We start from the raw sequence: 57671 nt of genomic DNA, 5'->3' as shown, positions 1-57671 counted from the left end.
ATTTTCTTAAAAAGAATATCGCCAATGTACCTGGACCGGCGTGCGAGCCGATTGCAGAACCGATAGAATGCATAATGATTTCTTTCGGCTTGAAGGCTTCCTCAATCAAGTGTTTCATGTCCGTGGCTTTTTCTTTGTTCGCGGCGTAGCTGATCCCGATGGTTTGATTGCTCCAATCATCCCCGCGCTCTTTCATAAGCTCGATGATCCGTTTGAAAAGTTTCTTCTGTCCGCGGATTTTTTCCAGCGGCACAAGCTTGCCGTCCTCCATTTGAAGCAGCGGTTTTATATTCAGCAGGCCGCCGACAAAAGCGGATGTTTTGGATATCCGGCCGCCCCTTGCGAGATATGTTAAATCATCAACGGTAAAAATATGTTCAAGCTGGTTGCAAAAGTTCTTTACAGACGTTTCAATTTCTTGTATTGTATTCCCGTTGATACAGAGATCGGCAGCATGCCGGACAGCCAGGCCGTATCCTAATGAAGCGCATTTGGAATCAATGACCCGTAAATCAAAATCAGGGAATTCCTCTTTCACTTCATTGGCGATCATTACAGCTGTCTGATACGTGCCGGAGAGACCTGAGGAAAAGGCAATGTAAAGAGCGGGATCACCTGTTTCGGCATATTGCAAAAATACATTTTTAATCGTTTGCGGTGAGGCTTGGGACGTCTTGGGCGTTTCTCCATTTTGCATCGCTTCAAATATTTGATCAGCATGAATTGTGACTGCATCTTCGAATTCTTTATCGCCGAGTGAAACCCTGAGCGGAATAAAGCCAATGCTTTTTTCATCAAAATAAGAACGAGGCAAATCAGCTGCGCTGTCAGCGATGAGATGAACTGTCATATTGCTTCCCTTCTTTCCGTTATCGCTCGTTATCATGAGAGTTTAAGCCAACTATATCATATTAATTTGCCAAAATCGTGTTCAAATATTTGTTTTAAGGGAAAACATAATAAAGAAGAAAGAGCGGAGGAACATGCCATGGTACTAGATCAAACAAAAAAATTACTCATCGTCATCATCGGCGCTTTACTCAATGCAGCCGGGCTGAACTTATTTTTGATTCCGGCAGATGTATATGCCAGCGGATTTACAGGTGTCGCCCAGCTTTTATCAAGCGTCGTTGATCAATATGCCCCCTTTTACATATCGACGGGAACGCTCTTGTTCCTCTTAAACATTCCGGTCGGTATTTTAGGATGGCTGAAGGTCGGCAAATCGTTTACGGTGTACAGCATTTTAAGTGTCGCACTCACTACTCTGTTTATGGGGATCCTGCCGGAAACAAGCTTATCACATGATATTTTGCTGAACGCGGTGTTCGGCGGCGTCATTTCAGCGGTCGGTATCGGCTTAACATTAAAATACGGGGCTTCGACAGGCGGGCTTGATATCGTCGCCATGGTCCTTGCAAAGTGGAAGGATAAACCCGTCGGCACGTATTTCTTCATTCTAAACGGGATTATCATCTTGACGGCAGGATTATTGCAAGGTTGGGAGAAAGCATTATATACCCTGGTTACACTATATGTGACAACGAGGGTGATCGACGCCATTCACACCCGCCACATGAAACTCACGGCCATGATCGTGACGAAAAAAGCGGACGAAATCAAGGAAGCCATTTATGGAAAAATGGTGCGCGGCATCACAACTGTTCCGGCAAAAGGAGCTTTTACGAACGAACAGAAGGAAATGATGATTATCGTCATTACGAGGTACGAACTGTACGATTTAGAGAAAATCGTCAAAGAAGTTGATCCGAAAGCATTTACAAACATTGTACAGACGACAGGGATTTTTGGCTTCTTTAGAAAAGACTGACGAAAGCAGGTGGAAGTCGTGAAACGGCTGCTTGTGATGCTCCTCCCCGTGCTGCTTTTGATAGGCTGCGGGAAAGATGAGCAGACAGAACCCGATAAGGAGGTATCAGGCGGAATGGAGAATCAAGAGGTTGTTTTATCTGTTGACGCAATTCAGGAGCCTGAACAAATCAAGTTTAACATGTCGCTGAAGAACCAAAGCGAACGTGCTGTCGAGTTTCAATTCAGCACAGGGCAAAAATTTGAACTTGTCGTGTATGATTCTGGGCACAAAGAAAGATACCGTTATTCGAAAGACAAAATGTTTACGCAGGCTTTTCAAAACCTGACACTTGAACCCGGAGAAACATATGATTTCTCTGATGTGTGGAAGGGAGTCCCTGAGCCCGGAACCTATGAGGTAAAGGTGACATTTAAGGGCAGAGCGGAAAATCTCAAGCAGGTTCAGGCTGTTCAGCAGTTTGAAGTCAAATAAGAGGCTATGGCGAATCGCCATAGCCTTTTTTTATTGCAGTTTGTCCAGCTGATTTTGAAATTGATGCAGCTGGCGACGTTCCGCATCTGTCGAATTGGCATACGCAGAAGATACAGCATTTTTGGCTCTCAGAATCGCTTGCTCCTGATCGCCCTCCTCAAAGCCGTTTGTCACCATGACCGCCTGTTGAACAAATGATTTTGCCTGCTGAAACAGTTCGTTTCTCATTTAATATTCAACCTGTCTTTCGGCCGAGTCTCGTGCCGCGGCATGCTGGTGAGCTTCTTCTAAAGTAGACCGATATGGAAATCTTGCGGCGTGTAGCCCGATGGAGTCTTTACCCTGCTGAATAAACCTTCTGGATTTGCTTCGTTTACCCATTTTGAGACTGCCCCCTTCCATACTTTGACGAGATGAGTCGTCTTCAATAGTATGGTGGGGTAAAGTAAGGTTTATGAGTGGGAAAAATTAATACGGACCGTCTTTAAAGTGAGAAATATTCTTTCAAAAATCTTGCCACGCCGTCCTCTTCATTTGCAGCCGTTGTTCGGTTGGCAATCTGCTTGACCGCGTCAATTCCATTTCCCATTGCGACGCCGCAGCCGGCAAATTCAAGCATTTCCAAATCGTTATCCTCATCTCCGAAAGCGATGATCCGCTCTCTCGGCACGCCGTAAAAATCGCTGATTTTCTGCAGGCCGACCGCTTTATTCATGCCGCTTTTGATAATTTCAATGACATGCCACGGAGCGGCCCATCTTCTATGGTCGATCACCTCGGCATGAACATCCGATAAATAAGAGCGTATTGCCGGCACATCTTCTTCTTTTGCATGGATAAGTACGGACGTCACATCTTCACCGAGATTTTCCCGCAAGTCTCCGACCGTTACATTTGTTGTGTTCATGTTAAAGACATCAATCAGGTGCTCATCATGGTAATGGAAGTATACGTCATCAATGACTTCAGCAAGCACGTTATGTACGTTGTAGCTCTCGCTGATATCCACGAGCTGTTTGACAACATCAAGCGGGAGTGACGTATGATACCGTCCCCAGCTGTCGTCCAGCGGATGATGGACAAATGCTCCATTAAAATTGACAATCGGCGTTGTCAATTCCATCTGCTGATAGTACATAGAACTTGAACGGTACGGACGCCCTGTTGAGATGCAGACATAATGCCCGCTATCTTTTAGGCGCTGTATCGTCCGAAGAGTGTTTTCTGATATGGTTTTATCATCCTTTAATAACGTTCCATCTAAATCTAATGCGATTAAATAGGGTTTTGTCTCCATGAAAAGCTCCTTTAACCTTAGATTTTGCTTGTTTTCCCTTACTTACAGTGTAGCTTTTTACCATCTTTATTGTCTACATGTTACACTTATGATTATGGTTATCCTAAGGAGGGCACATTGTGATACAAATTGAGAATCAAACCGTTTCCGGTATTCCTTTTTTACATATTGTAAAGGAAGAGAACAGGCACCGCGCTGTTCCTCTCGTATTCTTTATCCATGGTTTTACAAGCGCGAAGGAACACAACCTTCATATTGCTTATTTGCTTGCGGAGAAGGGCTTCAGAGCCGTTCTGCCGGAGGCTCTGCACCATGGTGAACGGGGAGAAGAAATGGCTGTTGAAGAGCTGGCTGGCCATTTTTGGGACATCGTCCTCAACGAGATTGAAGAGATCGGCGTGCTTAAAAACCATTTTGAAAACGAGGGCCTTGTAGACGGCGGCCGCATCGGACTCGCAGGCACGTCAATGGGCGGCATCACAACGCTTGGCGCTTTGACTGCATATGATTGGATAAAAGCCGGCGTCAGCCTGATGGGAAGCCCGAATTACGTGGAGCTGTTTCAGCGGCAGATTGATCATATTCAATCTCAGGGAATTGATATCGACGTGCCGGAAGAGAAGGTACAGGAGCTGATGAAACGTCTCGAATTGCGGGATCTCAGCCTTCAGCCGGAGAAACTGCGCCAGCGGCCGCTTTTATTTTGGCACGGTGAAAAAGATAAAGTCGTGCCTTACGCGCCGACCCGGTCATTTTATGAAACGATTAAATCCCATTACAGCGAGCAGCCGGAACGCCTGCAATTTATCGGAGATGAAAACGCCGACCATAAAGTCCCGCGGACAGCAGTGTTAAAAACGATTGAATGGTTTGAAACGTATTTATAAAGCACTGCGTTATGAACAAGGGCTTAATTTACGTTATACTGTAGAAAAAAGGAGTGAGGGAACGTGGAAGAAGCATTAAAAGAAAACATCATGGGCGCCTTGGAACAGGTTGTCGATCCTGAGCTTGGCGTTGATATCGTGAATCTTGGCTTGGTATATGACGTTGATATGGATGAGGACGGCTTAACGCACGTGACGATGACGCTGACATCGATGGGGTGCCCATTAGCGCCGATTATCGTGGATGAAGTGAAAAAAGCATTAGCGGACCTTCCTGAAGTGAAAGAGACAGAGGTTCACATTGTATGGAATCCGCCTTGGACAAGGGATAAGATGTCCAGATACGCAAAAATTGCGCTTGGCATTCAATAAAACAAAAAAGGACAGCCTGACATGTGAGGCTGTCCTTTTTTACAGCTGAAAGGAGTGAAAGGAAATGATGTACCTGCTTGCTGTTTTGTGTCCGCCGCTTGCTGTTTTGTTTTCGGGAAAACCGTTTCAGGCCTTGCTGAATCTCATATTGACCTGTATCTTTTGGCTGCCGGGCGCGATTCACGCCTGCTTTATCGTTGCCGACCGCCGTGCCGAAAAACGGGCTAGAAGATAATATGGAAAAATGAGGGCGCAGACATGGTATAATGGTTGTAAAAAAACAGCAGGGAGAGCACTATGAAAAAGAAATTGCTTGCATTCGCGCTTTGTACTGGCGCGTATGCGGCCCTGTTTGCGTACTCTGTGCACTCAGAGCAAAAAACAGACACAAGCGAGATGACGGATGTCAGCCGCCTGATGCCTGTGAAAATAAAGCAGACAGTGAAAGGGCAGGAAGAGGAAACGCTCCTTGACACAGTCAAAGAGGCAAATCGAAAAAACATAAAAATTTCAATCGCCGGTGCTCAGCACTCCATGGGCGGCCATACATATTATGAGGACGGCATCGTTCTCGACATGACAGGCTACAACAAAATCCTGTCATTCGACAAAGAGAAGAAAACCATCAGAGTGCAAAGCGGTGCAACGTGGAATGACATCCAGAAATACGTGAATCCATACGGACTCGCGGTAAAAGTCATGCAGTCACAAAACATCTTTACAATTGGCGGCTCTCTCAGCGCTAATGCCCATGGACGTGATATCCGCTACGGCTCGCTGATTGATACAGTCAAATCATTTCGGCTTTTAAAAGCTGATGGGACAATTATCACCGTCACTCCAAAAGACGAGTTGTTCACGGCAGTCATCGGAGGGTACGGTCTTTTTGGTGTGATTCTTGATGTAACGCTTGAACTGACGGATGATGAACTGTATGTCATGCAGACTGAAAAAATGAATTACAGCGCATACGCAGATTATTTTACAAAGCGCGTAAAAGGAAATCCAGAAGTCCGAATGCATCTGGCGCGAATATCAACAGCGAAAAAAGGATTTATGAAAGACATGTATGTCACGAATTACGTATTGGCTGATCAACAGGATCAGCTGACTTCATACAGCGATCTCAAAGAAGATGAATATACGGGAGCAACAAAGTTTGCACTCGGTTTGTCAAGGCGGTATGAATGGGGCAGGAATTGGCTGTGGGGCACGCAGCAATCCTATTTCCTAAGCCAAAACGGCACAGAGATCTCACGCAATAATGTCATGCGGTCCGAATCAAAATTTCTTGAGTATGAAAACAATGACAACACAGATGTTCTGCAAGAATACTTTGTGCCCGTGAAGGAGTATGCGGCTTATATTGACGACCTGAGACAAACGCTGTCGGGCGAAGATCTCAACCTGCTGAACATTACGATCCGCTACGTGCAGAAAAATGAAAAGGCCGACCTTTCCTATGCGAAGGATGATATGTTTTCGCTCGTGTTATTAATAAATGAGGGCTTTTCAAAAGAAGACCAGGCAGATACTGCACGAATCATCAGGCGCATGACAGACGTTGCTATCAAGCACGGCGGCAGCTATTATCTGCCTTATATGACCTACCAGACAAAGGCGCAAATGAGACAGGCATATCCGAAAAGCGAAGCGTTTTTTCAGAAAAAACGAACCTATGACCCGGATGAACGCTTTATGAATTACTTTTATCAGAGGTATAAATAATGGGGAAAAACAAATTAAAATGGCTGACATTATCACAAAGCAGCGTGTTTTTCGCAAGCAGCTTAATCTTTCCGTTTTATATACTGTTTGTGAAAAATATCGGCTCAAGCTACACGCAGTTCGGTTTTTCCTACGGATTGTTCGGGCTGAGCGGCGCGCTCATTTATCCGCTCCTCGGACGGCTGTCTGAAAGGTTTGACAGCCGTTATTTTCTGCTTGCGAACTCTTGGGGGATGGCTGTTCTGCTTTTATATGTCCCGCATATCGGAAGCGTCGTTCACGTGTATATCGTCCAAGTGCTGTTAGGGCTCTTTGGAGCGATGCAAAAGCATGGAGAAAAAGTGCTGATCGCTGATTTTACAGACAGCGGAGAGCGTGGAAAGAAGATTGGGAATTACCATTTTTGGACAGCTGTCTTTTCAGCAGCAGCCATTATGCTCGGGGGCTTTCTCGCTGACTTTTTCACAGTGCACATGATTTTTTATGCAAGCTCTATTCTATATTTTTTGAGTGGATTGATGATGATGAAAACAGGCTGACGCGGTCAGCCTGTTTTTTTATGCGGCTGAAAAGAGGCGTCATATCAACATTTTTTGGTGTGGATGTGTTGATTTTTTTGAGCAGAATTTCCATTGAACAGAAAATTTATAAATGAATAAAAATATTAAATATACGATTGAATTAATTTTTATTCATGTTATAATGTTAAATAATTTCACAAAGACCAAGAGGGTGAACTTGTTTTGAAAATAGGAATTGTAGGTGCTACAGGGTATGGAGGCACCGAACTTGTCAGGATTCTTTCGCATCATCCTCATGCAGAGGAATGCATACTTTATTCATCCAGCGGAGAAGGAAATGTCTATAGCGAGGTTTATCCTCATCTTATCGGCTTAGCGGATCAGAGGCTGAAGCCAATTGATATGAATACGATCAAACACGAAATAGATATCATGTTTCTTGCTGCGCCCCCCGGAGTATCAAGTGAATTGACTCCGAAGCTGGCAGATGCGGGAATTCCGGTTATTGACCTGTCAGGTGATCTGAGGATACAAGAGCCCGCTGAATATGAAAAATGGTATAAACGGGCAGCGGCACCGAAGGCGGTGATTCAAGAGGCGGTATACGGTCTCGCAGAACTGAATCAAAAGCAAATTCAACAGGCGAAACTCATTGCCAATCCAGGCTGTTTTCCCACAGCTGTTTTGCTTGGCCTCGCGCCTTTGGCTCAAAAGAAACTGCTCGATGAATCTTTCGTTATCGTTGACGCGAAGACCGGGGTTTCCGGAGCGGGAAGAAAAGCATCCATGGGAACTCATTTTTCTGAGCTGAACGACAATTTTAAAATTTATAAAGTCAATGAACATCAGCACACGCCGGAAATTGAGCAGGCGCTGAATGAATGGCAGCCGGGTCTCGGGCCTATTACATTTTCGGCTCACTTGGTTCCGATGACAAGGGGCATCATGGCGACGATGTATACGCAGTTAACCTGTGATTTATCGGCAGATGACCTGCATAACCTATATTCGGAATTTTACCAAGATTCATATTTTGTGAGAGTAAGGCCAAAAGGCTATTATCCGCAAACGAAGGAAGTGTACGGCAGCAATTTCTGTGATATCGCCGTGACCCACGACGAGAGAACGAACAGAGTCACGATCGTTTCGGTCATCGATAATTTAATGAAGGGCGCCGCCGGTCAGGCAGTGCAAAACTTTAATTTGATGAATGGCTGGAATGAAGAGACCGGTCTCGCCATCACGCCAATTTATCCATAGAACGGGAGAGAATCGAACCATGATTCAGTTAAGTGAAGATCAAATTGTAAAAGTAACAGGTGATGTGTCCTCGCCAAAAGGATTTCAGGCGAAGGGTGTGCATTGCGGGCTGCGCTACTCGAAAAAAGACCTCGGCGTCATTATCAGCGAGACACCGGCCGTAAGTGCAGCGGTTTATACCCAAAGCCACTTCCAGGCTGCGCCGATCAAAGTAACACAAGACAGCTTAAAGCACGGGCCAGCCTTGAAAGCCGTCATCGTCAACAGCGCCATTGCCAACGCCTGCACGGGAGAACAGGGACTAAAGGACGCATACACAATGCGGGAGACCTTTGCTTCACAGCTTGGCATTGAGCCGGAGCTTGTCGCTGTTTCTTCAACGGGCGTCATCGGCGAACATTTAGACATGGAAAAAATTCAGGCGGGGATCGGGCTGCTGAAAGAAACACCTGCGGGATCAGGAGATTTTGAAGAAGCGATTTTAACAACCGATACGGTGATTAAGCAGACGTGCTATGAGCTGGCAATCGGCGGCAAAACAGTCACGATCGGCGGAGCGGCTAAAGGCTCAGGGATGATACATCCGAACATGGCCACGATGCTGGGATTTGTGACAACTGACGCGGCAATCGAAGAAAAAGCGTTGCAAAAGGCGCTTCGGGAAATCACTGACGTTTCATTTAACCAAATCACAGTTGACGGAGAAACATCCACGAACGACATGGTATTGGTTATGGCGAATGGCTGCGCCGAAAACGAGTGCCTGACAGAAGACCATCCAGACTGGCCAGTCTTTAAAAAAGCGCTCTTGCTCACTTGTGAGGATCTGGCTAAAGAGATTGCCAGAGACGGAGAAGGCGCGACAAAACTAATTGAAGCCCAAGTACAGGGAGCGAAAAACAATCTTGATGCAAACGTCATTGCCAAAAAGATTGTCGGCTCAAATCTCGTGAAAACGGCAGTATACGGAACAGATGCCAACTGGGGGCGGATCATCGGAGCCATCGGACACTCCGCAGCTCAAGTGACGGCAGAAGAAGTAGAGGTTTATCTTGGGGGCCAATGCCTGTTTAAGAATAACGAGCCTCAGCCATTCTCTGAATCTCTCGCCAAGGAATACCTTGAAGGAGATGAAATCACCATTGTCATCAAGATGGATGAAGGAGACGGGAACGGAAGAGCGTGGGGCTGTGACCTGACCTATGACTATATCAAAATTAACGCGAGCTATCGCACGTAATAAAGGGGAGCATTATGAAGAAAACAATTGTCTTTAAATGCGGGGGAAGTGTCATCCGCGAGCTGTCGGAGGAATTTTTTCAAAATCTGAAAGAGCTGACGGCGTCAGGCTGGAAACTGGCGATCGTACATGGCGGCGGCCCGGAAATCACAAATATGCTGAAGCGGTTAAATATCAAAACAGAGTTTTCGGGCGGACAGCGGAAAACAACGAAGCCGGTGCTGGAAGTGGCGGAAATGGTTTTATCCGGTTCTGTCAATAAATTTTTCGTTGCTGAGCTTGCCAAACACGGACTGCGAGCCGCAGGCATTTCTGGTAAGGACGGCGGTCTTTTGGAGGCTGATTATCTCGATTCGGAAGCATACGGAGAAGTCGGAGAAATCAAAAAAGTCGATGCATCCATGGTGAACGCGCTGATGGAAAAGGACATCATCCCCGTTATTGCGCCGCTGTCTATGACAAGCGACTGCAAAACGTTGAATGTAAATGCCGATCTGGCTGCCTCAGCAGTTGCCGGAGCACTTGAAGCCAATAAACTGATGTTCGTCACAGATGTTGATGGAATCATGAAGGAAAAGCAGCGTCTGGACGTCCTGACCCCTGAAGAGATTCAGACGCTAATCGAGCAGGAAGTGATCACAGGAGGGATGATCCCGAAGGTCAATTCAGCCTTGTCAGCTTTATCAGATCAGGTGTCTGAAGTCATGATCGTAAACGGAAAAGGATCATTCTTCGCAGAACAAACCTTTCAAGGGACAAAAATCGTCAAAGCAAAGGAGGCTGTTTCATGAGCAGCTTGTTTCAAACCTACGGCCGCTGGGATATTGACATTAAAAAAGCAAAGGGAACGCATGTTGAGGATCAGAACGGAAAAACGTACCTCGATTTCATTCAGGGGATTGCGGTATCAAATCTAGGCCACTGCCATGAGGCGGTGACAGAGGCAGTCAAAAAACAGCTCGATAGCGTATGGCACGTATCCAACCTATTTCAGAACAGTCTCCAAGAGCAAGCGGCACAGAAGCTGGCGGAACACAGTGCGGGTGATCTCGTCTTTTTCTGCAACAGCGGTGCGGAGGCGAATGAAGGTGCGATAAAGCTCGCCCGAAAAGCAACTGGAAAAACAAAAATCATCACTTTTCTTCAGTCTTTTCATGGCCGCACGTATGCAGGGATGGCGGCGACCGGACAGGATAAAATCAAAACAGGCTTCGGCCCGATGCTTGAAGGCTTTCACTACCTGCCATACAACGATCCTTCTGTTTTTGAAGCTCTTGGGGCGGAAGACGATATTGCCGCGGTGATGCTTGAAACAGTGCAGGGAGAAGGCGGAGTCAATCCGGCGAGCGCTGAATTTTTAACAGCCGTTCAGTCATTTTGCAAGGAAAAAGAGGCTCTTCTGATTGTTGATGAGATTCAAACCGGCATCGGACGGACGGGAAAAGGCTTCGCATATGAGCACTTTGGACTCTCACCGGATATCATCACAGCCGCCAAAGGATTGGGAAATGGCTTTCCAGTCGGCGCTGTCATCGGAAAGAAACAGCTTGGAGAAGCGTTTACCCCTGGTTCTCACGGAACGACTTTCGGAGGAAATATGCTGGCGATGGCTGCTGTGAATGCCACATTGCAAATTGTATTCGAGCCTGACTTTTTGCAAGAGGCTGCTGACAAAGGAGCGTTTTTAAAAGAACAGCTTGAGGCGGAGCTAAAAAGCCCTTTTGTTAAACAAATCCGCGGTAAAGGATTAATGCTTGGAATTGAGTGTGATGGCCCGGTTGCTGGCATTATTGCAGAATTGCAAACATTAGGCTTGCTTGTATTGCCGGCCGGCCCGAAAGTGATTCGTCTGCTGCCGCCGCTCACCGTGACTAAGGATGAAATGGCAGAAGCTGTAAGAAGGCTGAAACAGGCAATTGCTCAGCATACCGCTGTAAACCAGTGATTTTTTTTTCGATATAAAGGTATAAAAATTCATTTTTATAATTAATTATTCATCAAGAGGTGGGCTGTTAGATGGAAGGTTATTTAGTGTTAGAAGATGGGACATCGTTTAGCGGCGAGCTGGACGGTCATGAAAACTGCACGGGAGAAGCTGTTTTTTTCACAGGAATGACAGGCTACCAGGAAGTGCTGACAGATCCATCATATAAAGGGCAGATTATCGTATTTACCTATCCGCTGATAGGCAACTACGGCATTAATGAAAAGGATTTTGAAAGCAAGAAACCGCAAGTAAAAGCCGTGGTTGTCTATGAGGCGTGTGATCATTTTTCTCATCATGAAGCGGTATACAGCCTCAAGGAGTATCTACAGAAATGGAACATTCCGCTGTTGACCCATGTTGATACAAGGGCTGTCGTGAAAAAAATCCGGGCAAATGGAACGATGGGTGCGACAGTCACAGCCTCTAAAGAAGGAGCTGAGATTGCCCTCCAACCAGAGAATGTGGCAGAGCAGGCTTCCGCACAGGAAATCAGCACATTTGGCGACGGGAATAAACATATCGCTCTCATTGATTTTGGCTATAAAAAGTCAATCGCATCATCACTTGTCAAACGGGGCTGCAAGGTCACCGTGGTGCCATACAAGCAAATGGAAGCTGTATACGATATAAAGCCGGACGGCATTGTGCTGTCGAACGGTCCTGGAGATCCGAAAGCCATTCATCCATATCTAGGAAAAATCAAAAGCATCATCAGCCGCTTTCCGACTCTTGGCATTTGTCTCGGACATCAGCTGATCGCACTCGCATTCGGAGGGAATACATTCAAGCTGCCATTCGGCCACAGGGGAGCAAATCATCCGGTCATCGACCGTGAAACGAAACGGGTCTTTATGACAAGCCAAAACCACAGCTATGTGGTTGACGAACAGTCGATTAATGAAAAAGAGCTCACGATCAGATTTCATCATGTCAATGATACGTCAGTTGAAGGGCTTGCTCATAAAAAACTGCCAGTCATGAGTGTTCAATTCCATCCGGAAGCCCATCCCGGACCGGCGGAAAGCGAATGGATTTTTGATGATTATCTAAAGAATGTGATACCAGCAAGGAGAGAAATCGCGCATGCCTAAAGACACCAGTATTTCAAGCATATTAGTAATCGGATCAGGCCCGATCATCATCGGGCAGGCGGCAGAATTTGATTATTCAGGCACTCAAGGGTGCATCGCGCTGAAGGAGGAGGGCTACCGGGTAATTCTCGTCAACAGCAATCCGGCGACAATTATGACCGATGAAGCCTTCGCTGATGAGATTTATTTTGAGCCTCTGACAGCAGAAAGCCTGACAGCCATCATTAAGAAAGAACAGCCTGATGGGCTTCTTGCCAATTTAGGCGGTCAGACCGCATTGAATTTAGCGGTGGAGCTTGAAGAAACGGGTGTTTTAAAGGAGCACGGCGTCAAGCTTCTCGGCACATCCGTTGAAACGATACAAAAAGGAGAAGACCGGGAAAAATTCCGTTCGTTAATGAATGAATTGAAACAGCCCGTGCCGGAGAGTGAAATTGTTGATAACGAGGCCGATGCCCTCCATTTTGCGGAATCTATCGGTTTTCCCGTTATTATCAGACCTGCTTACACATTAGGCGGAAAGGGCGGAGGAATCGCCCCTGATAAAGAAGCCTTTACAGCTATGATTAAACAGGCGCTATTAGCAAGCCCGATCAATCAATGCCTTGTCGAAAAAAGCATTGCGGGCTTTAAAGAAATTGAATATGAAGTCATGCGTGACGGCAATAACACATGCATTACCGTCTGCAACATGGAAAATATCGATCCGGTCGGCGTGCATACAGGTGACTCTATCGTTGTGGCGCCTTCACAAACATTGACAGATGAAGACTACCAAATGCTGCGGACGGCTAGTCTGACCATCATTTCAGCACTTGATGTCGTGGGCGGCTGCAACATCCAATTCGCGCTTGATCCATTCAGCAAGCAATATTACGTCATCGAAGTGAATCCGCGTGTCAGCCGGTCATCGGCTCTCGCATCTAAAGCGACCGGTTATCCGATTGCAAAGATGGCTGCTAAACTGGCAGTCGGATACACACTTGACGAGCTGAAAAATCCGCTCACAGGTTCAACTTACGCAAGCTTTGAACCGGCACTGGACTATGTGATCGTCAAATTTCCGCGCTGGCCGTTTGATAAATTCAAAAATGCAGACCGCAAGCTTGGCACAAAAATGAAAGCCACCGGTGAAGTAATGGCGATTGAACGGAATTTAGAAGCGGCAATACAGAAGGCAGCCGCGTCCCTTGAATTAAAAAATATCGGCACACACCTTCCAGAGCTCAGCGGCTTGTCAATTGATGCGCTATGGGAGTTGGCAGTCACTCCGGATGACCGCAGATTTTTCGTTGTCATGGAGCTGTTGAGCCGCAGCGTCTCGATTGATGACATTCATGCGAAAACAAAAATTGATCCGTTTTTCCTGCATACCTTTAACAACATCATCAAATTGGAAAACCGCCTGATGGAAGAGGGCTGCGATCTCTCTTTTGACTTATTGAAAAAAGCAAAGGAAAAGGGGTTCTCAGACGCAACGATTGCCTCATTGATCGGCAAAACAGAAAAAGAGGTGCGCGCGCTTCGCAAGGAGATGGGCATTACACCTTCCTTCAAAATTGTCGATACATGCGCGGCTGAGTTTGATGCGAAAACAAACTATTTTTACTCCACATATTTCGGAGAGACCGATGGAGATATCAGCCGCAAAGAGAAAAAACGCGCGCTGATTATCGGATCGGGCCCGATTCGGATCGGCCAAGGCGTTGAATTTGATTACAGTGCGGTTCACGGCGTGCTGACACTGCAAGAGCTTGGGTTCGAAACCATCATGATTAACAATAACCCGGAAACGGTCAGCACAGATTATGAAATTGCGGATCGCCTGTATTTTGAACCGATGACAACGGAGCATATTGTAAACGTGGCGGAGCAGGAAAATATTGATTTTGCAATCGTGCAATTCGGCGGCCAAACTGCAATCAATGCTGCTGAAGCACTTGAAAAAGCCGGCATTACCCTTCTCGGCACTTCGTTTGAAACACTCGATGTGTTAGAGGATCGTGATCAGTTCTATCAGCTTCTTGATGAACTAGGATTGAAGCACGCAAAAGGAGAAATTGCCTATACAAAAGAAGAAGCCGCTTCAAAAGCCAGTGAGATTGGCTACCCGGTGTTAATTCGTCCATCTTACGTTATCGGCGGAATGGGCATGATCATTGTTGACTCGCAAGATCAGCTTTCTCAGCTGCTGAATGATGAGGACAGCATGCCATACCCCATTTTAATTGACCAGTATGTGTCTGGAAAAGAAGTCGAAATTGATTTGATTTCCGACGGCGAGGATGTCTTTATCCCGACATATACTGAGCATATTGAACGGGCGGGTGTCCATTCGGGAGACAGCTTTGCCATCCTTCCGGGACCATCAATCACAAGCGGGCTGCAGCAGGGCATGAAAGAGGCCGCACAAAAAATTGCCCGAAAACTTTCATTTAAAGGCATCATGAACATCCAATTTGTGATCGACAATGGAAACATACTCGTGCTTGAAGTGAATCCGAGAGCGAGCCGCACGGTTCCGGTCGTCAGCAAAGTAATGGGCGTGCCGATGATTCCGCTTGCCACACGTTTGCTGGCGGGTGCGTCCTTAAAAGATCTAAACCCGGCCGTTCAAAATCAACATGGAGTTGCCGTGAAGTTCCCTGTTTTTTCTTCTCATGCGATACAGGATGTGGATGTGAAGCTTGGACCGGAAATGAAATCAACGGGAGAAGGCATGTGTGTCGCATATGATGCCGACAGCGCCTTGAAAAAAATCTATACACGTGTCTGGAATCAAAAAGGAAGCATATACTTGCAAAACGGTCCGGAAGATGTAAAGGAATTAGCGGAAAACGCCGGTTTCACCGTTCATGAAGGAACATTTGCCTCTTGGATGGAACAGAAAGGAAAATCGCTCCACATCAATCTGAGCGGTTCTGAAGAAGCGCGCAAAGAACGTCTGGAAGCCATGACGCACGGCATCACCGTCTTTACAGAAGAAGAAACCGTGCGGGCGTTTTTACAAAGCGGTTCAGGCCATCCGCAGCCTGTATCTCTCAAAGATCTCTATAAAAAGGAAGTGGCATCATGCACACAGTGACGCAAACCAGTTTATACGGAAAAGATTTATTAACGTTAAAAGATCTTAGTGAACAGGATATAAACGCCTTGCTTGCAGAAGCCGGTGAGCTGAAGCAAAACAAAATCCAGCCTATTTTCCATGGCAAAACCTTGGCAATGATTTTTGAAAAATCATCAACGCGGACCCGTGTTTCATTTGAAGCCGGCATGGCGCAGCTGGGCGGGAACGCCCTCTTCCTAAGCCAGAAAGATCTGCAGCTGGGGCGCGGTGAGACTGTCGCTGATACGGCAAAAGTGCTGTCAGGCTATGTGGATGCCATCATGATCCGGACCTTTGAACATGAAAAGGTGGAGGAGCTTGCCAAAGAAGCTGATATTCCGGTAATCAATGGACTGACGGATAAATACCACCCATGCCAGGCGCTCGCGGATCTCTTGACGATTAAGGAGATAAAAGGAAAGCTTAAAGGCGTAAAAGTCGCATACATCGGTGACGGAAATAACGTGGCGCACTCCTTGATGATCGGCTGCGCGAAAATGGGCTGTGATATCTCAATCGCTTCCCCAAAGGGATATGAAGTGTTAGATGAAGCAGCTGAAGCGGCAAAAACATATGCGCTTCAATCCGGCTCTTCCATCACGCTGACAGATGATCCGATTGAAGCGGTAAAAGACGCGGACGTGATTTATTCTGATGTGTTTACTAGCATGGGACAGGAAGCGGAAGAGCAAGAACGTCTTGCTGTCTTTGCGCCTTATCAGGTGAATGCGGCGCTGGTCAGCCATGCCAAGCCTGACTATACATTTTTACATTGTCTCCCTGCGCATCGCGAGGAAGAAGTGACTGCGGAGATTATTGACGGGCCGAATTCTGCAGTGTTCCAGCAGGCGGAAAATCGTCTTCATGTGCAAAAAGCACTGTTGAAGGCCATTTTATACAATGGGGAATCATCAAAAAACTGCTGAGTCAAACTCAGCAGTTTTTTTTGATGGCAACATATTCACAGCCGCTTAGGCGCATACTACAGCAAAAAGGAAAAGGAGGAAAAACTGTGGGACAGCAGCATCAATTCCGGCCCGGACAGAAAGCGCCTAATAACGGTGTCTACGTAGAGATCGGCGAGACAGGGAGCATGGTGAAAAACCCCCAAAAGGTTCATCTGTCAGCAGGGGAAATGTTTCCCGAAACATCAAATCACAACCGGCTGTGGACATACAAAAGAAAGCCGTGACCACTAAAAAACCCAAAACAATCAATGTTTTGGGTTTTTGGCTTCTTAATGCTGGCTTGCATTTTTGTTCATAGGCATGATTTCTGCTAAAACCATGATTAAGACATACAGTACAACAGCAATGACAGATGATGTTTTGAAATTATACGTAACGCTGTTCATGCTTGCAACCAAGTAGCATGCCATATGTGATAAAAGGAACGTCCAAATAAAGGCAATAATATATCGCACGTTTCCACCTCGTCCTTCTCATTCTATTCTAAAAGCTATCATACCATACAAAAAGCGAAGGGGGAATCCAATTTTAGCAGAAAGTGAGGTGACAAAAGAGTCTGATTCGTCACACTTTAATGGTAAAATATAAAAAACGTCAATCAGTGTAATAGCCAAAAATGTAAAAGGCTAGGACTTTACCTTATTCGTTTCTTTTCTATTTACATAAGATAGCGTGAGATGAAGTGTGAAAGGAGGCGGGCAAGCGATGGGAATAACGGAAAGATACTTTCAACTGGGAACGGAGCATAATGTCATTCATCTGCCCTATCGCCCGAACGGCTTCGGCATCTTTATCTTGGGGGACAGAACCCACTTTGTCGGGGAAGATTCAAGCTTTTGGCTGCAGCATTACGGCAGAAATCAGCTTCTGAATATGTTGAGGAATGAAGGATATACTCTTTTTAACAGCAATCTGTTCGGAAGGCATTGGGGGGCGGAAAAAGCAGTCACCTATGCTAAACAGCTGATCCATTCCGTGATGAAGCAGGAAATCCTCAATCCGAAGATTCATATTTTAGCAGAAGGCATGGGTGCTCTCGTGGCCGATGAACTGCTTCGTTTTTCCCCGGATCATATCCGCTCAGCCGCAATGTTGAATCCTTGTCTCGATCTTCAGGCACATTATGAATCAGAAAAAGAAAATAAATTTTTCTATAAGCAATTTTTGAAAGAAGTATCGAAAAGCTACGGAATCTCTGAAAAAGAAGCGGAAGCGCTTCGTTACAAAACCATTCAAAGCTATCCGAGCGGCGTTCCGGTTCATATATGGCAGCGTATGACCGGAGCTCCATATCCCTACAGCGTACATGCGGAAGCTTTCAAGGAAAAACTGCAAAAGCAAGGCTCACCGGTCGACATGACATTTCATTTATTTGAGCATCCGAGCAGAATTTATGCATCAATCTGCAAATTCTTTCATAGTCATGAAAAAGAATTATAGAGAATATAATGACAACAGCCTTCTCTTTTGCGGAGGCTGTTTTGTTTTGGAAAATGAAAAACCGGAAGGGCGGCAGATGCAATGGAATCAACGCTGATTGTAGGTGCGGACGAATTTTTCGGCCTTTCATTATGTGAACGAATGATGGATGAAGGCATACATGTTGACGTTATTTTGGCGGAAACAGAAGATAAAATGAGACAAATGTACTTAGAAGAAAGACTCATGTGGCTTGGGAGAAATGAACTCTTTCGCCAGCTTGAACGCATTGGAGATCAAAAGTATGATACAATTTGTATCCAGTTTGGAGATTTTTTGCCCTTGGACCAATATGATTCTTCTTATATTTTAGTATATGAACAAGACCGGAAAGAATGGGAGAAGCGTGAAAAAACAGGCTCGGAAAAAGCCGTGTTCCTGCCGAAAATGTATGGGCCATGGAAAGAAGAAACAGAGGGAGACGGCTATTACACAGACGATGTGGCTGACGAGTTGCTGAAATTCCTATTAGAAGGCCGTCATAGCAAAGATCAGTTTTTTGAATTACAAGTATCAGAAAAAACCTCAAAAGAAGAAGCAAAAACAAAAATTATCGAGTGGAAAAGACAATTTTCATCAATTTTCGACAAATATTAAGAAAAACCTTCCATGTTTCGAGTTTTCTAGATACAATAAACGTATAAAACAATACATGTTATAGCTTGTCAAAAGGAGTTGAACATGACTTGATCACAAGGCTTGTCATGATCTTTTCTGTCCTCCTTTTATTGAGTGGATGTGGACAAACTCCGTTCAAAGGAAAAATTGAGAAGGTCGGCATGCTCTTTCCTGATACGATTAATGACCTCGTATGGGGCACAAAAGGGTATAAAGGATTACTGAATATACAATCCAAATACAATGTGGACGTCTACTATAAAGAAGGCGTTAAAACAGAAGAAGATATCATAAATGCGATTGAGGATTTTCATAAGCGGGGCGTCAATCTGCTCTACGGCCATGGGAGTGAATATGCAGAGGTGTTTAACTTGGTCGGCGAAGATTATCCAGATATGGAATTCGTCATTTCCAATGCGAAAGCGAAAGCTGACAATGTGACGAGTGTCCATTTTAGCGGGGAAGCAATGGGCTTTTTTGGAGGAATGACTGCTGCCCATATGTCGAAAACGAATCAGGTCGGTGTCATTGCTTCCTTTACGTGGCAGCCTGAGGTTGACGGTTTTATCAAAGGAGCCAAGTATGAAAATCCAGATATAGAAGTAAACACGAAATATACGGATCATTGGGATGATGATACGACAGCAGTAAAGCTTTATCAGAAAATGAAGAACGAAGGCGCGGATGTTGTGTATCCTGCTGGAGACGGGTATAATGTTCCTGTTATTCAGCAAATCAAAAAAGACGGGCTTTATGCCATCGGCTACGTTACAGATCAATCGGACCTGGGCGAGAATACCGTATTAACCAGCACGGTACAAAATGTGGACAAGGCCTATGAAATCATTGCTGAGCAATTCAACAAAGGCACCCTTGAAGGCGGCGATCATTACTACGACCTGAATACGGGAGTAGTCGAGATGGGAACATTCAGCCCGCTCGTCGATGAAGACTTTCAGCAAAGAATCGCCAAGCTGATCAAAACGTACAACAAAACAGGCGAGCTGCCAAAAAACGAGTAATGGAGTGACGTCACATGCAGCACGAAAAATCACTTGAATTCTTGCAAATTGCCATGAAATACCTCCCTGAAGCGAAAGAACAGCTTGAGAAATCAGGCATTGAGCTCTCAATGGAGGCCATACAGCCGTTTATGAATCTATTTACAACGGTAATGGCGGAAGCTTACGAGCTTGGCAAGTCTGATGCTAAATCTGAAACCGAATAAAAAGAAGCCACTTTTGCGAAAGTGGCTTTTCACATGATTTTCTTTTTAATCGCGGTGATCATGGGCGCAAGCTCCTTTAGAGCGGGCTTGATTTGATCAAGAGAGTTCATAATTGAACCGATTTGGTCCATAATATGCATGTAATGAATCGTCTCTTCGTCGTTGGTCTGAGAAACCTCCTCTTGCTGTTCCTCCTTCTCTTCTGTTGGTTTTGCGGAATCGCCGAACATCATTTTTGAAAATACATCCAACTGCATACGCCTCCTTTCTATATACAATACTCTATGAGTAAGTTGAACTGATAGTTTAGACGAATATATTGCCATGCGAAAAAAAATAGGATAGAATTAGTACCTGATACTAATAATTGATCACAACCTGATTGATCTTCTAAATTTAAGATATAAAGGAGTCTTCCCTTATGAAAGCTGGAATACTTGGTGTTGGACGTTACATTCCTGAGAAGGTTTTAACAAATCATGATCTTGAAAAAATGGTTGAAACTTCTGACGAGTGGATTCGTACAAGAACTGGAATAGAAGAAAGAAGAATTGCCGCAGATGATGTGTATTCATCACATATGGCTGTTGCGGCAGCGAAACATGCGCTGGAACAAGCTGAAGTGGCTGCTGAGGATTTGGATATGATCCTGGTTGCAACTGTTACACCTGATCAGTCATTTCCTACGGTCTCTTGTATGATTCAAGAACAGCTCGGCGCTAAAAAAGCGTGTGCTATGGATATTAGCGCTGCTTGTGCGGGCTTTATGTACGGCGTTGTAACCGGAAAACAATTTATTGAATCCGGAACCTACAAACATGTTCTAGTTGTCGGTGTAGAGAAGCTCTCAAGCATTACAGACTGGGAAGACCGCAATACTGCCGTTCTGTTTGGAGATGGGGCAGGCGCCGCGGTAGTCGGACCAGTCAGTGATGACAGAGGAATCCTTTCATTTGAGCTAGGAGCCGACGGCACAGGCGGTCAGCACTTGTATCTGAATGAAAAACGACATACAATCATGAATGGACGAGAAGTTTTCAAATTTGCAGTCCGCCAAATGGGAGAATCATGCGTAAATGTCATTGAAAAAGCTGGACTTTCAAAAGAGGATGTCGACTTTTTGATTCCGCATCAGGCGAACATCCGCATCATGGAAGCTGCACGCGAGCGTTTAGAGCTTCCTGTCGAAAAGATGTCTAAAACCGTTCATAAATATGGAAATACTTCTGCCGCATCCATTCCGATCTCTCTTGTAGAAGAATTGGAAGCCGGTAAAATCAAAGACGGCGATGTGGTCGTTATGGTAGGGTTCGGCGGAGGACTAACATGGGGCGCCATTGCAATCCGCTGGGGCCGATAAAAAAAGGTGAGGTGCACACAAGATGACTAAAAAAAGAGTAGTTGTTACAGGCCTTGGAGCATTATCTCCGCTTGGCAACGACGTCGATACAAGTTGGAATAACGCAATCAACGGTGTGTCCGGAATCGGTCCGATCACTCGTGTTGATGCTGAAGAATATCCGGCAAAAGTAGCCGCTGAATTAAAAGACTTCAATGTTGAAGATTATATGGATAAAAAAGAAGCCAGAAAAATGGACCGCTTTACACAATATGCGGTTGTAGCTGCGAAAATGGCAGTTGAAGACGCAGATCTTAACATTACGGATGAGATTGCGCCGAGAGTCGGTGTTTGGGTAGGCTCCGGTATCGGAGGACTTGAAACACTAGAATCTCAATTTGAAATCTTCCTAACAAAAGGCCCGAGACGGGTAAGCCCGTTTTTCGTGCCAATGATGATTCCTGACATGGCAACAGGCCAGATTTCTATTGCGCTAGGAGCGAAAGGAGTCAATTCTTGTACGGTTACAGCATGTGCTACAGGAACGAACTCTATCGGTGACGCGTTTAAAGTCATTCAGCGCGGTGATGCAGACGTGATGGTCACAGGCGGAACAGAAGCGCCGCTGACAAGAATGTCATTCGCGGGCTTCAGTGCCAACAAAGCACTGTCTACTAATCCAGATCCGAAAACAGCGAGCCGCCCGTTCGATAAAAACCGTGATGGCTTTGTCATGGGTGAAGGTGCAGGGATTATCGTTCTTGAAGAGCTTGAGTATGCCCTGGCCCGCGGTGCTAAAATCTACGGAGAAATTGTCGGCTACGGTTCGACAGGGGACGCTTATCATATCACAGCGCCGGCCCAAGACGGCGAAGGCGGAGCGAGAGCGATGCAAGAAGCCATTAAAGATGCGGGCATTGCGCCACAAGAAATTGATTATATCAATGCTCACGGAACAAGCACGTATTACAACGACAAATACGAAACAATGGCGATAAAAACCGTTTTCGGCGAGCATGCGCATAAACTTGCTGTAAGCTCTACAAAATCAATGACAGGCCACCTTTTAGGAGCAGCTGGCGGTATTGAAGCCATTTTCTCTATCCTTGCCATTAAAGAAGGCGTGATCCCGCCGACAATCAATATTCAAACACCTGACGAAGAATGCGATTTGGATTATGTGCCTGATGAAGCTCGCAGACAGGAGCTCAATTATGTTCTCAGCAACTCATTAGGATTCGGCGGGCACAATGCAACATTAATCTTTAAAAAATATCAATCATAATCAAGCCAAACCGGCTGCCCCTAAAGGGTAGCCGGTTTTTTTTGTGTGCATAGATTAAAAGAGGAGGCGATCACATGAGTGTAGAACAAACACATAGCTGGCTCAGAAAGGCTGCTTCAATAGATGATTTGGCACCTTACATTATCCCGCTTTTTTCAGGTGCGGGGAAAAAGAACTGGAAGGGCATTTTGGGGCATCTTCAGCATCATGGGATGTTTAAAAACATGACAGAGGGTATTCAGACAGCTTCCAAGCTGAAGGAAAAAGGTTTTTACGAGCATATCCAAAAGGAAGAACAGTATCTTAAAAACAAATGGCAAGGTCCTGATGTACCAATTGTTCCGCTGCCGGTTGATGAACGAAATAGGAGAATTCGTTTAGAATTTGGATCAAAATCAGGACTCGCGTTTCAAGACAAAATGTTCCTCTTTCTTTCGTCAGATTTAGATTTTGGATCAGTATCTGCCCTGATGACGCATGAGTATCATCATGTTTGCCGGTTAGGTCATCTCACAAAAGAGGAAAAGGATGTCACATTACTTGATACAATCATCATGGAAGGGCTGGCGGAATATGCTGTTTATGAGAGGTTCGGCCGAAGTCAAACGGCTGAATGGACGACTTGGTATACCCCAGAGCAGCTTCAGGCTTTATATGAAAAAAAGATTGCGCCCCATCAGGATATCAAACGGGATGATCGATTATTTCCCCAGCTGTTATTCGGCAAAGGATATCAGCCGAAAATGCTTGGATACGCAGTTGGATTCAATATTGTAAAAAAGTATTTAACTGCCAACAAGGCAAGCACTGCAGACGGACTTTCCATTCCTGCTGAAACCTTTTTGGATGCAATGCTTTAAAAGGATAAAATAATGGAATTTCGTTAATAATATTACATTTATCCTAAAAAATTCTTGATTTTGCAAAATGATTGTAATAATATACAACTATAAAATTTTTCGATAATTCAATATTATTTATTATTTCTGAATAAAGGGATTGCTTTCTCTTGAAAACGATTGACCACAAGAGGGGGGAAAGGGGAGCTAGCATGAGCACACTATTAGAAGTGAATAATTTAAAGACTTATTTTTTCCGGAAAAAGGAGCCGATCCCTGCGGTTGACGGAGTCGATTTTCACATCAGCAAAGGTGAGACCGTCGCGCTTGTAGGTGAATCGGGCTCCGGAAAAAGCATTACTTCCTTATCAATTATGGGCCTCGTCCAAAGCTCAGGCGGAAAAATCATGGACGGCTTTATTAAACTCGAAGACAAAGACCTCACCTCATTCACTGAAAACGATTATTGCAAAATCCGCGGAAACGAAGTATCCATGATCTTTCAAGAACCAATGACCTCCCTTAATCCGGTGTTAACAATCGGAGAACAAATTACCGAAGTGCTGATTTACCATAAAAACATGAAGAAAAAAGAAGCCTGTCAGCGAGCTGTTGAACTCTTGCAGATGGTCGGTTTCTCCCGGGCGGAGCAAATAATGAAGGAGTACCCGCATCGGCTGTCAGGCGGTATGAGACAGAGGGTGATGATTGCCATCGCACTAAGCTGTAATCCTAAATTGCTCATTGCCGATGAACCCACGACAGCGCTGGATGTGACAATACAAGCCCAGGTGCTGGAGCTCATGAAAGATCTCTGCCAGAAGTTCAACACATCGATTCTTCTGATCACACACGACTTAGGTGTCGTGTCCGAAGCGGCTGATAGAGTGATTGTCATGTACTGCGGACAAGTCGTAGAAAACGCCACTGTTGATGACTTATTTTTAGAACCGCTTCATCCTTATACAGAAGGCCTGCTTACGTCAATTCCTGTTATAGATGGAGAGATTGATAAATTAAATGCGATTAAAGGCAGCGTGCCTACACCTGATAATCTGCCGCCGGGGTGCCGTTTTGCCCCAAGGTGTCCGAAAGCTATGGATAAGTGCTGGACAAATCAGCCTTCGCTTTTGACACACAAAAGCGGAAGAACGGTGAGATGCTTTTTATATGAGGAAGAGGGTGCAGAACAATCATGACAGCAGCTAATCAAGAAATAATCTTAGAGCTTCGTGACGTAAAAAAATACTTTCCGATCCGCTCAGGCCTTTTTCAAAGAAAAGTCGGTGATGTAAAAGCGGTGGATGGTGTGTCATTTTCGTTAAAAAAAGGAGAGACACTCGGAATCGTTGGAGAGTCGGGCTGCGGAAAATCGACTGCCGGCAGAACGATGATCAGACTGTACAAACCAACAGAAGGCCAAATTCTTTTTAAAGGGCAGGATATTTCCAATCTGTCAGAGGAGAAGCTGCGGAAGAGTGTCCGCAAAAATATTCAAATGGTGTTCCAAGATCCATTTGCCTCGTTAAACCCGAGAAAGACGCTGCGGTCTATCATAAAGGAGCCGTTTAATACGCACAACATGTATACGATGCGTGAACGAAACGAGAAAGTCGAAGAGCTGCTTGCGAGAGTTGGCCTTCACCCGTCGTTTGCCGGACGTTATCCCCATGAGTTTTCCGGCGGCCAGCGTCAGCGGATCGGCATTGCCAGAGCACTCACTTTAAATCCAGAGCTGATCATTGCTGATGAGCCGGTTTCCGCACTTGATGTATCCATTCAGGCCCAAGTGATTAACTTGATGGAGGAATTACAGGAGGAATTTGATCTTACGTATCTATTTATCTCCCATGATCTAAGTGTCGTCCGCCATATCAGCGACAGAGTCGGAGTGATGTATCTTGGCAAAATGATGGAGCTGACCGGCAAGCATGAGCTTTATGACAACCCGCTTCACCCATATACCCAAGCGCTTTTATCCTCCGTTCCGGTTACAAGAAAAAAAGGATCTGTCAAACGTGAACGCATTGTCCTGAAGGGAGAGCTGCCAAGTCCGGCCAACCCGCCAAAAGGCTGCGTATTCCACACAAGATGCCCTGTTGCAAAACCGATATGCAAGGAACAAATACCAGAATTTAAAGAAGCTGCTCCCAGCCACTTTGTGGCTTGTCACCTTTATAGCTAATGTTGCCCGCACAGCTTTGAGAGGGGGTATGCATACTACATAAACAACAGCTGAGAAGAACGAACATTTTAAAAGGGGGAATATCTAATGAAAAGACGGAAAACCGCACTGATGATGCTAAGTGTATTGATGGTCCTGGCCATCTTTTTATCAGCCTGCTCGGGCTCAAAATCGAGCAGCAGCAGTGAGAAAAAATCAGCAGGCAAACCGCAGCAAGGCGGGGATTTGGTTGTAGGGTCAACTGGGGAGCCAACGTTGTTTAATCCACTCTATTCTACAGACGTTTCCAGTTCAGATATTGAAGGGATGATCTATAGTACATTATTAGAGACGGATGAAAAACTAAATGTGAAACCTGCTTTAGCTGAAAAAGTAACAGAATCCAAAGATGGCCTGACTTATGATGTCAAAATTAGAAAAGGTGTAAAGTTCCATGATGGAAAAGAACTTACAGCCGATGACGTTGTTTTCACTTATAGCATACCTTTAAATAAGGACTATAATGGTGAACGCGGTTCTGGTTTTGAATCACTAAAATCTGTTACAAAAAAAGGTGATTATGAAGTTGAATTTAAATTAAAGAAAAAAGATGCATATTTTTATAATGTTGTTTTAGGCAGCTACGGCATTCTGCCCAAACACATTTTAGGGAAAGTGCCAGTTGCAGATTTAGGCGAAAATGAATTTAACAGGAAGAATCCAATTGGTTCGGGTCCATTCAAGTTTGTTGAATGGAAAAAGGGCGATTATGTAAAACTTGAAGCAAATGATGACTACTATGGCGGAAGACCGTATTTAGATACAGTGACAGTTAAGACGATTCCTGATTCTAATGCCGCTGTTGCTCAATTAAAAGCTGGGGATATTGACTTCTTTGTTGTACCAGGCACAGACTTTGAGACAGTTAAAACATTTGATAATGTTCAAGTTAAATCTGATCTTGGTTTGAACTACAGTTATATTGGATGGAATGAAAAAAATAAATTATTTAAAGACAAAAAAGTCCGCCAAGCTCTTACGTATGCGCTTGATCGAAAAGCAATGGTAGATCAGGTGTTAAATGGTGATGGAAAAGTTGCAAACGTTCCTGAAAGTCCGCTTTCTTGGAACTATCCAAAAGGTGATGTACCTACATTTGATTACAATCCTAAAAAGGCTAAAAAGCTCTTGGAAGAAGCAGGATGGAAAGATACAGATGGAGACGGTTACCTTGATAAAGACGGAAAGAAATTTTCATTTACCATTAAAACGAACCAGGGCAATAAGATTCGGGAGGATTTAGCAGTTGTTGTTCAGCAGCAACTTAAAGAAGTAGGAATTGAAGCAAAACCGCAAATTGTAGAATTTAGTGCTCTTATTGAACAAACAAGCGCACCGAATTGGGATTATGATGCACTACTGCTCGGTTGGAGTTTGGCTACATTCCCAGATCAATTTTCAATTTTCCACTCCAGTCAATCTAAGAACGGATTAAACAACATATGGTATAAGAATCCTAAAGTCGATAAACTTTTAGAAGAAGCTAAATCAATTACAGACAGAAAAGAATATCAGAAAAAATACGAAGAAATCTATAAATTGATTGCTGAGGACCAGCCTTATTCATTCCTGTTTTATTACAATTATCATAGGGCAATCCCGACAAACATGCATGGCTATGTATTCCATCCGAAAAATGACTTATATCATATTGAAAAATGGTGGCTTGAACAATAATAGTTAAATCCCTAGAGAGGTGAGGATTATGCATCCTTTCCTCTTTATCCTATTTTAGAAAAGGGGACAAGAATATGGTTACATATATTGTTCGTCGAACATTAATGTCTCTGCCAATTCTTTTGGGCATTACAATTTTATCATTTGCGATAATGAAAGCGGCGCCAGGTGATCCGATGTCACTTATGATGGATCCGACAATCAGCCAAGCTGACAGAGCCAAATTTATTGAAAAGTATGGACTCAATGATCCAGAACCTGTTCAGTACTTAAAATGGCTTGGGAACATGCTCCAAGGCGACTTTGGGACATCTATTGTGAAAAAGGGGACACCAGTTTCCGATCTAATCCTTTCACGTTTGCCAAATACTCTGGTGCTTATGGTTTTTTCAACTCTTGTTGCTCTTCTGATTTCAATTCCTTTCGGTGTTCTTTCTGCAAAACGCCCTTATTCTAAGCTTGACTATGGTATTACTGTCACGTCATTTTTAGGGCTGGCGATACCAAATTTCTGGTTCGGATTAATTCTTATTATGGTTCTTTCCGTAAATCTCGGTTGGTTTCCTACGGGAGGTGTCGGCACTTTAAACGCTGACTTTAACATTTTTGACAGGCTCCATCATTTAATTTTGCCTGCATTTGTTTTAGCAACTGCGGATATGGCCGGTATTACTCGTTATACAAGATCAAGTATGCTTGATGTATTAAAGCAAGATTATATAAGAACAGCTCGAGCCAAAGGATTTAAAGAAAATAAAGTGATTTTCAAACATGGCTTGAGAAATGGCCTGCTTCCTGTTATTACAATTTTCGGATTAATGATTCCGTCATTTATTGGCGGTGCTGTCGTAGTTGAGCAGATTTTTACTTGGCCAGGATTAGGAAAGTTATTTATTGATTCGGCATTCTCTCGAGATTATCCGGTTATTATGGCCATGACTGTGATTTCTGCTGTTTTGGTTGTACTGGGAAACTTGATTGCAGATATTTTGTATGCATTAGTTGATCCGAGAATTGAATATTAAAAGGGGGGGACACACATGACAAATCCAAACACTGCGGCTCCCTCTAATGAGGTAAAGCTAAAAGAAAATATTAGAAAAAAACCAGAAACAATGACTAGGATCTTTTTTGAGAAATTTTTCAAAAATAGGCTTGCTGTTGTTGGGGGGATTATTTTATCAGTTATCATCTTAATGGCGGTCTTTGCTCCTTTTATTGCGCCTTACTCGCCTGAGAGTCAATCTCTTTTAAACAAACTGAAGCCGCCAAGCGCTCAAAATCTAATGGGGACGGATAAGTTTGGGCGCGATATATTTACAAGGGTGTTATATGGAGCACGTGTGTCTTTATTAGTTGGTTTTGCTTCAGTAATTGGTGCGATTACAATTGGTACGGTTGTTGGAGCCTTAGCAGGATACTTTAAAGGAATAGTAGATGCTGTGTTGATGAGGGCTGTCGACGTAGTTTTATCTATTCCGGATATTTTTCTGCTTATTACCTTAGTTACAATTTTTCAACCGGGAATGGATAAGTTAATTTTAATTTTTTCTCTGACGGGCTGGACTACAACAGCGAGACTAGTCAGAGGTGAGTTTCTATCCCTACGGTCAAGGGAATTTGTATTGGCTGCTAAAACAATAGGCACAAAAAATTACAAAATTATTTTTTCGCATATATTGCCGAATTGTATTGGGCCAATTATTGTTTCCGCTACTTTAAAAGTAGGTAGTGTCATTCTAGCTGAATCAACGTTAAGTTACTTGGGTTTCGGTATCCAGCCGCCAATTGCTAGCTGGGGAAACATGCTTCAGGATGCTCAAAACTTTACATTAATGATTCAAGCATGGTGGTACCCGTTATTTCCCGGGCTATTTATTTTAATGACCGTTTTATGCTTCAACTTTGTCGGTGATGGCCTGCGGGATGCGCTTGACCCGAAAAATATTAAATAAAAATGAATATAATATCTGTTATAAAATATCACCAAATCAGAAAAAAAGCAGGTCTCCCTTTGTCAGAAAATATACAAAGAGATCTGCTTTTTGTGATTCTTGCATAAAACCAGTGATTCCAGATTTCCTCAATCTCTTTGGAATAATTTCTCTGTCCCTTGCCTATACTGTGGACAACAGTTTTTATAAAGTGAGGGGTTAGAGATGTTATTTCTTCATGATGTGTGGGTCAATTGGTTTGAAGGGGAAGAAAATGGCTACAATGTATGCCACTTTCACGAATGGCGCAAGGAAGATACGGTTGAGCTTTTGGATCAGGTGCCTTTGTTAAGGGTGCCGTCAGTACTGTTTCATTACATAGAAAACGATTTGTCAGAGCTTCCGAAAGGTTTGCTTGAAGACGTACATCAGAAATCGTACATTCGGAAAAATCATGAGCGGACAAAGCTTGAATATTGTTTTGTTGTAACAGACGGAATCGGCATTTTGGCTGTCGACACGATCGGCTATACAATCCCTGTCAGGAAAAGCCGTCTGATCCCAAGACAAGAGCAGCTCGTTTATGAAATGGTAAAAGATGTAGAGCCTGAAGCGTATGAATTTGAACCAAAGAAACTGGAATCCTCTAAAGAATATCACATCTTATCATTAGCACCAGAACATGTCAGGGGTCTGACAAGAAAAGAACGGCAAATCAAGCAGCTGATGTTTATGGCGCTTGACCAATTAAAAGGGCTGAAAAACCGCGCTGAAATCGGCTATTGGTATACAGAGTGGAATCCGCATATGTATGAACAAATCAAACGGATGAGCTTTGAAGAGATTTGGGACATGCTGTATAACGAAACAATTGAAGGCTGGTCGGATAAGCACCTAGCTTTTTGCGAAAACCTAATAAAAGGACAGCCTTTTTTTGAAAAGCTGTGGGAAATGGAAAATGAATCAAAGGTAAACTGAAATAAAAAACCGCTCTTTGCAAAGAGCGGTTTTTTGATCAGCGTCTTTTTCTTCCAAGACCCATGGCATTCTCCATTTTTTTCAGCATTTTGTTTGCTGTCCGTTTCGCCCGTTCCGCGCCTTCATCAAGAATCCGGTCTAATTCTTCAGATTCTATCAGCTCATAATAGCGGTCCTGGATCGGTTTTAATGCGTCCACCACGACTTCTGCCAAATCACCTTTAAACTCGCCGTAGCCTTTTCCTTCGTATTTTGCTTCAAGCTCTTCAATTGTCGTATTGCCGAGGATTGAATAAATCGTAAGAAGGTTGGAAACACCCGGTTTGTTTTCTTTGTCAAATTTTACAATGCCCTCGGAATCTGTCACAGCGCTTTTGATTTTCTTTTCAAGAAGCTTCGGTTCATCCAGCAGTGTAATATAAGATTTCTGGTTCGGATCAGATTTGCTCATCTTCTTCAGCGGATCATTCAGAGACATGATGCGTGCACCGACTTTTGGAATTTTCACTTCCGGAATCGTGAAGATGTCGTTGTATTTTTTGTTGAAGCGTTCTGCGAGATTCCGCGTCAGCTCAAGGTGCTGCTTTTGATCCTCGCCAACAGGCACAAGATCCGTTCCGTACAGCAGAATATCAGCGGCCATCAGCGGCGGGTATGTTAACAGGCCGGAGACGACAGCCTCATTGCCTTTGGATTTGTCCTTAAATTGAGTCATTCGTTCAAGCTCGCCGATATATGCGACACACTGCATCATCCATCCGGCCTGTGCGTGCGCGGGAACCTCTGACTGAATAAACAATGTTGCTTTTTCCGGATCAAGTCCGACAGCTAAGTAAAGCGCCGCCAGACTGCGGATATTCTTTCTTAGCTGGAGCCGATCTTGAGGAACGGTTATTGCATGCTGGTCCACGATGCAAAAATAGCTGTTATAATCATGCTGCAGTTCGACAAACTGCTTCATTGCACCGATATAGTTGCCGAGCGTAACAGAGCCGCTTGGCTGAATGCCTGAAAAAATCGTTTGTTTCATGAAAACATCAACCTCATTTCTTAAAACATAATAAAAAAGGCTCATTCTTCCCCTATAAAAAAGGGACGAATGAACCGTGGTACCACCCTGATTATTCCATTAAAATGGAATCACTCTGACGTTTGTAACGGAGTCTGCTCCGGCTGAGCCTACTTTTTTCGGGTTCGGTCAGCTGCTCCAAAGTCCATTCCACATTGCCCGTTATCTGCTCCCAGCACCGCAGACTCTCTTCAAACAGGTGAAATGTGTACTACTCTTCTTCATAGCACGCTTTTCTTTTGATTGCTTCATTATAAATCAATTATAACCAATTGTCATCATGAAAAAACATTCTTTTTCCCAGTAACATTGTAATGATATAAATAACATGGGTGCTGTAAAACCCTTAAATGATAACTGCTATCAGTGTAAAAACAGGCAGATATTATATGTAAAAAGCAATATGGATAGAAAACTCATGAAAAAGTTTTTAATCAATTTATGCTTTAAATGGTAGAAGGATATTATGTTCGTGGAAGAAAAACTAACGAAGTTTAAATATTTTAAATTGATAAAATAATATTGCAATAAATTATTTGTTTCATTATAATGAACTTGTTCACTCTATTGTTACAGCTTTTTTACAAAAATAATCAGAAAAGACGGAACAGAATAAAAGTTATGGAAACTTAGGTTCATTTGTCTGATATTTCTGAGGATTTAGCCGTAAGGAGCTGAAAAATTCTTATTAGGGGGTTTGCGAATATGAAAAAACGTTGGTCGATTGTCACGTTGATGCTCATTTTCACTCTCGTGCTGAGCGCTTGCGGCTTTGGCGGCAGCGGATCAAACGGTGAAGGGAAAAAGGACAGTAAAGGAAAGACAACACTTAACATTAATATTAAAACTGAGCCGTTCTCCTTACATCCGGGATTGGCAAATGATTCAGTTTCAGGCGGTGTCATCCGTCAGACTTTTGAAGGATTGACACGCATTAATGCAGATGGGGAGCCTGAAGAAGGCATGGCATCTAAAATCGAAACAAGCAAGGACGGTAAAACATATACATTCACTATTCGTGATGGTGTGAAATGGTCTAATGGAGACCCTGTAACAGCACAAGATTTTGAATATGCTTGGAAATGGGCGCTTGACCCTAATAATGAATCACAATACGCTTACCAGCTCTACTACATAAAAGGTGCTGAAGCGGCGAATACAGGCAAAGGCAGCCTAGATGATGTGGCAGTAAAAGCCGTGAATGACAAAACGCTGAAGGTTGAATTAAATAACCCGACTCCATATTTCACTGAATTAACTGCGTTCTATACGTATATGCCGATCAACAAGAAAATTGCAGAGAAAAATAAAAAGTGGAATACAAATGCTGGGGATGATTATGTATCAAACGGGCCGTTCAAAATGACAGCATGGAAACACAGCGGTTCTATTACTCTCGAAAAAAATGACCAGTATTGGGATAAAGACAAAGTCAAACTGAAGAAAATCAATATGGTTATGATCAACAATAACAATACGGAATTGAAAAAATTCCAAGCTGGCGAACTTGATTGGGCCGGTTTGCCGCTCGGACAGCTTCCGACAGAATCTCTCCCTTCCTTGAAAAAAGACGGTTCTTTACATGTTGAGCCGATGGCAGGTGTGTATTGGTACAAATTCAACACAGAAGCTAAGCCGTTAGACAACGTCAATATCCGTAAAGCATTATCTTATGCGATTGACCGTCAATCGATTGTTAAAAACATTACGCAAGGAGAGCAAATCCCAGCAATGGCTGCGGTGCCGCCGACAATGAAGGGATTTGAGGATAACAAAGAAGGCTACTACAAAGACAACGATATCAAAACGGCAAAAGAATACCTTGAAAAAGGCCTAAAAGAAATGGGCTTAAGCAAGGCATCTGACCTTCCGAAAATCAAATTGTCTTATAACACTGATGATGCACATGCGAAAATCGCTCAAGCTGTACAAGAAATGTGGAAGAAAAATTTAGGCGTAAATGTTGAGCTTGATAACTCTGAATGGAATGTCTATATCGATAAGCTCCACAGCCAAGATTATCAAATCGGCCGTATGGGCTGGCTTGGCGACTTTAACGATCCTATTAACTTCCTAGAATTGTTCCGTGACAAAGACGGAGGAAATAACGATACGGGCTGGGAAAACCCAGAATTCAAAAAATTGCTGAATCAGTCACAAACTGAAACAGATCAAAACAAACGTGCAGAGCTGCTGAAAAAAGCGGAAGAAATTTTCATTGATGAAATGCCGGTCGCTCCAATTTATTTTTATACGATTCCTTGGGTACAAGACGAAAATCTGAAAGGAACCATTATTACTGGAACTGGAGAAATTTATTTCAGAAACGCGTACTTTCAATAAGTCTTATTTGTGAAAACAATAACCTCAAGGTATATGGGGACCTATTTCCCATATACCTTTCTTACTGAAGAATATAAAAAAGTAAAAACCATGGAGGTGTTCCCCCTTGCTAAAATATATCGGAAGACGCTTAGTCTATATGATTATCACACTATTTGTGATTGTAACTGTGACATTCTTCTTAATGCAAGCAGCACCGGGCGGGCCATTTTCAGGTGAGAAAAAGCTTCCGCCTGAAATTGAAGCAAACTTAAATACGCACTATGGCTTGGACAAGCCGCTGTTTGTACAATACGTCAGTTATTTGAAATCAGTTGCAATGTGGGATTTCGGACCATCATTTAAATATAAAGGTCAGAGTGTTAACGACCTGATCAATTCAGGTTTCCCCGTTTCATTCACTCTTGGAGCAGAAGCTATTCTCCTCGCTTTAGCGTTAGGTGTATTGTTTGGAGTCATTGCAGCTCTTTACCATAATAAGTGGCAGGATTATACCGTCGCGATTTTAACGATATTTGGTATTTCAGTTCCAAGCTTTATCATGGCGGCTGTTCTGCAATATGTGTTCTCCATGAAGCTTGGGCTGTTTCCGGTCGCGGGGTGGGATTCCTGGGCATACACCTTTTTGCCTTCAATCGCACTTGCTTCCATGCCGATGGCGTTCATTGCCAGACTTTCCCGTTCAAGCATGATCGAAGTGTTAAACAGTGATTATATCCGCACTGCGAAAGCGAAAGGGCTGTCCCGTCCAGCGGTTACAGTGCGGCACGCCATTCGAAACGCGCTTTTGCCGGTTGTTACATACATGGGCCCGATGGCCGCCCAGGTCTTAACGGGAAGTTTTATCATTGAAACGATTTTTGGGATCCCGGGTCTTGGTTCACACTTCGTAAACAGTATTACAAACCGTGATTATACAGTCATTATGGGTGTAACGGTGTTCTTCAGTGTCATCCTGCTATTGTGTGTATTAATCGTAGACGTGCTTTACGGCATTATTGATCCGAGAATCAAGCTTTCCAAAGCAAAGAAAGGAGCCTAGGCCATGCAGAACATTCCGAAAAACATGTTTGAACCAGCCGCAGCGAATGCCGGCGATGCAGAAAAAATAAGTAAAAAGAGCCTTTCCCTCTGGAAAGATGCGATGCTTCGCTTCCGCAGCAATAAGCTTGCAATGGTCGGGCTTATCATTATCGTGCTCATTATCCTTATGGCCATTTTTGCGCCGGTGTTCTCAAGGTATGATTATTCAACTACTAATCTCTTAAATGCGGATAAGCCGCCTTCAAAAGATCACTGGTTCGGAACAGATGATCTTGGACGGGACATTTTCGTCCGTACCTGGGTAGGAGCGCGAATCTCAATCTTTATCGGTGTCGCAGCCGCTGTTCTTGATTTGCTGATCGGCGTCATTTGGGGGAGCATTTCAGGCTTCCGCGGAGGAAGAACAGATGAAATTATGATGCGTATCGCTGATATCCTTTGGGCAGTTCCTTCATTATTAATGGTTATCTTACTTATGGTTGTTCTTCCGAAAGGGCTATTTACGATTATTATTGCCATGACGATTACGGGCTGGATTAATATGGCCAGAATTGTACGCGGACAAGTGCTGCAGCTGAAGAATCAAGAGTATGTGCTTGCTTCACAGACACTGGGTGCAAAAACATCCCGTCTGCTGTTTAAACATATCGTGCCAAACGCAATGGGTTCCATTTTGGTCACGATGACATTGACAGTTCCTACTGCGATTTTCACAGAAGCCTTTTTAAGCTATTTGGGACTCGGTGTCCCGGCTCCGCTGGCAAGCTGGGGAACGATGGCTTCTGACGGATTGCCTGCATTGACCTATTATCCGTGGCGTTTATTCTTCCCTGCCGGATTTATCTGCATTACAATGTTTGGCTTTAACGTTGTCGGCGACGGATTAAGAGACGCATTGGATCCTAAGTTACGTAAATAAGGGAGTGATACGGGTGACACGCCTATTAGAAGTAAAAGATTTAGCAATTTCATTTAAAACATATGGCGGAGAGGTCCAAGCGATCCGCGGAGTGAATTTCCATCTGGAAAAAGGAGAGACGCTGGCTATCGTCGGAGAATCAGGTTCCGGAAAAAGTGTAACCTCTCAGGCGATTATGAAGCTGATTCCAATGCCTCCGGGTTATTTCAAACGCGGTGAAATCCTGTTTGAAGGGAAGGATCTGGTGCCGCTGTCCGAAAAAGAAATGCAAAATGTCCGGGGAAAAGAGATCGGCATGATATTCCAAGATCCGATGACCTCCTTAAATCCAACGATGAAGGTCGGTAAACAAATTACGGAAGTGCTTTTTAAACACGAAAAGGTATCAAAGGAAGCGGCTAAAAAACGCGCGGTTGAACTGCTGGAATTAGTCGGTATCCCAATGCCGGAAAAGCGGGTGAACCAATTTCCGCACGAATTTTCAGGCGGTATGAGGCAGCGGGTTGTCATTGCCATGGCGCTTGCGGCGAATCCGAAGCTTCTGATTGCCGACGAGCCGACCACTGCACTTGATGTAACGATTCAAGCGCAAATTCTGGAATTAATGAAGGATTTGCAAAAGAAAATTGACACGTCCATCATCTTTATCACACACGATCTTGGTGTTGTGGCAAACGTTGCTGACCGGGTCGCTGTCATGTACGCGGGACAGATTGTAGAAACAGGTACGGTAGACGAAATTTTCTACGATCCGAGACATCCTTATACTTGGGGGCTTCTTGCATCCATGCCGACACTGGAAAGTTCAGGAGAGGAAGAGCTGACTGCCATTCCGGGCACGCCGCCTGATTTGACAAACCCGCCAAAAGGAGATGCTTTTGCCCTGCGGAGCCCTTATGCGATGAAAATCGATTTTGAACAGGAGCCGCCAATGTTTAAGGTATCTGATACTCATTATGTCAAATCATGGTTGCTGCATCCCGACGCGCCAAAGGTAGAGCCGCCTGAAGCGGTAAAAGCGAAAATGCGTAAACTTGCAAACACGTATGAAAAACCTGTCTTAGTGAGAGAAGGTGAATGAATTGACTGAAAAACTATTAGAAATCAAACATTTAAAACAGCACTTTGTCACACCGAGAGGAACGGTTAAGGCTGTAGATGATTTATCATTTGATATCTATAAAGGTGAAACATTAGGGCTGGTTGGTGAATCTGGCTGCGGTAAATCGACAACAGGCCGAAGCATTATCCGGCTGTACGAAGCAACCGATGGTGAGGTGCTGTTCAACGGCGAAAATGTGCATGGGAAAAAATCGAGGAAAAAACTGCTGGAATTCAACCGCAAAATGCAGATGATATTCCAAGACCCATATGCATCCCTGAATCCGAGAATGACAGTTGCTGATATTATTGCTGAAGGGCTTGATATTCATAAGCTGGCGAAAACGAAAAAAGAGCGGATGCAGCGGGTCCATGAACTATTGGAAACAGTGGGATTGAACAAGGAACACGCGAACCGCTATCCCCATGAATTTTCCGGCGGCCAGCGCCAAAGAATCGGGATTGCCAGAGCGCTTGCTGTTGATCCGGAATTCATTATCGCGGATGAGCCGATTTCCGCTTTGGATGTATCCATTCAAGCGCAGGTCGTGAATTTAATGAAAGAACTGCAAAAAGAAAAAGGGCTCACATACCTGTTTATTGCCCACGATTTATCGATGGTCAAATACATCAGCGACCGCATTGGAGTTATGTATTTCGGGAAACTGGTTGAGCTTGCGCCGGCAGATGAGCTTTATGAGAATCCGCTTCATCCATATACAAAATCATTGCTTTCTGCGATTCCGCTTCCAGATCCGGACTATGAGAGAAATCGCGTCCGCCAGAAATATGATCCGTCCGTCCATCAATTAAAAGATGGGGAAACGATGGAATTCCGTGAAGTCAAACCGGGACATTTTGTGATGTGCACGGAAGCCGAATTTAAAGCTTTTTCATGATTCATCAATCCTTCAAGAGAATCTCTTGAAGGATTTTTTTGCGTCTCCATAGAAAGTGAGAATGATAACATTTACAATTAGAGGAAAAAGCGGAGGCGAAATACGATTCAATTTTTGCATAACAAAAATGTTTTTGCGCTATTGCTGTCTCAATCTCTACAATCCTTAGCAGGAGTCCTTGTCACAATCGTTTTAATGGTCCGTGTTTATCAAATGACTGACTCCGTTTTTTTGGCTGGACTCGTATTATCGTTCATGTCATTTGCAAGTATAGCGGCAAGCTTTTGCGTCTCTCCGGTGCTTCGCAATCTTGGGTTTAAAAAGGTGCTTGCGGGCGCAAATCTGCTGAGAGCGGTCTTTACAATCCTGATGTCATACAGTGTCACTCATCACGGACAGGCATTCTTTTGGATTACGCTGCTGTTTGTGTTCTGTTTTTCCTTCGCGGGCGCTTTTTTTCAGCCAGCAAGATTCGCGCTGCTGCCGATTATTGTTCCAAAAGAGCACTATATAAAAGCGAATGGCGTGATCTCCCTCTCGAATCAATTGTTCTTAACAGCAGGCTGGGGCCTTGGAGGCCTTCTGACGTATGCCGTCCCTTTTGAAGTCGTTGTCGGTGCAGCCATTTGCCTGTTTGTTCTTTCGGGAGTTTCCCTCAAGGGGCTTCATATAAATGAAAAAACGACTGATGAAACAGATGAAAAAACATCTGGCAGAAGTATATGGAAGGATTTAATGATTATTCCTATTGTAAGAGACATTACTTTTATGGACATGATAGAAGCTTTGGCGGGTTCTGTTTGGTCGTCTGCTATTCTTCTCGCCTTTACTGCGATTGTTTTACATGAAACAGAAGCGTGGTGGGGGATGTTTAACGCTTCTTATTTTATAGGTGCCATTGTCGGTAGTGTGATTGCGATTCGTTTTTCTGCTTTTTTTGAGCGGAACATGGGCTGCGCTATTATTTTCTGCTCGCTTGTGATGGCGGCGCTGACCCTTCTGTTCTCAATTTCTACAATCCCGTTTTTATGCGCGCTGGCTTGTGCCGCAATGGGGCCTTTTTATCAGGTGCGTGATATTTGCCAGGAAACCATGCTGCAGGAGGTTATTCCCGAACAGAAACGTATCGGAATCATGGCTGCAAAAAATGCAATTTTAACTCCTTGGGCAGGCGTCACCTACTCCATTATGGGATTAGTGGCTGATGCGGCTGGTGCGAAAACAGCTTTTATTGCAGCTGCTGCATTATATATCATGACGTTTATGATTGCACTGGCACAGCCCCGGCTTGTTCATTACAGGCGGGAAAACCGAGTTCAATGAGATGCACTTCAGAATAAACGGAGCAGCTGGCTCCGTTCATTCTGAAAAAAAATGAAACCATGGCGGAAGTTCGTACGTCTTTATAGATGTAAGGCTGTTTAAACAAGAAGAAATGGGGTATATCTAAAAGTATGAAGACAATGAACTCATAAGGAGCAAATCAATGAACTGGTATGAAAAGCTTAGCGAGTACTTTCCAATTGAAGAAATGAAATCAAAAGCGCATATGGAAGCTCTTCTGAAAGAGCGAAGCGATATTTACCATAAAGATGAAGGCAAACATCATATTTTAATGTTTGCGGAATTCGATTCTTTTATTTTCGTTGATTATCTGTATGTGTCTAAGGATGCAAGAGGGCAGGGGCTTGGCGGCAAATTGATCGCAAAGCTGAAAAAGAAAAATAAGCCCATATTGCTCGAGGTGGAACCTGTTGATGAAGATGATACTGATACAGAAAAACGCCTGAGGTTTTATCAAAGAGAGCATTTCAAGCATGCTCAATCAATTGGGTACCGTCGCCGGTCATTGGCTACGAATGAAGTAAACAAGATGGAGATTCTGTATTGGTCACCGAAAACAGAATCAGAAGAAGAAATTCTTGAAGCCATGAAACAGACATATGAAAACATTCATACTTATAAAGATGAGAAATGGTACGGAGAATCGTACGAAAAAACGGATGAGGTCTTGGAAATCATCGATGAAGAAAAACAAAAAAATATTTTCGATCAGTTAAGCTAATTGAGAATAAGAACATATCATGAACATTAAAAATTTGCTGGATTGACACATTTTTTTCTTAGGATACTGTTCACACTTACTTTTTTATAGTATAATACCTGTAAAGATTCCTTTTTTAGAGTAATTTCAATTTAAGAATAAAATAGATGTTCATCCTACTAATTAGAGGAGTGAAGATGAATGGTTACACTATACACATCACCAAGCTGTACTTCATGCAGAAAGGCGAGAGCGTGGCTCGAGGAGCACGAGATTCCATTTGTAGAAAGAAACATTTTCTCTGAACCTTTATCAATTGATGAAATAAAACAAATTCTTCGAATGACTGAGGACGGAACAGATGAAATCATCTCAACCCGTTCAAAAGTATTCCAAAAACTCAATGTGAACGTTGAATCTATGCCGCTGCAAGATTTGTACCGCTTGATCAACGAGCATCCAGGTTTGCTTCGCCGTCCGATCATCATCGACGAAAAACGTTTGCAAGTCGGATATAACGAAGACGAAATCAGACGTTTCCTGCCAAGAAAAGTTCGCTCTTTCCAATTAAGAGAAGCACAGCGTTTGGCAAACTAATAGATCGTATCATCAAAAGAAGGCTGAGTCATCAGCCTTCTTTTATTTTTCAACCTGCTGGTAATAAATGCTCGCAAGAATGACAAACGCAACCGTCAAAATGGGGAGGAGTGTTTCGACTGTGCCGTGCTGCGCCATAAAAAGAGACAGCTTTTTGTCTCTGACAATCATTTCTCCGCCAGTATAGGCAAGCAGCCCGCTTCCCGCGTAAATCAGAAGCGGTATTTTCCCTAGTGCAATATGGATGAGTTTGCTGCCCCAAATAATAACCGGAACCGATACACACAAACCTATGACGACGAGAGAAAACTCACCGTGTGATGCTCCTGCAACTGCGATGACATTGTCCAGCGACATAAAGAGATCTGCAAGCACAATCGTTCGTATCGCTCTCCACAAAGAGGTGCTGCTTTTAATGTGCTGCGTATCTTTTTTTTCGATCAGCAGCTGATATCCTAAATACAGCAGGAAAATTCCGCCGGCGCACTGCAAGAACGGAATGTTCAAAAGATATACTGCTGCACTTGTTAATCCGATTCTCATGGTAACGGCTATAAATGTTCCGAGAATAATAGCTTGCTGTCTTTGCTTGTCCGGCAAATGTCTGCTGGCCATGGCAATGACGACCGCATTATCTCCGCCAAGGATCAGGTCGATCCCAACAATTACAAGCAGAGAAATCAGATAGTCATGCTCCATGAATCGGCACCTCGCTTTCAGTCCTTCGCTTGTACTACTACTATATGAGACAGGCCGCATTTTATGATATCAGCAGCCTGAACTGCCGTTTTTTAGGCAAAGGTGCATTTTTATTTCTTTTGTGACTGTTTTATCATAAAATAGAAATACAAAGGAATTCACACTGGCCTTGCTTAAGGTTAAGATGTGGACGGAATGGGTAAAGTGTAGTAAAGTACAATTAATCGGGAGCTTAGATGTCCCTTCAACATCTTATATAGAAGGGAAGGTTGGCAAATGGAAATTGAAAGAATTAACGAGCATACAGTAAAATTTTATATGTCTTACGGAGATATTGAAGATCGCGGTTTTGACAGAGAAGAAATTTGGTATAACCGTGAGCGCAGTGAAGAACTGTTCTGGGAAGTCATGGATGAAGTTCATGAAGAAGAGGAATTCGCTGTGGAAGGCCCTCTTTGGATTCAAGTTCAGGCACTTGACAAAGGATTAGAAATCATCGTCACAAAAGCCCAGCTTTCCAAAGACGGACAAAAGCTCGAACTGCCGATTCCTGAGGATAAAAAGCAAGAACCAGCATCTGAGGACCTTGACGCCTTGCTGGATGATTTCCAGAAAGAAGAGCAGGCCATCAATCAGGAAGAGAAGGAGCAAAAGCTTCAATTTGTCTTGCGATTTGGCGATTTTGAGGATGTTATTTCTCTATCTAATTTGAACGTTAACGGAAGCAAAACGACTTTATATTCGTTTGAGAACCGATATTATTTATATGTGGATTTTTGCAATATGACTGATGAAGAGGTTGAAAATCAGCTAAGCATCCTGCTGGAGTACGCAAATGAATCCTCAATCAGCATACACCGTCTTGAAGAGTACGGCAAGCTGATTATTTCAGAGCATGCTCTAGAAACGATAAAAAAACACTTTGCATCATAGCAAACCGATTTCTTTCCGGAAATCGGTTTTTTTATGCACTAAAATGCCATTTTAAGATGTGAAAAATCGAAAACATACGTACAAGCGAAAATACAGCGAACAGGAGTTGATCAATTTATCCAGAAAGTATACCTCATCTGGAAAGGAGAGATGACAATTGTTTAGTGCTGTGACTGAAGACGGTCAAATGTTTCACCTTTTAGGCGCTCAGCAAAGCCAAAAATTAAAGCGGAAACGATTCTTCTGTCCGGTATGCGGAGAAGAGCTTGCTGTGAAGCTCGGACTTCAAAAAGCGCCGCATTTCGCCCATAAACAGAACAAGTCCTGCTCCATAGACATAGAACCGGAAAGCGCCTACCATTTAGAAGGAAAAAGGCAGCTGTACGTATGGCTGAAAACGCAAAAGGCTTCTCCCATATTGGAACCGTATATAAGGGAAATCAACCAAAGACCGGACGTCATGGCAAGGATCAAGGAGCGTATGCTTGCTGTTGAATATCAATGTGCCACGATCAGCCCGGATGTCTTTCAAAAGCGGACAGAGGGCTTCAAACAAGCAGGGATCATCCCGCAGTGGATTATGGGCCGCAGCCGCTTACAACGGACTGCTGCGTCCTTTTATCAGCTTTCAGCTTTTCATTGGCAGTTTATCAATGCAAATCCATACAGAGAACTGATATGTTATTGTCCGGAAAGGCGTTCTTTTCTCCGGCTCAGCCACATCATTCCATTCTACACAACCCATTCTTATTCCTCAGTCCAAACGATCCCTATCCATCGGGCAGGTATAGACGATCTTTTTTTTACTGAACCGAAATCCTCAATTCAATATTCAGGCTGGACGAAAGCGATACACCGTTTTCGCCATAAACCCCATCGGTTTAGCTCAAAGGAAACAAACCGCCTTAAGCAGCTGTTTTATGAGAAGCGGCAGACGCCCTTTTCTTTTCTGCCGACTGAAGTGTTTGTTCCTGTTGTAAAAGGGGCAGTTTTTAAGAGTCCGGTTTTTGTGTGGCAGGGGTTTCTTTACCTGTTTATCACGGATCTTGGAGAGAAACATGCGCCAATTCGTTTTTCAGCCGTTTTACAGCAATGCAAACTGCACATTCATAAAAAAAACATTGCACTCAGATTCGACGAATGCAGCGAAGAGTGTCTTTCAGAAGCTGTTAAACAGTACATTGATTTTTTGTGCAAGAAGGGATTTTTAAGGGAGACTCAGAAAGAAGTATATGTGCTGAACCAGCCTGCAGATGGCATTCGCTCAATGCAGGATCTCATAGAAAGAGACCGAAGCTGTTTTATAGAATGAGTTTGTCTGATTTGGCTCACCCTAAGACAAAGGTGGTGGGCTGGCTGTGAACGGCACAAAAGGAAAGGTTTTTCGTGTTTTTACTGCTTTTTTGGCATTCGTTCTCTTCATTACTGCATATGATTTGACAAAAGGCAGTGAAAAACCGGAAGATATTCACAACACAAGTTTATTGGGAAACAGTTGCTTTTTCAATTGGCTTGAATCAAAGAAGACGAGGGGGATCACCATGGCTGAGGAAAAAAAAGCAAATCAACTGCCTGACAGAAGTGTGGTAAAGGCAGAAGACACATGGAGACTTGAGGATATTTTTCCTAGTGATGAGGCCTGGAATAAAGAATTTCAAGCTGTAAAAGAATTAATTCCGAATTTATCTAAGTATAAAGGAAAGCTGGCAGATTCAGCAGATCATTTATACGAGGCTCTTACGTACCAAGATAAAGTGATGGAGCGGCTGGGAAGGCTGTACACATATGCGCATATGCGCTCTGACCAAGATACCGGGAACTCCTTTTACCAAGGGCTGAATGATAAGGCGGGAAACCTGTATACACAGGCCGCAAGCGCGACAGCTTATTTGGTTCCTGAAATTTTATCCATAGAAGAAGACAAACTGCAGCAGTTCATTCTTGAAAAAGAAGAATTAAAGCTGTACTCTCATGCGATTGAGGAGATTACAAAAGAACGTCCGCATGTGCTGAGCGAGAAGGAAGAAGCGCTGCTTGCTGAGGCCTCTGAGGTATTAGGATCATCTTCAAATACATTCAGCGTGTTAAATAACGCAGATATTACGTTCCCGTCCATTAAAGACGAAGATGGGAATGAAAAACAGATCACACACGGCAACTTTATTAATTTCTTGGAAAGTGAAAACCGCGAAGTCCGCAAAAATGCGTTTGACGCAGTGTATAAAACGTACGGACAATATAAAAACACAATGGCCACGACACTAAGCGGCACTGTGAAAAAGGACAACTTCTACGCGAGAGTGAAAAAGTACAAGTCAGCGCGTGAGGCTGCGCTTTCTAACAACAGCATTCCTGAGGAAGTATACGATAACCTCGTGAAGACGATTAATAAGCATTTGCCTCTTCTCCACCGCTATATCGCGCTGAGAAAGAAAGTGCTTGAGCTAGATGAAGTGCATATCTATGATCTGTATACACCGCTTGTGAAGGATGCGGGGATGAAGGTGACATACGAGGAAGCCAAAGATTACATGCTGAAAGGCCTCGCACCTTTAGGGGAGGAATATGCCTCTATCCTAAAAGAAGGACTGGAAAACCGCTGGGTGGACGTTTATGAAAATAAAGGAAAACGCAATGGCGCTTATTCATCAGGAGCTTACGGCACGAATCCGTATATTTTGATGAACTGGCATGATAACGTCAATAATCTCTTTACGCTCGTGCACGAGTTTGGACATTCCGTACACAGCTACTATACGAGAAAGCACCAGCCATATCCATATGGCAATTACAGCATCTTTGTCGCAGAAGTTGCTTCTACGACAAATGAAGCGCTTCTTGGCGAATATCTGCTGAATAATTTAGAGGATGAAAAGCAGCGTTTATATATCCTCAACCATATGCTTGAAGGCTTTAGGGGAACGGTCTTCAGACAAACGATGTTTGCCGAGTTTGAACATCTGATCCATACAAAGGCGCAAGAAGGCGAGCCGCTTACACCTGAACTCCTGACAAATGTTTATTACGATCTGAATAAAAAGTATTTCGGAGACGGCATGGTGATTGATAAGGAAATCGGCCTTGAATGGTCGCGGATTCCGCACTTCTATTACAATTACTATGTGTATCAGTATGCGACGGGGTACAGCGCTGCCCAAGCATTAAGCAGCCAGATTTTGAAGGAAGGGAAGCCTGCGGTTGACCGTTATATTGACTTCCTGAAAGCGGGAAGCTCACAATACCCGATTGATGTCCTGAAAAAAGCGGGCGTTGATATGACGTCTCCAGAGCCAATCGAAGCTGCTTGCAAAATGTTTGAAGAAAAACTCGATGAAATGGAAGAGCTGCTGATGAAAGTCAAGCAGTCTTAAAAAAAAAAAGCCTGTGCGGAAATGACGCACAGGCTTTTTTAAAACCCTTTAAAGGTTTTCCGGTGATTCAAGCGGTAGAGGGTAAACAAAATAGACAGAAACAGCAGAGGAGAGGTAATATAAAGCGGCAGCATATGCATCATGCCTAAGATATTCAGACAGAAAAAAACGGCAATGCACACAATCGAGATCAAAATAGACATCATGGCGGTCCTCCTCGTCCTTTTTCCTTATAAGGATATGAGTGAATGGACTCCGTTATGTTTTGTGACAAAAATATGAACATTAAGCATAGAGGTTGTCAAAAGTCGACATTCTTTGTTATCATAAGGATGTGAAATTGATCACAAACAAACATTACCCCTTTGTTTGACCGTGAAAAATTTCTCCCATCCCCTTTGTTGTCGTTAAGACATATGAAACCGCGCTTATCCCGGCGCGGTTTCTTTAGTATTAAATTTAGAACATATGTTTGGTTCTAGCGCAAAAAAAACAGCCTCAAGCATATGCACGCCTGCGGCTATTTTTCACATGATTGATATTCATCAGAATAAGTGCTGAGAGACTTCCAAAACATTCCGTGTTTGGCCTCCACTTTGGCAACCTTTTTAGCAAACGCCAATTTTTTCATTTCTTTTTCTACCTCTTCAAGGCTCAGGTCATACACAAGAGCAATTTCCTTCGAGGCAACGAAGCGGAAATATTCAATAAAACATTCTAAAGGCGGTGTTTCCGACGGCTTCGGCTCGTCGCCAAGCATCTCAAATAAAATTTCTTCATATACATCATATGAGTAGCTTCCAGGAACTTTAAGCCCTTCATCCTCATGCTGCGTATTGAAGAACGTCAGTGTCGGATTAACAGAAACATCCATCTCAGCAGCAATTTTCATGTCACATTGAAGCGCCTTGACCGCGCTTTGAGAATGCAGATCTTTTTTAAATTCTTCAAGATCGAGACTTGTATTTTCAGCAATCTCCAAAAGCACATTTTCATCGGTGATGTTTTTCTTTGAAACAAATAGGCTCTCCTGCATATTTCTGAGAAATTGCATACCGGCTTTTCTTCCTTGCAATTCGGCTGCTTTAAAAGCGAGAGCAGCCATATAAGGTGATGAAAGCGGCTGATCTTGCTCGAACCAGAGATTGCCGTCACACGACATGCCTGAGCGGCTCGCGATCTTTTCCCATGCTTCTGCGAGAAGATGCTTTTTTCGCTTTTTATTTAAAGCGGTAAGACTTGCGGAAGCGATAATGCGTAAGGTGAAAAAACGTCCGTATCTAATTTTCAGCTTTTTGATGACGGGCTCTAAGGACCAGCATTCAGGACATAAAGGGTCTACAAACATATAAATCTCAAGCGGTTTTTTTGGGTGACCGTGGCAATGGGCGAAGTATAGCTCATGCTGATAGTTTGTCAAGATGATCGATCCTCCGCTTCCGTTTGATTCACCATATGCCTTGCTGTCAACTCCAGCCGGCCAAACAAAAACTCGCGAATTTCGCCCTCCAGCCCTACATGGTCCATTGCGTCCTTCATACAGCTGAGCCACGCATCAGCTCTCTCGTTTGTAATTGGAAAGGGAAGATGCCTTGCTCTGAGCATAGGATGGCCGTGTTCCTCAGTATAAAGAGGAGGCCCGCCTAAATACTGAGTTAAGAATTGCTTCTGTTTCCTGGCGGTTTCTGTCAAATCGCTCGGAAAAATCGGCTTCAGCAAAGGATGAGACGCGACACGCTCATAAAAAGTATCAACAAGTTGCGATAGAAGTTCCTCTCCAATCGCTTCATAAGGTGCGTTAAACGATTGTCCCATGTTGACTACTCCTTTAAATATGGCTAATAGGAATCATAAATCCTATTGCAAAAAGTAATTTTCTGTATTTCATTATTTCATCTAGGTTTATTTTAGCAACAAGGCATCATTTCTACAAACAAACTGCCTTTTTTGCGTATGATAACTCATTTCGGCTGACAGCCGGGGTTTGTATTTCATATCATATCACATAAAAATCAGGAATGCGTAAGATTTCACTTCGCAAAAAAACCAGAGGGGGAGCCCTCTGGTTACGCGTAATAAGCTGAAGTTATTTTTTTTACATAGTTTTGCGTTTCTTGGAAAGGAGGAATGCCTCCGTACCGGTCAACATTCCCCGGTCCGGCGTTGTAAGCCGCTAATGCCATAGACACATTGCCGTCGTATTTATCCAACATTTGTTTTAAATATTTCGTTCCGCCCTCCACATTTTGCTGCGGATCAAGCGGGTTGGAAACGCCTAGTGAGCTTGCTGTTGATGGCATCAGCTGCATGAGGCCCATCGCACCTGCTCCGCTGACCGCTTTTGCATTAAAGCCTGATTCCTGCTTGATGATGGCACGAATCAGTTTTTCATCGACGCCATATTTATCAGCGGCTTTTTTAATCGCACTGTCAACGGAGAAGTCTCCCGAACTGATCTGATTTGCTTCATGTTTGTTTGAAGCTGAATCTGCAGCAGCTGTTTCGGTGTTTTCTGCCGCTTTTGTGATTGAACCTGAATTGCTGCTCGTATATGAGTTGGGCCCATACGCTGAAAGCAGTGACGGCGCTGTTGTATTCGCGCTGTTCAGCATGCTGAGCGGGCTTGGCGATGAGGAAGGTGCTGATTGCTGAGATGCCAGACCGTTTGTATATTGGCTGAGCAAAGAGCTGAAACTTGAAAGCGGGCTTTCCGTATTCTGAGTGTCCGAGCTGCTGCGTGCATTAGATATGGACTGTAGTGCCTGAAGCTGAAGTAAAGCTGCCCAATTCGTTACATTCACGATGTCATTCCACCTTATATAGACTTTCGTTTTTCTTCATAAAAACGCAGAATTTTATTTTTGGTTTCGCGCTGAGGAATGCTGAATTGCTGAAGCAGCTTCTCGAAGGCTTGTCTGCCCTCATGCCAATCCGCCGCCTCAAATTCAATTTCATAGTCCTCTTTATTTAAATATCGGCTGTGGTCTAAAACTATTAAGCCTTTTTCTGTTTCTTTTTCCGCTCGGTTTGTTGCTAAAGATCCAAAGTATCGAATGGCATCCGTATCGATCTGAAGCTTGTGCAGCTGGTCCTTCACAGGGCCCTCGGGAACTGAAAATGCAGCTAGATCTGATACCTCTGAAAGCTGCTGGTGCGTTTCCAGAAGCCCCACATCAGCCGGCTCTTTTAATGTAAGGACATACTTTCCGTTTTTTCTGCGGATACGAAGCGCTGCATGTTTTTGTTTCAGCGCAAAGCTGTCTGTATCAAAATAATGATTCTTTTGATCTGTAAAATCTTTTTCTGTCAGCTGGAGTGCCGCTGTTATGTTTTTGAATTCTTGTTTGGTCAGCATATTTTTAAATTCGATTTCAATTTCTTGGGTCATGATGATCTTCCTTTCCGCCCTGTAAATCTTATTTTTACTATTATCTCTTTAGATGTTTGGTTTATCAATATCGAGCTTGATATGATAAAATGAATCTGAACTTTGTTTAAAAAGGAGAGCATTATGCAAAACAGAATCGAAATTTTGAACGCAACATTATCGGATGATCAGCTTCGCCTTGCCTGTCAGACAGAAGGAGACGAAGCGGAACGCAAGCCGTCAGGTCAAATGCTTGTTGATTCTGACCACTTTGCTTTTGTATACATAATTGAATTAGCTGATTCTTTTGAATATGTCATTATAAAGGAACATATATGGCCGGAATTGAAGCAGGCCCATGCACAAAAAATACCGGTCTTATTAGAGGCAGGAGACCAAACGATTGAACTGGCAGGCCTGCATGAGGAGCTGGAATATCTTTTAGAAAATATAAAAGACAACGCAAACTATGGAGAAGAGATGGAAGAAAAAGTGAAACGCGTGTTTTTATAGAAACTGGTTCGGAATTGGGGGATGTATGATGGATGACAAACAATGGGAGCGTTTTTTAGTGCCGTACCGCCAGGCTGTCGAAGAGTTGAAAGTGAAGCTCAAGGGGATCCGCACACTATATGAATACGAGGACGACCATTCACCGATCGAATTTGTGACCGGACGCGTCAAGCCTGTGGCAAGCATACTTGAAAAAGCGAGACGGAAAAGCATACCGCTGCATGAAATTGAAACCATGCAGGATATCGCTGGCCTTAGAATCATGTGCCAATTTGTCGATGACATCCAAATCGTAAAAGAGATGCTTTTTGCCAGAAAAGATTTCACCGTTGTGGATCAGAGGGATTATATTGCGGAGCATAAAGAGAGCGGATACCGGTCTTATCATCTTGTTGTACTATATCCTTTGCAGACGGTGTCCGGAGAAAAGCATGTTCTCGTGGAAATACAGATCCGTACACTGGCGATGAATTTTTGGGCGACCATTGAGCATTCATTGAATTATAAATACAGCGGAAACATTCCTGAAAAAGTGAAACTAAGGCTTCAGCGCGCTTCTGAAGCGGCTTCCCGGCTTGATGAAGAGATGTCGGAGATCAGGGGTGAAGTACAGGAAGCTCAAGCTGCCTTTTCAAGAAAGAAAAAAGGAAGCGAGCAACAATAGGTAAAGGGGAAGAAGAGCATGAAATTTGCCGTATCATCAAAAGGAGATCAAGTTTCTGATACGCTGAAAAGCAAAATACAGGCGTATTTATTGGATTTTGATATGGAACTGGATGAAAATGAACCGGAAATCGTTATTTCAGTCGGAGGCGACGGAACGCTTTTGTATGCTTTTCACAGATACAGCGACCGCTTGGACAAAACAGCATTTGTCGGTGTTCACACAGGTCATCTGGGGTTTTATGCCGACTGGGTTCCTCATGAAATTGAAAAACTTGTTCTCGCAATTGCGAAAACGCCGTATCATACTGTCGAATATCCGCTTCTCGAAGTCATTGTGACCTATCACGAAAACGAGCGGGAAGAAAGATACTTAGCCTTGAATGAATGTACGATTAAAAGCATAGAAGGAAGCCTTGTTGCTGATGTGGAAATCAAGGGGCAGCTCTTTGAAACCTTCCGGGGCGACGGCCTCTGCCTGTCAACGCCATCAGGCAGCACAGCTTACAATAAGGCGCTGGGCGGAGCGATAATCCATCCGTCTATCAGGGCGATCCAGCTTGCGGAAATGGCATCTATTAATAACCGCGTGTTCCGTACGGTCGGATCACCTCTGCTTCTCCCATCCCATCATGATTGCATGATTAAGCCGAGAAACGAAGTTGACTTTCAAGTGACGATTGACCATTTAACCCTTCTTCATAAGGATGTGAAGTCGATCCGCTGCCAGGTTGCATCCGAAAAAGTGCGGTTTGCAAGATTCCGTCCGTTTCCATTTTGGAAAAGAGTCCAGGATTCGTTTATCGGAAAAGGTGAATAGAAAGAGGACGTATCGTGGAGCATTTTTATATCAGAAAGAACATTACTTCCGCCGAGGACGGGATGACTGTAAAAGAATATGCCGGGGAACTCGGAATTTCAAAACGTCTGCTGACCGATATTAAGTTTGGCGGGGGAGACCTGCTGATCAACGGCGAGCATGTGACGGTTAAAGCCATTTTGAAAGAGGGAGATCTTCTTATCGTGAAGTTTCCTGAGGAACAGGTGAGCGAGACGCTGCTGGCAGAGCCTGTTCCGCTCGATATTCTTTATGAGGATGAACATGTGCTTGTGATAAACAAGCAGCCGTATGTGTCATCAATCCCTTCGAGAGAGCACCCCTCTGGCAGCATTGCCAATGGAATTATTGATCATTATCAAAAAAACGGAGTGAGGGCGACAGTTCATCTTGTCACCCGGCTAGACCGGGATACATCGGGAGTCATGCTTGTTGCCAAGCATCGATTTGCCCACTCCATTTTATCGTCAGCGCAAAAAAATGGACTCGTGAAACGCCGGTATGCAGCAGTGGTTCATGGGCGGATGGCGCAGATGGAGGGAACAGTCGATGCCCCGATCGGCAGACATCCTGACAGTATAATTGAACGGACGGTAACACCAGACGGCCAGAAGGCTGTTACGCATTTTTATGTCACATGTGTACATGACGATATGAGCTCGGTGACGTTGCAGCTTGAGACTGGACGAACCCATCAAATTCGTGTTCATATGAGCTATCTCGGGCACCCGTTGTGCGGCGATACACTGTACGGCGGAACGAGACGGGACATTGGCCGGCAGGCTCTGCACAGCGAGCATCTTTCGTTTATCCATCCGCTGACACAGGAGAACATGACGTTTCATGCTTCATTGCCTCAGGATATGAGAAAACTGATAAAAGGAGAGAATCATTGATTCTCTCCTTTTTATATGGGGCGAAACCTTGATTCGTCGTAAGGCAGGGAGCTTGGAACAGAGACGGTTTCTATTTCTGGAAAGCGAAAGCCTGTCAGTTTATTTCCGAACACGCAGCCTGTATCAATGTTGATGGTGCGATTAACCTTCCGAGGCTCTTTCACTGGTGTATGGCCGTATACCACCCATGTCTTTCCGTTATAGGCTGCCGCCCAATCACGCCTGACGGGTCTGCCGTCCGGATATGTTTCACCTGTCACATCACCGTAAAGCACAAAGTCCTTCACTCTGCGGGTATATTTGCCAATATCGTCAGCTCTTATGCCAGCATGGGCGACAACCAATTCTCCATTATGTAAGATGTCGTAAAGCGGCGCTGTTTCGTACAGCTTCATAAACTGTTCGCTGACTGATTTTCTCTCATCCTTGGAAAGTTCCTCAAGCTCTGCCGCTGTTGTTTCGAGACCATGCATCACTTTTACCGGATTGCCTTTTAAGTAGCGGTATAGCTTATTGCAATGGTTTCCCGGGACATAACGTACAGCGCCTTTTTCGTAAGCGCTGGCTACAAATCGGATGACCTCTATCGATTTGGGTCCTCTGTCAGTTAAGTCTCCGGCAAAAACAAGCACCCTGCCTTCTTCGTGGACAGGCACTCCTTTTTTGATTGTATAGCCAAGCTTTTGGATTAATGCAGTCATTTCGTCATAGCAACCATGAATATCGCTGATAATATCGTAAGCCATGCGGTATCCTCCTTACCGATTGTTTTATTTATTATGAAGCAAAGTGTTGTGAGTCATCACAAGCTTTTATGTGCAAATTATAGAAGAAGAATCATTTTCTAAACAGGATTAAGACCTTATCACTTTATTTTTCATCATGACCCTTGTTAAAATCGCGTTATGTTTTTTAAAAATGAGGTTTTGTTCTTTGATTGAGAACTAGCATAACCCTGACTAAAAAAGGAGGTTCTGATTATGGCGCATACATCTGTCGCATCTTTAGTTGTTGTACTTATCGTTGCATTTTTGACACCCATCCTTTTGCATCGGTTTAAACTCAGCATCCCGGTTGTTGTTGCTGAAATCATTATGGGGCTGATTATTGGGAAAAGCGGCCTTAATTTAGTTGTGGAGGGTGACACCTGGCTCCAGACACTCTCTATGCTCGGATTTATCTTTTTAATGTTTTTAAGCGGGCTTGAAATTGATTTTTCATCTTTTGAGAAAGGGAAGAAAAAGCAGCTCCTGCCGAACGGCAAGGAAGCGCCTAATACGTTTGCTGCGGCATCTATTATTTTCGTCGGTATTTTTATTTTATCATTGCTGCTGTCCTATGGCTTCGTCTTAGCGGGATTTATTCAAAATGCATTTTTGATGACCCTTATTATTTCAACGATTTCGTTAGGCGTTGTCGTTCCAACATTAAAAGAAGAACGGATCATGAATTCGAATATCGGGCAGATTATTTTGCTCGTTGCTGTTATTGCTGATTTGGCTACGATGATTCTTCTTGCTGTTTTTTCTTCTTTATACGGAGAGGACAGCGGAAACATGTGGCTCCTGATGATCCTGTTTGCGGCCGGAGTGGTGCTTTACTTTTTCGGCAGGGTCTTCAAACATCGCTCTTTTGTTCAATCCATGTCAAAAGGGACGATCCAGATTGGGACGCGTGCCATTTTTACGTTAATTATTGTACTCGTTGCCCTGTCTGAATCACTTGGGGCGGAAAATATTCTCGGCGCTTTCTTAGCGGGGGTTCTTGTTTCCCTGCTTTCGCCAAACAAAGAACTTGTTCAGCAGCTGGACTCATTCGGTTATGGGTTCTTAATACCGATTTTCTTCGTGATGGTCGGTGTGAAGCTTGATATTTGGACTCTTTTCCAGGATAAAACAATTTTAATCATGATCCCGCTTTTGCTTCTGGCGCTGTTAGTGAGCAAAATCATTCCTGTCATGTACCTAAAGAAGTGGTATGATAACCGAACCATTTTCGCGTCCGGTTTCCTGCTGACATCAACGCTTTCGCTCGTGATTGCCGCTGCAACAATCGGCCAGCAGCTTCACGTGATCAGCGCAAATATGTCGGGAGCGCTCATTTTAGTAGCCGTCATCGCAAGTATTTTTACGCCAATCTGTTTTAAAAAGTTATACAAACGGGAAGAGCAGCCGGAGGAGAAAAAGACGATTACGTTCATCGGCGCCAATCAAATGACTTTGCCTGTCACACTTGAATTGCCAGGGGAAGAGTATGACGTGCGTGTTGTGCACGTCTACCAAGAGAATGCAGAGGAAAAGCTGTCAGAATCAGTGTTTGCTGTTGAAACAATTTCTGACTATGAACACGAGACGCTTGAATCACTCGGCATTTTTGAAACGGATATTCTCGTTGTGGCGACAGGAAATGAAGATATGAATGCAGACATTGCATTACTTGCAAAAGAAAAAGGCACAGAAAGAGTCATTGCAAGCGTAGGATCACCGGAGCATGAAGCAGTTCTGAAGGAGCAGGGAATCAGCATCTTTTCTATTCTGCTGTCGACAAAAACGCTGCTTCGTGCTCTGATTGAAGCGCCTGGCGTCATGAAGCTGCTCACGAACCAGGAGTCTTCCCTGTATCAAATTAATATGGAGAACAGTAAATACGACGGTGTGATTTTACGGGAATTCCCTTTAACCGGCGACGTCATCTTTGTCAGGATTTTCAGAGGTGTAGACAGCATCGTTCCTCATGGGGATACAAGGCTGAAACTTGGAGACCGCTTAATTGTAACCGGATCTCGGGGATACGTAACGGATCTTAAGAAAACATTGGAAGGATAAATCTTGACCAAATAAGGATTCGTGTTAATATAGAGGTGCAGAACAATTCAATATGTATTCATTTAACCACTAGGGGTGTCCTTCATAAGGGCTGAGATAAAAGTGTGACTTTTAGACCCTCATAACTTGAACAGGTTCAGACCTGCGTAGGGAAGTGGAGCGGTATTTGTGTTATTTTACTATGCCAATTCCAAACCACTTTTCCTTGCGGGAAAGTGGTTTTTTTTATTTATCAGAGGGGGAATGATTTGTGAAGTTTTCAGAAGAATGCCGCAGCGCAGCCGCAGAATGGTGGGAAGGGAGCTTTGTCCATCCGTTCGTTCAAGGAATCGGTGACGGAACGCTTCCGATTGACAGTTTTAAATACTATGTGCTTCAGGATTCCTATTACTTAACGCATTTTGCAAAGGTGCAGTCATTTGGCGCTGCTTATGCGAAGGACCTTTATACAACAGGGCGGATGGCAAGCCATGCCCAAGGTACATATGAGGCGGAAATGGCGCTTCATCGCGAGTTTGCCGAGCTGTTGGAAATCAGCGAGGAAGAGCGTAAGGCTTTTAAGCCGTCTCCTACGGCGTACTCTTATACATCCCATATGTATCGTTCGGTTTTGAGCGGGAATTTCGCAGAAATCTTAGCGGCCCTGCTGCCATGCTACTGGCTTTATTACGAGGTTGGTGAGAATTTGCTGCATTGCGATCCAGGGCATCCGATTTATCAAAAGTGGATTGGGACGTACGGCGGTGACTGGTTTAGACAACAGGTTGAGGAGCAAATCAACCGCTTTGATGAGCTGGCGGAAAACAGCACGGAGGAAGTGCGTGCCAAGATGAAAGAGAATTTTGTCATCTCCAGCTTCTATGAATATCAATTTTGGGGAATGGCCTATCGAAAAGAAGGCTGGTCTGACAGCGCCATAAAAGAGGTGGAGGAATGTGGAGCTTCACGCCATAACGGATGACAGCAAGCCGGTAGAAGAGCTAGCGAGAATCATCATTACGATTCAGAATGAAGTTGATTTTATTCACATTCGGGAACGCTCAAAATCGGCGGCGGATATTTTGAAACTGCTCGAGCTTATTTTTGAAGGCGGTATAGATAAACGAAAACTGGTGATGAACGGGCGCGTGGATATTGCACTTTTTTCTACTATTCATCGCGTACAGCTGCCAAGCACCAGCTTTTCACCGAAGCAGGTCAGAGCCAGGTTTCCACACCTTCATATCGGGAGGTCGGTGCATTCACTGGAGGAAGCGGTTCAAGCAGAAAAGGAAGACGCCGACTACGTGCTGTTCGGCCATGTGTTTGAAACGGATTGCAAAAAGGGTCTTGAAGGCAGAGGGGTGTCTTTGCTGTCAGATATCAAACAGCGGATCTCCATCCCGGTTATAGCCATCGGGGGGATGACACCGGAAAGGTTAAAAGACGTAAAACAAACAGGGGCAGACGGCATCGCTGTCATGTCAGGAATTTTCTCTTCCGCTGAGCCCTTGGAAGCAGCCAGACGATATTCCCGCAAGCTAAAGGAGATGCGTTATGAAAAGGCATTATGATGCAGTGGTGATTGGAGGCGGAATTATCGGTTCCGCGATTGCTTATCATTTGGCAAAGGAAAACAAAAGCACCGCATTATTTGAAAGCGGAACAGTGGGCGGCAGAACGACAAGTGCCGCTGCCGGAATGCTGGGCGCCCATGCCGAATGCGAGGAACGTGACGCATTTTTTGATTTCGCTATGCACAGCCAGCGTCTGTACAAAGGTCTGGAAGAAGAGCTTTATGCATTATCCGGTGTGGACATCAGGCAGCATAACGGCGGTATGTTTAAGCTTGCATTTTCTGAAGAAGATGTGCTGCGGCTGAGACAGATGGACGATTTGGACTCTGTCAGCTGGTATACAAAAGAAGAGGTTTTAGAAAAAGAGCCGCATGCGTCTGGTGACATCTTGGGTGCATCTTTTATTCAGGATGATGTGCATGTTGAGCCTTATTACGTTTGCAAGGCATATGCGAAAGCAGCGAAAGCGTTTGGGGCGGAGATTTTTGAGCATACGCCCGTCCTGCATGTCGAACGTGACGGTGAAGCTCTGTCCATCAAGACCCCGAGCGGAGATGTATGGGCTAACCATGTTGTCGTTGCCAGCGGGGTGTGGAGCGGGATGTTTTTTAAACAGCTCGGGCTGAACAACACATTTTTTCCTGTAAAAGGGGAGTGCCTGTCCGTTTGGAATGATGATATCCCGCTGACAAAAACGCTTTATCATGACCATTGCTATATCGTACCGAGAAAAAGCGGCAGACTGGTTGTCGGCGCGACAATGAAGCCTGGGGACTGGAGTGTAACACCTGATCTTGGCGGATTGGAGTCGGTTATGAAAAAAGCGAAAACGATGCTGCCCGCTATACAAAATATGAAGGTGGATCGTTTTTGGGCGGGACTCCGGCCGGGAACAAAGGATGGAAAACCGTACATCGGCAGACATCCTGAGGACAGCCGTATTTTATTTGCGGCGGGCCATTTCAGAAATGGGATCCTGCTTGCTCCCGCAACTGGCGCTTTGATCAGTGATCTCATCATGAATAAAGAGGTCAACCAAGACTGGCTGCACGCATTCCGAATTGATCGCAAGGAGGCGGTTCAGATATGATGCTACAGCTGAACGGTAAAGACGTGAAGTGGGAAAAAGACGCAGGTACAATTCAAGACCTGCTGGCGTCTTATCAGCTCGAAAATAAAATCGTTATCGTGGAAAGAAATAAAGAAATAATCGGGAAAGAACACTATCCCGAGGTTGAGCTTTGTGATCGCGATGTCATTGAAATTGTCCATTTTGTAGGAGGCGGATGAGCATGTTAACAATTGGCGGAAAAACATTTCAATCAAGATTGCTGCTGGGCACGGGGAAATACCCATCGTTTGAAACTCAAAAGGAAGCAGTAGCTGTTTCCGAGTCTGATATTTTAACATTTGCTGTGCGGAGAATGAACATCTTTGAAGCATCTCAGCCGAATTTTTTGGAACAGCTTGATTTATCCAAATATACGCTTCTGCCGAATACAGCGGGCGCCAGCACTGCTGAAGAAGCAGTTCGGATTGCAAGGCTGGCGAAAGCGTCAGGCCTTTGTGACATGATTAAAGTTGAAGTCATCGGATGCAGCCGTTCCTTGCTGCCTGACCCTGTTGAGACA

The 57671-nt window shown here is 44.1% G+C and carries 64 protein-coding genes, 1 pseudogene, 1 riboswitch and 1 other annotated feature (2 of these 67 cut by a window edge); of the genes and pseudogenes, 50 read left to right on the top strand and 15 right to left on the bottom strand.

Annotated features, from left to right (window positions below; genetic code table 11):
- Positions 1–850, bottom strand: partial view of a DegV family protein gene (locus BFW96_RS07015; protein ID WP_014663501.1) — the 5' portion only. Its footprint begins 2 nt before the window's first position; only the first 850 of its 852 coding nucleotides appear in the window; it begins with the start codon at positions 848–850; its stop codon straddles the left edge of the window (only 1 of its three bases is visible, at position 1).
- A 138-nt stretch (positions 851–988) separates the two neighbouring features.
- On the opposite strand from BFW96_RS07015, the gene BFW96_RS07010 reads away from it, so the two are divergent.
- The gene (locus BFW96_RS07010) at positions 989–1831 is read left to right on the top strand and encodes a YitT family protein (protein ID WP_003245017.1); all 843 of its coding nucleotides are present in this window, start codon (positions 989–991) and stop codon (positions 1829–1831) included.
- Positions 1832–1849: 18 nt separating this feature from the next.
- Positions 1850–2305, top strand: a complete 456-nt coding sequence (locus BFW96_RS07005) for a BsuPI-related putative proteinase inhibitor (RefSeq protein ID WP_069839029.1) — start codon at positions 1850–1852, stop codon at positions 2303–2305.
- A 30-nt stretch (positions 2306–2335) separates the two neighbouring features.
- Here BFW96_RS07005 and BFW96_RS07000 read toward each other — a convergent pair whose 3' ends face one another.
- From BFW96_RS07000 to yitU, 3 genes are all read right to left on the bottom strand, one after another.
- Complete coding sequence (locus BFW96_RS07000; RefSeq protein ID WP_003233010.1) at positions 2336–2533, bottom strand: DUF3813 domain-containing protein; 198 nt, start codon at positions 2531–2533, stop codon at positions 2336–2338.
- Positions 2534–2686, bottom strand: a complete 153-nt coding sequence (locus BFW96_RS21690) for a hypothetical protein (protein ID WP_003239346.1) — start codon at positions 2684–2686, stop codon at positions 2534–2536.
- Positions 2687–2789: 103 nt separating this feature from the next.
- The gene (gene yitU, locus BFW96_RS06990; RefSeq protein WP_069839028.1) at positions 2790–3602 is read right to left on the bottom strand and encodes a 5-amino-6-(5-phospho-D-ribitylamino)uracil phosphatase YitU; all 813 of its coding nucleotides are present in this window, start codon (positions 3600–3602) and stop codon (positions 2790–2792) included.
- Positions 3603–3721: 119 nt separating this feature from the next.
- Between yitU and BFW96_RS06985 the strand changes: the two genes are divergently transcribed.
- The 13 genes from BFW96_RS06985 (at position 3722) to BFW96_RS06925 (ending at position 16986) form a co-directional block, all read left to right on the top strand.
- Positions 3722–4489 (top strand): prolyl oligopeptidase family serine peptidase, encoded by a 768-nt coding sequence (locus BFW96_RS06985; protein WP_069839027.1) that lies wholly within the window; start codon positions 3722–3724, stop codon positions 4487–4489.
- A gap of 63 nt (positions 4490–4552) precedes the next feature.
- Positions 4553–4861: a metal-sulfur cluster assembly factor gene (locus tag BFW96_RS06980; protein WP_014663505.1), complete on the top strand. Its 309-nt coding sequence runs from the start codon at positions 4553–4555 to the stop codon at positions 4859–4861.
- Between the two features lie 64 nt (positions 4862–4925).
- On the top strand, positions 4926–5096 hold the full coding sequence (locus tag BFW96_RS06975) for a YqaE/Pmp3 family membrane protein (RefSeq protein WP_003232996.1): 171 nt from the start codon (positions 4926–4928) through the stop codon (positions 5094–5096).
- 62 nt (positions 5097–5158) lie between these two features.
- The gene (locus BFW96_RS06970) at positions 5159–6589 is read left to right on the top strand and encodes an FAD-binding oxidoreductase (protein ID WP_069839026.1); all 1431 of its coding nucleotides are present in this window, start codon (positions 5159–5161) and stop codon (positions 6587–6589) included.
- Positions 6589–7128 carry an MFS transporter gene (locus tag BFW96_RS06965; protein WP_069839025.1) on the top strand — a complete coding sequence of 180 codons (540 nt, stop codon included), beginning with the start codon at positions 6589–6591 and terminating at the stop codon, positions 7126–7128. The genes BFW96_RS06970 and BFW96_RS06965 overlap by 1 nt, the downstream gene beginning before the upstream one ends.
- A gap of 204 nt (positions 7129–7332) precedes the next feature.
- Positions 7333–8370 carry an N-acetyl-gamma-glutamyl-phosphate reductase gene (gene argC, locus BFW96_RS06960; protein WP_069839024.1) on the top strand — a complete coding sequence of 346 codons (1038 nt, stop codon included), beginning with the start codon at positions 7333–7335 and terminating at the stop codon, positions 8368–8370.
- A 19-nt stretch (positions 8371–8389) separates the two neighbouring features.
- Positions 8390–9610, top strand: coding sequence for a bifunctional ornithine acetyltransferase/N-acetylglutamate synthase (gene argJ / locus BFW96_RS06955; protein ID WP_014663509.1), 1221 nt, complete (start codon positions 8390–8392; stop codon positions 9608–9610).
- Between the two features lie 14 nt (positions 9611–9624).
- Positions 9625–10401 (top strand): acetylglutamate kinase, encoded by a 777-nt coding sequence (gene argB, locus BFW96_RS06950; RefSeq protein ID WP_069839023.1) that lies wholly within the window; start codon positions 9625–9627, stop codon positions 10399–10401.
- Positions 10398–11555, top strand: a complete 1158-nt coding sequence (locus tag BFW96_RS06945) for an acetylornithine transaminase (protein ID WP_069839022.1) — start codon at positions 10398–10400, stop codon at positions 11553–11555. Before argB ends, BFW96_RS06945 begins: the two co-directional genes overlap by 4 nt.
- A 71-nt stretch (positions 11556–11626) precedes the next feature.
- Positions 11627–12688 carry a carbamoyl phosphate synthase small subunit gene (locus tag BFW96_RS06940; protein WP_069839021.1) on the top strand — a complete coding sequence of 354 codons (1062 nt, stop codon included), beginning with the start codon at positions 11627–11629 and terminating at the stop codon, positions 12686–12688.
- Positions 12681–15773 (top strand): carbamoyl-phosphate synthase (glutamine-hydrolyzing) large subunit, encoded by a 3093-nt coding sequence (locus BFW96_RS06935; protein WP_069839020.1) that lies wholly within the window; start codon positions 12681–12683, stop codon positions 15771–15773. The genes BFW96_RS06940 and BFW96_RS06935 overlap by 8 nt, the downstream gene beginning before the upstream one ends.
- A complete protein-coding gene (gene argF / locus BFW96_RS06930; protein WP_069839019.1) occupies positions 15761–16720 on the top strand; it encodes an ornithine carbamoyltransferase in 960 nt (319 codons plus the stop codon). The genes BFW96_RS06935 and argF overlap by 13 nt, the downstream gene beginning before the upstream one ends.
- Positions 16721–16806: 86 nt before the next feature.
- The gene (locus tag BFW96_RS06925; RefSeq protein WP_003245356.1) at positions 16807–16986 is read left to right on the top strand and encodes a YjzC family protein; all 180 of its coding nucleotides are present in this window, start codon (positions 16807–16809) and stop codon (positions 16984–16986) included.
- 45 nt (positions 16987–17031) lie between these two features.
- Here the strand turns inward: BFW96_RS06925 and BFW96_RS06920 are convergent, their stop codons facing one another.
- The gene (locus BFW96_RS06920) at positions 17032–17217 is read right to left on the bottom strand and encodes a YjzD family protein (RefSeq protein WP_003245236.1); all 186 of its coding nucleotides are present in this window, start codon (positions 17215–17217) and stop codon (positions 17032–17034) included.
- Between the two features lie 250 nt (positions 17218–17467).
- Between BFW96_RS06920 and BFW96_RS06915 the strand changes: the two genes are divergently transcribed.
- From BFW96_RS06915 to comZ, 4 genes are all read left to right on the top strand, one after another.
- Positions 17468–18202 (top strand): hypothetical protein, encoded by a 735-nt coding sequence (locus BFW96_RS06915; protein WP_069839018.1) that lies wholly within the window; start codon positions 17468–17470, stop codon positions 18200–18202.
- An 81-nt stretch (positions 18203–18283) separates the two neighbouring features.
- Positions 18284–18838 (top strand): hypothetical protein, encoded by a 555-nt coding sequence (locus tag BFW96_RS06910; protein ID WP_069839017.1) that lies wholly within the window; start codon positions 18284–18286, stop codon positions 18836–18838.
- A gap of 89 nt (positions 18839–18927) precedes the next feature.
- On the top strand, positions 18928–19881 hold the full coding sequence (gene med, locus BFW96_RS06905; protein WP_069149366.1) for a transcriptional regulator Med: 954 nt from the start codon (positions 18928–18930) through the stop codon (positions 19879–19881).
- 14 nt (positions 19882–19895) lie between these two features.
- Positions 19896–20087 carry a ComG operon transcriptional repressor ComZ gene (comZ, locus tag BFW96_RS06900; protein WP_003224559.1) on the top strand — a complete coding sequence of 64 codons (192 nt, stop codon included), beginning with the start codon at positions 19896–19898 and terminating at the stop codon, positions 20085–20087.
- Positions 20088–20116: 29 nt separating this feature from the next.
- Here the strand turns inward: comZ and yjzB are convergent, their stop codons facing one another.
- The gene (gene yjzB / locus BFW96_RS06895) at positions 20117–20344 is read right to left on the bottom strand and encodes a spore coat protein YjzB (RefSeq protein ID WP_080478200.1); all 228 of its coding nucleotides are present in this window, start codon (positions 20342–20344) and stop codon (positions 20117–20119) included.
- A 164-nt stretch (positions 20345–20508) separates the two neighbouring features.
- On the opposite strand from yjzB, the gene fabH reads away from it, so the two are divergent.
- The 9 genes from fabH (at position 20509) to BFW96_RS06850 (ending at position 30363) form a co-directional block, all read left to right on the top strand.
- Positions 20509–21447 carry a beta-ketoacyl-ACP synthase III gene (fabH, locus tag BFW96_RS06890; protein WP_014663519.1) on the top strand — a complete coding sequence of 313 codons (939 nt, stop codon included), beginning with the start codon at positions 20509–20511 and terminating at the stop codon, positions 21445–21447.
- Between the two features lie 22 nt (positions 21448–21469).
- Positions 21470–22711 carry a beta-ketoacyl-ACP synthase II gene (fabF, locus tag BFW96_RS06885; protein WP_069839016.1) on the top strand — a complete coding sequence of 414 codons (1242 nt, stop codon included), beginning with the start codon at positions 21470–21472 and terminating at the stop codon, positions 22709–22711.
- 74 nt (positions 22712–22785) lie between these two features.
- Positions 22786–23571 carry a DUF2268 domain-containing putative Zn-dependent protease gene (locus tag BFW96_RS06880; protein WP_040083456.1) on the top strand — a complete coding sequence of 262 codons (786 nt, stop codon included), beginning with the start codon at positions 22786–22788 and terminating at the stop codon, positions 23569–23571.
- 191 nt (positions 23572–23762) lie between these two features.
- Entirely contained in the window at positions 23763–24749 is a 987-nt protein-coding gene (appD, locus tag BFW96_RS06875) for an oligopeptide ABC transporter ATP-binding protein AppD (RefSeq protein WP_069839015.1), read from the top strand.
- Positions 24746–25735, top strand: coding sequence for an oligopeptide ABC transporter ATP-binding protein AppF (gene appF / locus BFW96_RS06870; RefSeq protein ID WP_069839014.1), 990 nt, complete (start codon positions 24746–24748; stop codon positions 25733–25735). Before appD ends, appF begins: the two co-directional genes overlap by 4 nt.
- An 87-nt stretch (positions 25736–25822) precedes the next feature.
- A complete protein-coding gene (locus tag BFW96_RS06865; protein WP_069839013.1) occupies positions 25823–27451 on the top strand; it encodes a peptide-binding protein in 1629 nt (542 codons plus the stop codon).
- Positions 27452–27525: 74 nt separating this feature from the next.
- The gene (locus BFW96_RS06860; RefSeq protein WP_015252362.1) at positions 27526–28476 is read left to right on the top strand and encodes an ABC transporter permease; all 951 of its coding nucleotides are present in this window, start codon (positions 27526–27528) and stop codon (positions 28474–28476) included.
- Between the two features lie 15 nt (positions 28477–28491).
- Positions 28492–29406, top strand: coding sequence for an oligopeptide ABC transporter permease (gene opp4C / locus BFW96_RS06855; protein ID WP_040083452.1), 915 nt, complete (start codon positions 28492–28494; stop codon positions 29404–29406).
- A gap of 204 nt (positions 29407–29610) precedes the next feature.
- Entirely contained in the window at positions 29611–30363 is a 753-nt protein-coding gene (locus BFW96_RS06850; protein ID WP_014663526.1) for a YjbA family protein, read from the top strand.
- Positions 30364–30400: 37 nt separating this feature from the next.
- Here BFW96_RS06850 and trpS read toward each other — a convergent pair whose 3' ends face one another.
- Positions 30401–31393, bottom strand: coding sequence for a tryptophan--tRNA ligase (trpS, locus tag BFW96_RS06845; protein ID WP_069839164.1), 993 nt, complete (start codon positions 31391–31393; stop codon positions 30401–30403).
- A gap of 58 nt (positions 31394–31451) precedes the next feature.
- Positions 31452–31666: a binding site (T-box leader), on the bottom strand.
- Between the two features lie 471 nt (positions 31667–32137).
- On the opposite strand from trpS, the gene oppA reads away from it, so the two are divergent.
- From oppA to spx, 8 genes are all read left to right on the top strand, one after another.
- A complete protein-coding gene (gene oppA, locus BFW96_RS06840; RefSeq protein ID WP_069839012.1) occupies positions 32138–33775 on the top strand; it encodes an oligopeptide ABC transporter substrate-binding protein OppA in 1638 nt (545 codons plus the stop codon).
- Positions 33776–33881: 106 nt separating this feature from the next.
- Complete coding sequence (oppB, locus tag BFW96_RS06835; RefSeq protein ID WP_041345470.1) at positions 33882–34817, top strand: oligopeptide ABC transporter permease OppB; 936 nt, start codon at positions 33882–33884, stop codon at positions 34815–34817.
- Positions 34818–34820: 3 nt separating this feature from the next.
- A complete protein-coding gene (oppC, locus tag BFW96_RS06830) occupies positions 34821–35738 on the top strand; it encodes an oligopeptide ABC transporter permease OppC (protein ID WP_043857278.1) in 918 nt (305 codons plus the stop codon).
- 4 nt (positions 35739–35742) lie between these two features.
- A complete protein-coding gene (oppD, locus tag BFW96_RS06825; protein ID WP_083252819.1) occupies positions 35743–36819 on the top strand; it encodes an oligopeptide ABC transporter ATP-binding protein OppD in 1077 nt (358 codons plus the stop codon).
- Between the two features lies 1 nt (position 36820).
- A complete protein-coding gene (oppF, locus tag BFW96_RS06820) occupies positions 36821–37738 on the top strand; it encodes an oligopeptide ABC transporter ATP-binding protein OppF (protein ID WP_003239287.1) in 918 nt (305 codons plus the stop codon).
- Between the two features lie 105 nt (positions 37739–37843).
- Entirely contained in the window at positions 37844–39061 is a 1218-nt protein-coding gene (locus BFW96_RS06815; protein ID WP_083252818.1) for an MFS transporter, read from the top strand.
- 163 nt (positions 39062–39224) lie between these two features.
- The gene (locus BFW96_RS06810; RefSeq protein WP_003244921.1) at positions 39225–39803 is read left to right on the top strand and encodes a GNAT family N-acetyltransferase; all 579 of its coding nucleotides are present in this window, start codon (positions 39225–39227) and stop codon (positions 39801–39803) included.
- A 180-nt stretch (positions 39804–39983) separates the two neighbouring features.
- A complete protein-coding gene (gene spx, locus BFW96_RS06805; protein WP_003245483.1) occupies positions 39984–40379 on the top strand; it encodes a transcriptional regulator Spx in 396 nt (131 codons plus the stop codon).
- Between the two features lie 42 nt (positions 40380–40421).
- Here the strand turns inward: spx and BFW96_RS06800 are convergent, their stop codons facing one another.
- The gene (locus BFW96_RS06800) at positions 40422–41078 is read right to left on the bottom strand and encodes a TerC family protein (RefSeq protein WP_069839009.1); all 657 of its coding nucleotides are present in this window, start codon (positions 41076–41078) and stop codon (positions 40422–40424) included.
- A 169-nt stretch (positions 41079–41247) separates the two neighbouring features.
- Between BFW96_RS06800 and BFW96_RS21430 the strand changes: the two genes are divergently transcribed.
- Positions 41248–41388, top strand: a complete 141-nt coding sequence (locus tag BFW96_RS21430) for a hypothetical protein (protein ID WP_134975725.1) — start codon at positions 41248–41250, stop codon at positions 41386–41388.
- A complete protein-coding gene (gene mecA, locus BFW96_RS06795) occupies positions 41355–42011 on the top strand; it encodes an adaptor protein MecA (RefSeq protein WP_069149371.1) in 657 nt (218 codons plus the stop codon). Before BFW96_RS21430 ends, mecA begins: the two co-directional genes overlap by 34 nt.
- Here mecA and BFW96_RS22065 read toward each other — a convergent pair.
- Positions 42006–42125: pseudogene (locus BFW96_RS22065) on the bottom strand (hypothetical protein). The gene mecA and the pseudogene BFW96_RS22065 sit on opposite strands and share 6 nt — an antisense overlap.
- Before the next feature lie 73 nt (positions 42126–42198).
- Between BFW96_RS22065 and BFW96_RS06790 the strand changes: the two are divergent.
- Positions 42199–43323: a competence protein CoiA gene (locus tag BFW96_RS06790; protein WP_234698030.1), complete on the top strand. Its 1125-nt coding sequence runs from the start codon at positions 42199–42201 to the stop codon at positions 43321–43323.
- A gap of 229 nt (positions 43324–43552) precedes the next feature.
- Complete coding sequence (gene pepF / locus BFW96_RS06785; protein ID WP_200761846.1) at positions 43553–45382, top strand: oligoendopeptidase F; 1830 nt, start codon at positions 43553–43555, stop codon at positions 45380–45382.
- 38 nt (positions 45383–45420) lie between these two features.
- Here pepF and BFW96_RS06780 read toward each other — a convergent pair whose 3' ends face one another.
- The 5 genes from BFW96_RS06780 to BFW96_RS06755 all read right to left on the bottom strand — a co-directional run bounded on the left by BFW96_RS06780 (position 45421) and on the right by BFW96_RS06755 (position 48770).
- Complete coding sequence (locus BFW96_RS06780) at positions 45421–45588, bottom strand: hypothetical protein (protein WP_069839006.1); 168 nt, start codon at positions 45586–45588, stop codon at positions 45421–45423.
- A 314-nt stretch (positions 45589–45902) separates the two neighbouring features.
- On the bottom strand, positions 45903–46802 hold the full coding sequence (gene spxH, locus BFW96_RS06770; protein ID WP_041521296.1) for a protease adaptor protein SpxH: 900 nt from the start codon (positions 46800–46802) through the stop codon (positions 45903–45905).
- Complete coding sequence (locus tag BFW96_RS06765) at positions 46799–47197, bottom strand: globin domain-containing protein (protein ID WP_003232928.1); 399 nt, start codon at positions 47195–47197, stop codon at positions 46799–46801. Before BFW96_RS06765 ends, spxH begins: the two co-directional genes overlap by 4 nt.
- 251 nt (positions 47198–47448) lie before the next feature.
- On the bottom strand, positions 47449–48183 hold the full coding sequence (gene cwlQ, locus BFW96_RS06760) for a bifunctional muramidase/murein lytic transglycosylase (protein ID WP_069839005.1): 735 nt from the start codon (positions 48181–48183) through the stop codon (positions 47449–47451).
- A 14-nt stretch (positions 48184–48197) separates the two neighbouring features.
- Positions 48198–48770, bottom strand: coding sequence for a CYTH domain-containing protein (locus BFW96_RS06755; protein ID WP_014663539.1), 573 nt, complete (start codon positions 48768–48770; stop codon positions 48198–48200).
- Between the two features lie 123 nt (positions 48771–48893).
- Here BFW96_RS06755 and BFW96_RS06750 point away from each other — a divergent pair, with 123 nt between their 5' ends.
- From BFW96_RS06750 to BFW96_RS06735, 4 genes are read left to right on the top strand one after another with little or no spacing between them, the layout of a single operon-like run.
- Positions 48894–49262, top strand: coding sequence for a UPF0738 family protein (locus tag BFW96_RS06750; protein ID WP_069839004.1), 369 nt, complete (start codon positions 48894–48896; stop codon positions 49260–49262).
- 28 nt (positions 49263–49290) lie between these two features.
- Positions 49291–49926, top strand: a complete 636-nt coding sequence (yjbM, locus tag BFW96_RS06745) for a GTP diphosphokinase (RefSeq protein WP_003245294.1) — start codon at positions 49291–49293, stop codon at positions 49924–49926.
- A gap of 18 nt (positions 49927–49944) precedes the next feature.
- Positions 49945–50745 carry an NAD kinase gene (locus BFW96_RS06740; RefSeq protein WP_003232918.1) on the top strand — a complete coding sequence of 267 codons (801 nt, stop codon included), beginning with the start codon at positions 49945–49947 and terminating at the stop codon, positions 50743–50745.
- A gap of 14 nt (positions 50746–50759) precedes the next feature.
- The gene (locus BFW96_RS06735) at positions 50760–51659 is read left to right on the top strand and encodes an RluA family pseudouridine synthase (RefSeq protein ID WP_069839003.1); all 900 of its coding nucleotides are present in this window, start codon (positions 50760–50762) and stop codon (positions 51657–51659) included.
- A gap of 11 nt (positions 51660–51670) precedes the next feature.
- Here BFW96_RS06735 and prpE read toward each other — a convergent pair whose 3' ends face one another.
- Positions 51671–52405 (bottom strand): bis(5'-nucleosyl)-tetraphosphatase PrpE, encoded by a 735-nt coding sequence (gene prpE / locus BFW96_RS06730; protein WP_069839002.1) that lies wholly within the window; start codon positions 52403–52405, stop codon positions 51671–51673.
- Positions 52406–52639: 234 nt separating this feature from the next.
- On the opposite strand from prpE, the gene BFW96_RS06725 reads away from it, so the two are divergent.
- The 6 genes from BFW96_RS06725 to thiG form a co-directional block, all read left to right on the top strand.
- Entirely contained in the window at positions 52640–54484 is a 1845-nt protein-coding gene (locus BFW96_RS06725; RefSeq protein ID WP_069839001.1) for a monovalent cation:proton antiporter family protein, read from the top strand.
- 61 nt (positions 54485–54545) lie between these two features.
- A riboswitch (TPP riboswitch) is annotated at positions 54546–54654 on the top strand.
- Positions 54655–54734: 80 nt separating this feature from the next.
- The gene (gene tenA, locus BFW96_RS06720; RefSeq protein WP_069839000.1) at positions 54735–55445 is read left to right on the top strand and encodes a thiaminase II; all 711 of its coding nucleotides are present in this window, start codon (positions 54735–54737) and stop codon (positions 55443–55445) included.
- Positions 55420–56037: a thiazole tautomerase TenI gene (gene tenI / locus BFW96_RS06715; RefSeq protein ID WP_069838999.1), complete on the top strand. Its 618-nt coding sequence runs from the start codon at positions 55420–55422 to the stop codon at positions 56035–56037. Before tenA ends, tenI begins: the two co-directional genes overlap by 26 nt.
- Positions 56021–57130, top strand: coding sequence for a glycine oxidase ThiO (thiO, locus tag BFW96_RS06710; protein WP_069838998.1), 1110 nt, complete (start codon positions 56021–56023; stop codon positions 57128–57130). Before tenI ends, thiO begins: the two co-directional genes overlap by 17 nt.
- Positions 57130–57330, top strand: a complete 201-nt coding sequence (gene thiS / locus BFW96_RS06705) for a sulfur carrier protein ThiS (RefSeq protein ID WP_083252840.1) — start codon at positions 57130–57132, stop codon at positions 57328–57330. Before thiO ends, thiS begins: the two co-directional genes overlap by 1 nt.
- Positions 57327–57671: the start of a thiazole synthase gene (gene thiG / locus BFW96_RS06700; RefSeq protein WP_014663548.1), read on the top strand. It continues 426 nt past the right edge of the window; 345 of the gene's 771 nt are visible here — the first part of the coding sequence; its start codon is at positions 57327–57329; its stop codon lies beyond the right edge, outside the window. The genes thiS and thiG overlap by 4 nt, the downstream gene beginning before the upstream one ends.

It is taken from the genome of Bacillus sp. F56, from assembly GCF_001748205.1.
In the GTDB taxonomy this organism is placed as follows: Bacteria; Bacillota; Bacilli; order Bacillales; family Bacillaceae; genus Bacillus; species Bacillus stercoris.
This window is presented reverse-complemented; position numbering and strand designations above follow the sequence as displayed.

Coding starts and splice junctions, on each gene's coding strand:
- BFW96_RS06860 (WP_015252362.1), top strand. CDS start 27,526: ATGGTTACATATATTGTTCGTCGAACATTAATGTCTCTGCCAATTCTT.
- BFW96_RS06975 (WP_003232996.1), top strand. CDS start 4,926: ATGATGTACCTGCTTGCTGTTTTGTGTCCGCCGCTTGCTGTTTTGTTT.
- BFW96_RS06780 (WP_069839006.1), bottom strand. CDS start 45,588: ATGATGTCTATTTTGATCTCGATTGTGTGCATTGCCGTTTTTTTCTGT.
- mecA (WP_069149371.1), top strand. CDS start 41,355: ATGGAAATTGAAAGAATTAACGAGCATACAGTAAAATTTTATATGTCT.
- BFW96_RS06800 (WP_069839009.1), bottom strand. CDS start 41,078: ATGGAGCATGACTATCTGATTTCTCTGCTTGTAATTGTTGGGATCGAC.
- BFW96_RS06915 (WP_069839018.1), top strand. CDS start 17,468: ATGGGAATAACGGAAAGATACTTTCAACTGGGAACGGAGCATAATGTC.
- comZ (WP_003224559.1), top strand. CDS start 19,896: ATGCAGCACGAAAAATCACTTGAATTCTTGCAAATTGCCATGAAATAC.
- fabF (WP_069839016.1), top strand. CDS start 21,470: ATGACTAAAAAAAGAGTAGTTGTTACAGGCCTTGGAGCATTATCTCCG.
- BFW96_RS06850 (WP_014663526.1), top strand. CDS start 29,611: ATGTTATTTCTTCATGATGTGTGGGTCAATTGGTTTGAAGGGGAAGAA.
- yjzB (WP_080478200.1), bottom strand. CDS start 20,344: ATGCAGTTGGATGTATTTTCAAAAATGATGTTCGGCGATTCCGCAAAA.
- spx (WP_003245483.1), top strand. CDS start 39,984: ATGGTTACACTATACACATCACCAAGCTGTACTTCATGCAGAAAGGCG.
- BFW96_RS06790 (WP_234698030.1), top strand. CDS start 42,199: ATGTTTCACCTTTTAGGCGCTCAGCAAAGCCAAAAATTAAAGCGGAAA.
- oppA (WP_069839012.1), top strand. CDS start 32,138: ATGAAAAAACGTTGGTCGATTGTCACGTTGATGCTCATTTTCACTCTC.
- yjbM (WP_003245294.1), top strand. CDS start 49,291: ATGGATGACAAACAATGGGAGCGTTTTTTAGTGCCGTACCGCCAGGCT.
- opp4C (WP_040083452.1), top strand. CDS start 28,492: ATGACAAATCCAAACACTGCGGCTCCCTCTAATGAGGTAAAGCTAAAA.
- BFW96_RS06970 (WP_069839026.1), top strand. CDS start 5,159: ATGAAAAAGAAATTGCTTGCATTCGCGCTTTGTACTGGCGCGTATGCG.
- thiO (WP_069838998.1), top strand. CDS start 56,021: ATGAAAAGGCATTATGATGCAGTGGTGATTGGAGGCGGAATTATCGGT.
- appF (WP_069839014.1), top strand. CDS start 24,746: ATGACAGCAGCTAATCAAGAAATAATCTTAGAGCTTCGTGACGTAAAA.
- BFW96_RS06945 (WP_069839022.1), top strand. CDS start 10,398: ATGAGCAGCTTGTTTCAAACCTACGGCCGCTGGGATATTGACATTAAA.
- BFW96_RS07010 (WP_003245017.1), top strand. CDS start 989: ATGGTACTAGATCAAACAAAAAAATTACTCATCGTCATCATCGGCGCT.
- BFW96_RS06865 (WP_069839013.1), top strand. CDS start 25,823: ATGAAAAGACGGAAAACCGCACTGATGATGCTAAGTGTATTGATGGTC.
- fabH (WP_014663519.1), top strand. CDS start 20,509: ATGAAAGCTGGAATACTTGGTGTTGGACGTTACATTCCTGAGAAGGTT.
- yitU (WP_069839028.1), bottom strand. CDS start 3,602: ATGGAGACAAAACCCTATTTAATCGCATTAGATTTAGATGGAACGTTA.
- BFW96_RS21690 (WP_003239346.1), bottom strand. CDS start 2,686: ATGGGTAAACGAAGCAAATCCAGAAGGTTTATTCAGCAGGGTAAAGAC.
- argF (WP_069839019.1), top strand. CDS start 15,761: ATGCACACAGTGACGCAAACCAGTTTATACGGAAAAGATTTATTAACG.
- BFW96_RS06810 (WP_003244921.1), top strand. CDS start 39,225: ATGAACTGGTATGAAAAGCTTAGCGAGTACTTTCCAATTGAAGAAATG.
- BFW96_RS06940 (WP_069839021.1), top strand. CDS start 11,627: ATGGAAGGTTATTTAGTGTTAGAAGATGGGACATCGTTTAGCGGCGAG.
- argB (WP_069839023.1), top strand. CDS start 9,625: ATGAAGAAAACAATTGTCTTTAAATGCGGGGGAAGTGTCATCCGCGAG.
- BFW96_RS06755 (WP_014663539.1), bottom strand. CDS start 48,770: ATGACCCAAGAAATTGAAATCGAATTTAAAAATATGCTGACCAAACAA.
- trpS (WP_069839164.1), bottom strand. CDS start 31,393: ATGAAACAAACGATTTTTTCAGGCATTCAGCCAAGCGGCTCTGTTACG.
- BFW96_RS06880 (WP_040083456.1), top strand. CDS start 22,786: ATGAGTGTAGAACAAACACATAGCTGGCTCAGAAAGGCTGCTTCAATA.
- BFW96_RS06935 (WP_069839020.1), top strand. CDS start 12,681: ATGCCTAAAGACACCAGTATTTCAAGCATATTAGTAATCGGATCAGGC.
- BFW96_RS07000 (WP_003233010.1), bottom strand. CDS start 2,533: ATGAGAAACGAACTGTTTCAGCAGGCAAAATCATTTGTTCAACAGGCG.
- BFW96_RS06965 (WP_069839025.1), top strand. CDS start 6,589: ATGGGGAAAAACAAATTAAAATGGCTGACATTATCACAAAGCAGCGTG.
- thiS (WP_083252840.1), top strand. CDS start 57,130: ATGCTACAGCTGAACGGTAAAGACGTGAAGTGGGAAAAAGACGCAGGT.
- argJ (WP_014663509.1), top strand. CDS start 8,390: ATGATTCAGTTAAGTGAAGATCAAATTGTAAAAGTAACAGGTGATGTG.
- BFW96_RS06725 (WP_069839001.1), top strand. CDS start 52,640: ATGGCGCATACATCTGTCGCATCTTTAGTTGTTGTACTTATCGTTGCA.
- BFW96_RS06910 (WP_069839017.1), top strand. CDS start 18,284: ATGGAATCAACGCTGATTGTAGGTGCGGACGAATTTTTCGGCCTTTCA.
- BFW96_RS06750 (WP_069839004.1), top strand. CDS start 48,894: ATGCAAAACAGAATCGAAATTTTGAACGCAACATTATCGGATGATCAG.
- prpE (WP_069839002.1), bottom strand. CDS start 52,405: ATGGCTTACGATATTATCAGCGATATTCATGGTTGCTATGACGAAATG.
- BFW96_RS06740 (WP_003232918.1), top strand. CDS start 49,945: ATGAAATTTGCCGTATCATCAAAAGGAGATCAAGTTTCTGATACGCTG.
- oppC (WP_043857278.1), top strand. CDS start 34,821: ATGCAGAACATTCCGAAAAACATGTTTGAACCAGCCGCAGCGAATGCC.
- appD (WP_069839015.1), top strand. CDS start 23,763: ATGAGCACACTATTAGAAGTGAATAATTTAAAGACTTATTTTTTCCGG.
- BFW96_RS06765 (WP_003232928.1), bottom strand. CDS start 47,197: ATGGGACAATCGTTTAACGCACCTTATGAAGCGATTGGAGAGGAACTT.
- pepF (WP_200761846.1), top strand. CDS start 43,553: ATGGCTGAGGAAAAAAAAGCAAATCAACTGCCTGACAGAAGTGTGGTA.